This is a genomic window from Pontibacter litorisediminis, from assembly GCF_029360645.1.
Classification (GTDB): domain Bacteria; phylum Bacteroidota; class Bacteroidia; order Cytophagales; family Hymenobacteraceae; genus Pontibacter; species Pontibacter litorisediminis.
In genome coordinates, this window is the sequence record NZ_JARDUA010000005.1 from 55,250 (window position 1) to 112,920 (window position 57,671).

The window sequence follows — 57,671 nt, forward strand, 5'->3', positions numbered from 1 at the left end:
AGGCAAATACCATCCGGTGTCTGCCTTTCTTGTTATCCAGTTCAGTTGATTCTGATTACATCGTTGTGGTACCCGTAGTTGTTCCGCTTGTGGTGCCTGAGGTCGTGCCGGTTGTAGTTCCAGTAGTAGTACCTGTGGTTGTTCCAGTTGTTGTACCCGTAGTCGTGCCTGTTGTGGTACCCGTAGTCGTGCCAGTGGTTGTACCTGTTGTAGTTCCCGTGGTTGTACCTGTCGTGGTGCCCGTGGTTGTACCTGTAGTGGTTCCCGTTGTAGTACCTGTGGTTGTTCCGGTTGTAGTTCCAGTAGTAGTACCTGTGGTTGTTCCAGTTGTGGTACCTGTAGTTGTACCTGTGGTGGTTCCGGTTGTTGTGCCTGTAGTGGTGCCAGTGGTCGTTCCGGTGGTTGTGCCGTAATCTTCATCCATGGTGCCTGTATCCATTCCTTCGCTATCGGTGGTGCTATCGGAGGTGGTGCAACCGCCAAAAGTCAAGGCTGTTATGGCGAAAGCTGTTGCACAAAACGTAATTAAGTTCTTTTTCATAGCATTCAGTGTTTGTTATACTTGTTTGTTTAACTTAAAATGATTCTACGGACTGGCTTAAAAAAAGTATGAACAAAGTGCTTTATTTAAGGTGCTTGGGGTGAGTGAGCTGGCTTTAAGTGTACTATTTTAAGGCGTGCTTTCTTGGGGCCGGTGTATGCTGGCCTCCTTGCTCACGGGCTCTGCAGGCAACTCTGCCTCCTGCCCGGCTGGCGTGGTACAGGTTTAAGCCAGGCAAGTAAGGCCCGAGGCAAGTGCAACCTACGCTGCCGCTCTGCCAACGTTGTTGCCAAACTTATTAGCGCCAGGCTGGTTGTGGAAGCAAACGACTAAATCATCATATCATGGAGAGACTAAAGATATTCTATGTGCAGGATGCCCTGTGTGGCTGGTGTTATGGCATGAGCCCCGTTATTTCGCGCCTGTTTGAAGAGCAGCAGTATGACTTTGAAGTACTGAGCGGCGGCATGATCCGGGGCAGTAACGTACGGCCCATCAGCGGCATGGCCAGCTATATAAAGCAGGTGGCGCCGCGGCTGGAGGAAATGACCGGCGTAAAGCTAACTGACACCTACCGCCGCGAGATACTGGACAAGGGCACCTTCCTGAGTAACTCAGAACCGCCGGCTGTGGCCATGGCTATACTAAAAGAACAGTTCCCGGAGCAACAGGTACCCTTGGCGGCAGCGATTCAAAAGCAACACTTCGTGGAGGGCAAAGACCTGAACGAGGTGGAGACCTACCTGCCGGTGGTGCAGACCTTCGGGGCCGACGAGGCGGATTTCAGAGAGAAGTTTGAGGGATGGCAGTACCTGGAGAAGGCGCGGCAGGAGTTTGAACTGGTGGAGAACTGGGGGATAAACGGGTTCCCGGCGGTGGTGTGCCAGGCGGAGGATGGCAAGTTATACCTGGTGGCGCGCGGATACCAACCTTATGAGCAGCTGGTGGCCACCCTGGAAAAAATTCAGCAGGAGGCTGTGAAGGGAGGCAAGTAAGCTACTGTGCCTTCGTGTCTGTCAGCCACTCGTAGGCCGAAGTCAGGTCGTTGAATACCTGCACCTCAAAAGGGAAAGGCCCCAACTTATCAGCGTTTACAAAATACTGTAGTTGCTTCTGAGCAATCGGGTCAAAGGAGTTGATGAAGGCGAAGCGCTTGAGCGGCAGCTTTATGAAGTCTTTCAGGAACTCCTGCAGGGTCCAGCGGGTATCTTCTTTGGGGATTGCAGGTAGCAGGCGACGGTCCGAGATGGCATAAGAGGCTCCCTGAGCGACTACCAGTTGCAGGAAATTGTTCAGGGTGTCGCGGTATTCCTGGCTGGTGCAGGGGCCGTACCACTGGCTTACAATAACGTTGTGGGCTGCATAATACTCAACATGGTGAAACGGAGTAGAGGATAGAACCATAGGCCGCTGGTAAGGGGTGGTTTATATTCCTTAATAGTAAGGAATTGTCGTTACATATGCAAGCCGCTTACGGGATAAAAGCATGGTTTTATTTCATGATTCTTACCCTTGCGGCAGGGCTTCAGAGGCACAAACGAGAACCAAGCACCAGCGGCACGCCCACGCCTTTGCGGCTATTTCTCCGGTTGAGGGGCACTGCTGTCCTTGCTCTCCGGTTTGGGTAGGCCTTCTGCCCTTTTAGTCGCTTCGCTGTTCTCTTCCTTCCCGCCTTTCGAAGCTCTGTCTTCAGTGCCTGTCTCGTCCATTTTAGTGCCGGTCAAAGGCTCTGGGTTCTCGTCTGGCAAGCGCTTGCTTTCGTCGGAGTTGGTGATGATATCGTCTTCTTTCGGGCTTTCCATAAGTATCAAGTGTAGGTTATTCCTTGTTTATACTTATAAGTACGCAAGTGCAGGGTATAGTTTTCCTGAAGTAGAGCCTTCCAGGATCATTTATGAGCCAGCTGCTGCTGGTGAACGGAGGTGAGTGAGCTATATTTTCCTAAAATGGTAATTTTATATTTACTAAAAGTAAAGAATACTTTACTTCTAGTAAATTAAACCGTACATCTAACGTGCAACTAAAGAAACAGCCATAAAAGAAAGCCTGCTCGCAGTAACATTGCTGCCTTACAAGTTTAAAAAAAATGGAGTCTGGGTGCTGGTAGCCGGCATTCCGGTTGCTGCGGCTATCAGCTATCTGTTGGTAGCAACGGGCGTGGTTACCGATTCCAGAACCTTCTTTGACGCATGGACCTACCCCATGATTTACTTTCCGATCATCCTTGGGTTGGCACTACTTGTTTTCTCCGAAGAGCACCAGGAAGATGAAATGGTGCAAAGCCTGCGGTACAAGGCGTTTGTAAGCGGCGTTTTCTTCTTAGTAATGGCCTTGCTTTGGCTTCCCTTCTTTAGTATTGTACTTGCCTTAGTCAGAGGCAGGAGTATCGGTATGCCCGATGCGGGCGGCATGCTTGGCGCGCTATTTTTGCTGCTAGTTTATATCTGCATATCGTTTAAGTATAACCTGTACTACACACGCAAGGCACCGGAAGCAGATGAGGAATAGCATAAAGATTGAGCGTGCCAAGAAAAACATTACGCAGGAGCAACTGGCGGAGGTACTGGGGGTGACACGCCAAACCATAAACGCCATTGAAAAGAACAAATACCTGCCTTCCACGCTGCTTTCACTTAAAATGGCGGCATACTTTGGAGTTACCGTAAACGATCTTTTTATACTGGAAGAAGGCGATTAGAGCGCTTTTGTAAGAAGCTGAAAGTACAGCAGATTGCCGCCCCGTTTTAAATTAAATTCCCCGGCTGGGCATTTTTGCGTTGCGAGGCCCAACATTTTGCCTTAACTTTGGGCAATTTATACATACCACACCATGCCTAAAGACACCTCCATACAATCTGTTCTGATCATAGGCTCCGGCCCTATTGTTATTGGTCAGGCTTGCGAATTCGATTACTCCGGCTCCCAGGCTGCCCGTTCTTTAAGAGAAGAGGGGATAGAGGTTATACTTATCAACTCCAACCCGGCCACCATCATGACTGACCCGGTTACGGCGGACCATGTATACCTGAAGCCGCTGGAGAAGAAGTATATCGTAGAGATCTTAGAGAAACATAAGATTGATGCCGTGCTGCCCACCATGGGCGGGCAGACTGCCCTGAACCTCGCCATAGACTGCGACAAAGCCGGCATCTGGCAAAAGTACGGCGTGCGCATCATCGGCGTGGACATCAAGGCCATCGAGACGACCGAGGACCGCGAGGAGTTCCGTCTGAAGATGCTCGAGCTCGGGGTAAATGTTTGTAAGGGAGAAACGGCTACCTCATTCCTGGAAGGAAAAGAGATAGCCCAGGAAATCGGTTTTCCATTGGTGATTCGCCCTTCGTTTACTCTTGGTGGTACGGGGGGCGGTTTTGTTAATACCCCTGAGGAATTTGATGCGGCTCTTACCCGCGGCCTGCATGCCTCCCCAACCCACGAGGTACTCATCGAGCAAAGCATCCTTGGCTGGAAAGAATACGAGCTGGAGCTGCTGCGCGACAACCTGGGCAACGTGATCATCATCTGCTCTATCGAGAACTTCGACCCAATGGGCGTGCATACCGGCGACTCCATTACCGTGGCGCCGGCCATGACGCTGCCGGATACCGTGTATCAGCAGATGCGTGACCTGGCCATCAAGATGATGAACGGCATCGGGCAGTTTGCCGGCGGCTGTAACGTGCAGTTCTCCGTTAACCCGGACGACGACACCATCATCGCCATCGAGATCAACCCGCGCGTGTCGCGCTCCTCGGCCCTGGCCTCTAAAGCCACCGGTTACCCGATCGCGAAGATTGCCGCCAAGCTGGCCATCGGCTATAACCTGGACGAGCTGAAGAACGCCATCACCAAAACCACCTCCGCCTACTTTGAGCCCGCCCTGGATTACGTGATCGTGAAGATCCCGCGCTGGAACTTCGATAAGTTCCCGGGCGTGAACCGTACGCTGGGCCTGCAGATGAAATCGGTGGGTGAGGTAATGGGTATTGGCCGTACCTTCCAGGAGGCGCTGCAGAAGGCCTGCCAGAGCCTGGAGATCAAACGCAACGGCATCGGCGCCGACGGCAAGGAGATCACCGACTACGACAAACTGATTCACGGCCTTTCTAACCCAAGCTGGAACCGCCTGTTCAACATCAAGGATGCCATGCGCATCGGTATCCCAACCAGCACCATTCAGAAGCTGACCAAGATCGACCCATGGTTCCTAGCCCAGATTGAGGAGCTGGACCAGATGGAGAAGGAGATCGAGAAGTATAGCCTATCTACCTTGCCGGCAGAGCTGCTGCGTGAGGCCAAGGTAAAAGGCTACGCCGACCGCCAGATAGCCCACCTGCTGCGCTGCAAGGAAAGCGAAGTGTTTAACGTGCGCAGAGAATTGGGCATTAACCGCGTGTACAAAATGGTGGATACCTGCGCGGCCGAGTTCGAAGCCAAAACGCCATACTTCTACAGCACCTATGAGGGCGAGAACGAAAGCATCGTCTCCGATAGAAAGAAGGTTGTCGTGCTGGGCTCAGGTCCAAACCGTATCGGGCAGGGCATCGAGTTCGACTACAGCTGTGTGCACGGTGTGCTGGCGGCCAAAGAGCTGGGTTATGAGACCATCATGATCAACTGTAACCCTGAAACAGTAAGTACCGACTTCGACATCTCAGACAAGCTGTACTTTGAGCCGGTGTTCTGGGAGCATATCTACGAGATCATCCTGCACGAGAAGCCGGAGGGCGTGATTGTGCAGCTGGGCGGACAGACAGCCCTGAAGCTGGCCGAGAAGCTGGACCGCTACGGCATTAAGGTAATGGGCACGAGCTACCAGGCACTGGACTTGGCCGAGGACCGTGGTTCTTTCTCCTCGCTGCTGCGCGACCTGAGCATCCCGTACCCTCCGTTTGCTGTGATCGAGACGGCAGAGGAGGCACTGGAGCTGAGCAAGGAGCTGAAGTTCCCGCTGCTGGTGCGCCCAAGCTATGTATTGGGTGGCCAGAACATGAAAATCGTGATCAACGAGAAGGAGCTGGAGGCTCACGTGATCGACCTGCTGAAGGACCACCCGGGCAACAAAGTGCTGCTCGACCACTTCCTGGACAACGCCATTGAGGCCGAGGCTGACGCGATCTGCGACGGCGAGGATGTGTACATCTGCGGCATCATGGAGCACATCGAGCCGGCTGGTATCCACTCCGGCGACTCGTACGCAGTGCTGCCTCCGTTCGACCTGAGCGAAAACGTGATCAGGCAGATAGAAGAGTATACCAAGAAGATTGCGGTGGCGCTGCAGACGGTAGGGGTAATCAACATCCAGTTCGCGATCAAGAACGAGACCGTGTACATCATCGAGGCTAACCCGCGCGCTTCGCGTACGTTCCCGTTCATTGCCAAGGCCTACCGTGAGCCGTACATCAACTACGCCACCAAGATCATGCTGGGCGCGGCGAAGGTGAAGGACTTTACCTTTAACCCGTACAAGCACGGCTACGCCATCAAGGTGCCGGTGTTCTCTTACAACAAGTTTCCGGAAGTGAACAAGGAGCTCGGCCCGGAGATGAAATCCACTGGCGAGGCCATCTACTTTATCGACGACCTGTACGACGATTACTTCACTAAAGTATACTCCGAGAGGAACCTGTACCTGAGTAAGTAAGAAGTATAAATTGATGCGTAGGCCCTCCCTTGGCAACAGGGGAGGGCTTACTGTTTTAGATGCCTCGGTTATACTTGAGCAAGGGGTGAGTGCTATACCGTGCCTAACCACCCCTATCCCTCCTTATCAAAGGAGGGGAGCCTGTAGTTACTGTGGCTAAAGTATAAGTTTCATGGCAGCTGGTATCGCGCGGACAGGTCGCGACCTGTCTCTACAAGTATAAACCCACCCCTAGCCCCTCCGGGGAGGGGAATTCTCCGCAGTTGATTAACATCCCCCTGCCCCCTTCTAAGGGGGACTTATACTTGTTGCACAGCTAAAGCCGTAGCTATTGGAATGACACCCAGTCCTTGGGTTGAGCGCCTTCTAGATTTCCGGTGACGAGCGCAAGCGAGGCATTGCGACGTAGGAGCAAAGGGAATGTAGACAGCGCGATGCCAAAGGACGAGCCCTCCCGGGCTGGAGGGAGCCAAAGCCAGAAATGAAACAGTGCAGGTTGTAAAGCTGTGGATGAACAGCAGCTAATAAGGGTAGCTTATGTCCAGTTACGGGAAGCGGGGGCAAAGAGAGGCACAAGCGGACGCTTGCGCCAACGCCAGAGAAGTATCAGAAAGCTGCAGCTATGATGAATAAATCACCAGGAACAAAGTATAGCCAACGTATAAACCTGCTAACAAAAGTATAACTCACCATCCCAGACTCGGAACTAACCCCTCCAAACCTGCATTTCAAAACTATACTCCTTATCTTTGCCATACACCGCCAAAACGTCAGATAACAAAAAGCTGGCAAAGGAGTTGTAACATAGTATCGGTACTGTTTTTGCAGTATACTTTACACACTTTTACCAAGAGATTTCACCACGATGATCAAGTTCATATTCACCACGCTGCTCATAATATTCTTCATCCGAATGGTGGCGCCACCGCTTTTCCGATGGCTGCTAGGAATGTTTATCCGCAAGAAAATGCGCAACGGCACCTTCTTTTACACCAACATGCACCAGCAGCAGGCACAGGCCCAGCAGCAAAGCCAGAACGGCAATGGGCGAGCAAAAGGAGATGTCAAGATCGACTACATACCAGAGCAGCCGGAGCGCAAGTCTTTCAACGGCGGGGAGTACGTGGATTATGAAGAAGTAAAATAAAACTACTATCTTTCAAGCTCTATTCCGGGTTTTTGAAAGATTATGACAACTTCGTTCAACTTTAAGCGCGATGTGCTGCCGCATGCCATCGCCGTACTTATTTTCCTTGTCCTGACGGCGGTATACTTCTCGCCGGTCCTTTTCCAGGACAAAGGCCTTGCCCAGCACGATATTCTGCAGTTTAAGGGCGGTGCCAAAGAGATACAGGACTACCGCGAGCGCACTGGCGAGGAAGCCCTTTGGACCAACTCCATGTTTGGCGGTATGCCGGCCTACCTCATCCAGACGCATTTTCCTGGCGACTGGTCCGGTTACATCCACAAGATCCTGACATTCGACCTGCCGGCCCTGGCAGGTAATATCTTCATCACGCTGATCTGCGCCTATATCCTGTTGGTGGCCATGGGCATGAGCACCTGGCTGGCCATTATAGGCGCGGTAGCCTTCTCCTTTACGTCCTATAACCTCATCATCCTGGAGGCAGGGCACAACACCAAATCGCTTACCATTGCTTACATCCCGATGGTATTGGCCGGGCTGATCTACGCGCTGCGCCGGAACCTATGGGTGGGGGCCGCGCTGTTTGCCGTGGGCCTGACGATGAACCTACACTTCAACCACCTGCAGATGACTTATTACATGCTGCTGCTGGTGCTGGTGTTTGGGGTAGTGGAGATCATTTACGCGGTAAAGCACGGCACTTTTGCGGAGCTGCTGAAGCGCGGACTGGTGCTGCTGGTGGCAGCCATACTGGCTATAGGCGTTAACTTTGGCAGGCTGTATACTACAGCCGAGTACAGCAAGTACAGCATCCGGGGCAAATCGGAGCTGACGCAGCCAAACAGCGGCGACAACGTGGGCAGCGGCCTGGACCGCGAGTATGCCTTTAACTGGAGCTACGGTGTGAGCGAGACGATGACCCTGCTGATCCCGGATTTCTACGGCGGTAGCAGCAGCGCCCCGCTTGATACCGACTCTGAAACATACAAGGCTTTTACAAAAATGGGAGCCGCCCCGGCGCAGGCCGAGCAGCTGGTGAAGCAGGGCCTGCCAATGTATTGGGGGCCGCAGCCTATGACGAGCGGTCCGGTTTACGTGGGCGCCATCGTGGTGTTCCTGTTCGTGCTGGGGCTGTTCATTGTGGACCGCCGCTGGACGAGCTGGCTCGTAGCCGGCACCATACTTTCCCTGCTGCTGGCCTGGGGTAAGAATTTCGAGGCCTTCAACTACTTCATGTTCGATTACTTCCCACTGTACAACAAATTCAGGGCAGTATCGTCGGCCTTGGTTATCGCCCAAATCACCATCCCGTTCCTGGCTATACTGGCTCTCTGGAAGCTGATCAACGAGCGCAGCCAGATCAAAGACCTGGATAAGAAACTGCTGATATCCGGGGGTATCACCGCCGGTATCTGCTTGCTGGTGTGGCTCTTTGCCGGCACTGCCAGCTTTATGTCCGAAACTGACCAAAGGCTGATACAGGCGCAGTTCCCGATCGACGCTATCCGCGCCGACCGCGGGAGCATGATGCGCTCCGACGCCTTCCGCTCGCTGGTATTTATACTTCTGGCCGCTGGCTTGTTATACTTCTATGTGAAAAACAAGGTGTCTGCCACGGTGGCAGTGGCTGGTGTAGGTATACTGGTGCTGGTGGACCTGTGGTCGGTGGACCAGCGCTACCTGAACAACGGCGACTTTGAGCGCCGGGTGGTAGAGAACTATTTCAGCCCAACGCCGGCCGACCAGATGATCCTGCAGGACAAGGAGGATGCCGCAAGAGGCCTGAGCTACCGCGTAATTAACCTGCCAAATCCGTTTAACGATGCCCGCACGTCCTACTTCCACAAGTCGGTGGGCGGTTACCACGGCGCCAAGCTGCGCCGTTACCAGGACCTGATCGACCGCCACATCTCGCGTAACAACCTGGAGGTGCTGCGCATGCTGAACACCCGCTACGCGATTACGGGTGACCCGAAGCAGCCGGTGCAGCGAATTCCGGATGCCCTGGGCAACGCCTGGTTCGTGGAGGAAGTGCAGCCGGTTGAGTCGCCGGATGCCGAACTGGATGCCTTAACGATGTTTGATGCCGGTGCCACTGCTGTGATCGATGTGAGCAAATTCCCGATCGAGCGCCGCTACTTCAGCGCCGACAGCGCCAACATTAAGCTGACGGAGTATGAGCCGAATTACCTCAAGTATGAGTATGCGGCAGCCAAAGAGGGCTTGGTGGTGTTCTCCGAGATCTACTACCCGGAGGGCTGGCAGGCGTACCTGGACGGGGAGCCGGTAGAGCACATCCGCGCCAACTACGTGCTGCGCGCCATGGAGGTGCCGGCCGGCAAGCATACTATTGAGTTCAAGTTCGAGCCGCAGTCTTACTATACCGGCAATACCGTATCGCTAATCTCTTCTATCCTGCTGGTGCTGGTGATAGCCGGAGCCATCTTCTATGCTGTGAAGAAGCAGCCGGTAGAAGAACCGATTGTGGAGAAAGTGTAGAAAATTTGGGGTTTAGGAGTTAGAGAGTTTAGGAATGAGTGAATTTTAATCCTGTATATCCTCTAATCCTGATTCAGACAATGTATAAAGTACAGCCCTGGCTTTTGCCGGGGCTTCTTTTTTTGCCAATATTGTAAGTATGAAAGAGGCACCGCTACAGAAACTGGAGGATGAGCTGCTGCTGGAGCAAGGGGTAGAGCTGTGGGTAAAGCGTGAGGATTTGCTGCACCCGCACATCTCGGGCAATAAGTGGCGCAAGCTAAAGTACAACCTACAGGAAGCCCGGCAGCAGGGGCATCATACGCTGCTTACTTTCGGTGGGGCCTACTCCAACCACATTGCGGCCACAGCAGCGGCGGGCAAAGAGTACGGCTTCAAGACCGTCGGCATTATCCGGGGAGAGGAGCGTTTGCCGCTTAACCCCACCCTTCGCTTTGCCACTTCCTGCGGCATGCAGCTGCACTACATCAGCCGCGAAAAGTATAGGCTAAAGGCCGAGCCTGTGTTCCTGGAAGAGCTGCAGCAAGCATTCGGCCAGGTATACCTGTTGCCCGAGGGAGGCACCAACCTGCTGGCCGTAAAAGGCTGTACCGAGATCGTGCAGGACATCGACCTGAAGTATGATTACATCTGCTGCGCCATGGGCACCGGCGGCACGCTGGCGGGCATCGTGGCTGGCCTGGCAGGGGAGAAGCAGGTACTCGGTTTTCCGGCCCTGAAAGGCGGCGAGTTCTTGCAGCAGGAGGTGGAGGGACTGGTGCAGGCTTACAGCGGCCATACGTACAGCAACTGGCACCTCCTCACGGGTTACCACTTCGGGGGCTACGCCAAGGTAAAGCCGGAACTGCTGGCGTTCATGGAGGACTTCAAAAAGCAGCACCACATCCCGCTGGAGCCAATTTATACCGGCAAAATGATGTATGGCCTGTTTGATCTGATCCGGCAGGGCTACTTTGCCAGGGGCAGCCGCGTGGTGGCGGTGCACACGGGTGGTTTGCAGGGCAACGCCGGCTTTCAGGAGCGGCTGGGGGTGCAGATTTTGTAGCTTGTAAGCTTTACTATATCATAGCTCCCAAAACCAACAGCTGCGAAATAAAAAACGAAGGGCAGTAGCGGAGCAACGAACCTATTGTCCCAGTCCACTGCTACTACCATAGCCATGATAGTTTGTAGGAGCATAACTGTAAGCATAAATATAGACTTAGAGTCTTTAAAAGCTTTCCATACTCCTCGAAGTGCTAAAGTATAAACAGGTAAAAAGAACACCACAATAGCAATATTGTGTATGGAGGAGTAGTATGGCCTAACCTGTCCCCACAAGTAGCCAAACCTTAGCAGCAACAGTTTTGAATACGCTAGCGGTTGCTCTAAAATAAAACTTGCTATCTGCAGCAATACCGGCTCTTTTTCGGGCAGTTCCTGGGTGCTGAATTCTACACTAACTGAATCATATCCTTGTATAGCCTGTCCCTGCAGCAGGTATTGTATAGGTGAGTATACTTCTAAGACTAAGTTAGCTCCAAATAGAAGTATAGGTGCTAGTAAAGCAATGGATAGTAAAACATAGCCTCTTCTGAACCGGTGCCTGCTGTGGAAAGTATAGCCTGCAATCACACCTAATGTTAGAAAGAGGCCGTTTGGCCGTAAGAAAAGGGAAAAGCAGAGCAAAAGTGTGATGATTAGGAAGTGCTTCCAACCGTTATATGGCAGCTTTCTGATGTAGTAAAGAATGAATATAGTAAAACTAATATAAAGTGACTCGGTGTGGATGTAAAAATTCCAAGAGTGAATCTGAGGCCATATAAGGTATAAAAGGGCGCCAAAAAATGCTGCTATTCTACTTGAGGTGGCAGCATACAGCGTTTTATAAAAAAATATTGTAGCTACACCCGATACAAGCACTTGCATAACAATGATTGTTTCTAAAGGCAGGCGTAACACATACAAGACTAAGTATATAAAGAATGTGTAGCTGGCATAAAACACACTATCTGCCTGCTGCCAGTAGGTGGTACCTGTTTCTACGGAGGTTGCGTAAGCCAAATAGCGATGACTATCGAACACGATGCGGACTCCATACTTGTGATACAACAACAGGTGCATCAGTAGCCATAAAAGGCCTAACGACAGCAGTGGCCTTGAAGCTACAGGTGAAATCAATGCCAACATTTTCTTCATCAGAGGCTCTGCGTCTTTTGTCATTATCACAGTTGCTGGGTTGCTTAGTAGTGCAAGTTGCACAATTCTGAAGTAAGGCCCATAAGCTGTAGCTGCTAAAATAGGGCAACGCCGACTTTCAGGAGCGGCTGGGGGTGCAGATTTTGTAGCATAATATTTGCAACGCCGTATCTGTACCTAAACCAGAACCGGCACCCGATGCTCTTACTTCGTTTTCTTATTAAGATTTTACCTTGGGTTATACTTCTCTCGCTCGGCATTTTCCTGTGGCGCACCGTTAGCGAGTACTTCGGCAAGCCCGAAGCAAAGGCGGAGCCGGAGGTGGTCGTAAACTTCAACACCGTGCTCACCTCAGTAGAAGACCTGGGCCGCATGGAGCTGGTGCGCTATAATTTTAAGGATGTGGTGGAGTATGAGAAAAACGTGTCGCGGTGGGTGCCGAACTCGAAGATAATGCTGATCGTAACCGGCGAGGCCGTTGGCTGTGTGGACTTTACTAAGATAACTGAAGCTGACATTGAGTTTCAGGGCGACTCGCTGGTGCAGGTAGCACTGCCGGAGCCGGAGATCTGCTACTATAAAATTGACCAAAGCAAGACCAAAGTCTTCAGCAAAGAAAACACCTACTTTCAGGATGCCGACCTGGTGCAAGAAAGCTACAAGTATGCCGAGGCCAATGTGAAAAAAGCCGCCCTGAACTCCGGTATACTAAACCAGACGAAGGTAAACGCTGAGAAGGTGCTGAAACCGATTTTAGAGGAAGTAACCGGCCGCCGCGTGGTGCTGGTGCCTCAGCGCAAAATCCAGAACCCGGAGATGGGGCCGAAGCGGTAGGGTGTTCTTAATGGCTAGTACAAACTAAGGCAAGAATGCGTCAAACGGAGTTTAAGCCTGTGCTTTGTTAGGCATTGTTATTCTAGTATCAGTTCTTGCTTGTCCTTGACGATCACTTTACTCTTCAGTCTCCCTCCTCTGATAGTTGAATTGGCATAAGTAAGTTGAATTTCATCTTTGATGTAGTAAACTATATTATCATAGTCGTCATTGTATAGACCATCTAGCCCCTTAGGGTAGCTCTTATATTGTATTGAATTATATTTTGGGGAAATCAATTTAATTAAAGCTTTTTCAGCGTCTGAAGTAATTTTGCTCTGTGAAGGAAGCTCACCTTTTAATATGGGCAGAATGTGTTTTATATCGTCTTCAGAAGTGTACGACCTAGACAGAAACTCTGGAGTTAGCGTAAATAAAAGCAATACCGTTTCATCCTTTGGTAGCTCCCCAGAACTTATGTTGTGTTCTAAAGATAGAATCTGCTGAAGCTTCGAGTGATTGGATAGGCGTTTTATTATTGATTGTTCTGTCGCTTTACCAACATATAACACCTGATATTTTCTGAAATCTCTAATGTTTCTGTTAACTGTTGCAGTTAAATCCTTCATGTCATAATGTTTGAGAAAGACTTCGGGGGTAAGTAATAATCTAAATTTTAGATACTCTTCCCCTGTGTAGAATTGGATTCCAACTACTTGGTTCTTTACTAATCCATCTTTCGCGTATTTTTCATCATTATACCAAAACCTTAATGATATAGGATTATCTATTTTAGCAAATAGGTTTGTTTGATCAAGAGGTAAGCTGCAGTATAATATTTCTGAATTTTCATTCTGATGTATTTCAAACTTTAAAGCCCAAGCTTTCTCATCAATAGCTACATTATTGAAATATAAAACAGGTCTCTTCGTGATAATGTACAGTGTGCTGTTCTCTATGGCTTGAATAACTAACGGATCATTTTTAAGAATCGCAAAATCGTAGCTGCTCATTGGACTATAAGCTAAACTGAGCTGATTAAAAATGTTATTATTCATCTGTTTATTTTTAATGCGGCCTAACTAGAGAATAAGCATTAACGTGCGTTTATCTGCATTATGTGTGGAGTGTATTGGGCAGCTTAGAGCACAATACTCACTCAATATAGTAAACTTTAACTCTCCTCCAGCCCCTTCAGCGCATCCTGGATCAGGTCGTTCTCATAGCCTTTGCTCATGAGGAAGTACGTTAGCTTTTGGCGGCGGGCGAAGGGGTTCTTTTCCTTTTCGGTGGCGTTCTTCTTCTCCAACAGCTGTAGCAGGTGCTGCTCGTATAGGTCGGGGTCGATCTCTTTTAAGCCCTGTTTGATGCAGTAGTCGGAAATGCCTTTGCTCTTGAGGCCCTGCATGATCTTGCGGCGGCCCCACTTCTTCAGGCCATACTTGCCGCGCACGTAGCTTTGGGCGTAACGCTCCTCATCAATCAGCTTTTCCTGGCTTAGGCGTATGATCAGCTCCTCCACATCGTCGGGCTCCAAACCGTAGGAGTATAGCTTGTCGCGCACCTCCTGCTGCGTGCGGTCCTGATAGGCGCAGTAAGCGGCGGCTTTTATCAGCGCTTCCTTGGGGGTATAGGTTTTCTGTTTCTTGTCGCGTTCCAAAAGTATAAATCGGCTTTTACTAAAGTATAAACAAGGTTTGAAGTTAGGAAGTTGGGTAGTTAAAAAGTTAGAAGTTGCGGGCAGTTTGGGAGTTTAATATTTGTAGGGACGGGTAGCAACCTGTCCACGCTACAGCCTCTTCTGAGAAACTTATACTTAGGCTGAGGCAATGGCGGGCTCCCCTCTTGGGGGTTGGGGGCCTAGAAAAAGCCAAGGAGGGGTAGGGGTGATTGGAACCGGTATGGCAATCCTGTACATCCTTTCATCCTGTAAATCCTGATTCAGACGATTAGCAATCTCCAGCCGAAAGCCGGACCTTTGCGGCAGGAAAGTACATTATGAAGCTATCAAAAGGAGTGATATACATGCTGCTGTCGACGTTCTTTTTTGCGTTGATGCAGGTGTGCGTGAAGTGGGTGCCGCATATTCCGGCGGAGGAAATCATTGTGTTCCGGTCGCTGGTGTCGCTGGCGATAAGCCTGGTGTTTCTGCGCCGGGCAAGGGTGAGTGTGTGGGGCAACAACCGCAAATGGTTGTTCGCGCGCGGGGCCTTCGGGGCGGTGGCCCTGATCCTGTTCTTCAACGTGCTGCAGAATATTCCGCTGGCTACGGCGGCCACGCTGCAGTACCTATCGCCCATTTTTACGGCCATACTGGGCATTTTTATCGTGAAGGAGCGGGTGCGGCTGTGGCAGTGGTTCTTTTTCCTGGTGTCGTTTGCAGGCATTCTGGTGATAGAGGGCGTGGAGACGAACGTGGACAGTTTATACTTGTGGCTGGGTGTGGTGAGCGCCTTGTTTACCGGCGTGGCCTACAGCATTGTGCGCAGGCTGAACGTGCAGGAGCACCCCTTGGTCATTATCTTCTACTTCCCGCTGGTAACGCTGCCGGTGGTGGGCATTTATACTTTGTTTAACTGGGTGCAGCCCGAGGGTTGGGACTGGGTTATACTCCTGCTGGTGGGCCTGTTCACGCAACTGGGGCAGTACTACATGACGCTCTCCTACCAGCACGAGGAGATCTCCAAAGTAGCTAACCTCACTTACATCGGCATTATTTACGCGCTGCTGTTCGGCTTCTTTTTCTTCGGGGAGCTGCTCAACGGCTGGACCTACGTAGGCATGGCGCTGGTGCTGCTCGGGGTGATCCTGAACGTGCAGTACAAAAATAAGCTCAGCAAAAAAGCAACCCTGGCCGCCGAATCTGGCTCTAAGTAAGCAGGAGCCTTCGATTTAAGGTATAAAAAGTATGGTTTTGTGCTGATGATTAAGGCTTTCCTGCGTATCTTTTTAGCTGATATGTTTGCTACTAACCCTTTAGCACATGCGCCACACTTTCCTGCTATTGCTGCTGCTCTTTTTGCCTGCCCTATGTATGGCGGGTGTACTGCGCGGCCGCGTAACCGATGAAAACAACAAAGGCCTGCCGTTTGCCAGCATCTACATTAAAGAGACCGCCAGCGGCACCGCTACCAACGACCAGGGCCTGTACCAATTGCAGCTCAGCCCCGGCACCTATACCCTGGAGTTTAAGTATGTGGGCTACCGTGCCCATACCCAAACCGTAACGGTAGGCGAGGCGGCGCAGGAGCTGAACGTGCAGCTGCAGCCCGAGGTGCTGAACCTGAAAGAAGTAGTGGTAAAAGCTTCCGACGAAGACCCCGCCTACGCCATCATGCGCAACGCCATACGGCTGCGCAAGTACCACCGCGACGAGGTGAACGCCTGGAGCGCCCGCGTATACATGAAAGGCGTGGCCCGCATGGATAAAGTGCCTTCCAAAATACTTGGTGTGAAGATCGTGGATGTGGATACGGGCATCGTGTACCTGTCGGAGTCGGTGTCGGAGCTAGCGTTTAAAAAGCCGAATAAGATTTCGGAGCGGATGATCTCGAGCAAGGTGAGCGGCCAGAAGAAAGGCTTCAGCTTTAACCAGGCCTCGGAGATGAGCATTAGCTTCTACGACCCGCTGCTGAAGGTGGAGGGGCTGAGCGAGCGCGGCTTTGTGTCGCCGCTGGCCAACAATGCCTTTATGTTCTACCGCTTTGAGTATTTGGGCACCTTTCAGGAGAACGGCCGCACCATTAACAAGATCAAGGTTATCCCCCGCCGCAAGCACGACCCTGTGTTTGCAGGTAATATTTATATCGTGGACGGCAGCTGGCGCATCCACAGCACTGATTTAAGGCTCACCAAGGATGCCGGCATCGAATTCGTGGACTGGATACGGGTGCGGCAGGTGTACGCGCCGGTGGCTGAGGACGTATGGATGCCGGTATCGCAGCGCTTTACCTTTGAGGCCGCCGGACTTGGCTTTAAAGGCGGCGGCTATGCCATGGGCGTGTACTCCAACTACAAAGTGCAGCCCGCTTATGCCCGTCCGCCACGCGTAGAGGAGGTAGAGCCGGAGCCGACGCCGGAAGCAGCGGTAGCCGCGGCCAAACCAGCCAAAAAGCCGACCTATAAAGTAATAGAACCAGAAGAAGCAGCTCCGCCGGCGCAACCGGTGGTAAGCGATGAGTTGTTTAGCAAAGAGGTGCTGCTGGTGGAGAAAGACGCCAACAAACGCGACTCGGCCTACTGGGCCTCCGTCCGGCCGGTGCCGCTCACGCAGGAGGAGGTGGTGGATTACCATAAAAAGGACAGCCTGGAGGTGATCCGGAACTCCCGGCCTTACCAGGACTCGCTGGATGCGGTGCGCAACAAGCCATCCTTTGGCAGCTTTTTGCTAGGAGGCTATACGTACTCCAACAGCTACGAGCGCAAGTTTTACCGCTTCGACCCGCTGCTGAGCCTAACAGGTGGGCCGAGCATCCTGCAGTATAATACGGTGGAGGGCGTGGCGGCTGATGTGCGCGTTAACTACCGCAGGAACTTTGAGGACCGCCGCAACTATCAGGTAGAGCCGGCGGTGCGGTACGGTTTCAGCAACGAGAAGCTGAACGCCAAGCTGCGCCTGAGCTACCAGTACGACCCGATCAAAAACAGCACCATCAGCCTGGAAGGCGGTCGCTATGTGGCCCAAATCAACAACCTGGACCCCATCTCGCCTTTTGTGAACACGCTCTATACCTTGCTTGCCGAGCGCAACTACCTCAAGCTCTACCAGCGCGACTTTGGGCAGGTGAGCTACCGTAGCGAACTCTGGAACGGGCTGAGCCTGAGCACCACCCTGAATTACGCGCACCGCATGCCGCTGGAGAACACAGCCGACTTTACCTTCCGGGACCGTGGCACCGACGAGTCGGGCCGCTTTACCTCCAACGTACCGGATAATGCGGAGCTGCCAGATGCGTCTTTCTCGCCGCACCAGGCCCTGACGGTTACTGCCGCGTTAAGTATAAAGCCAGGCATGCGCTACATCTCCCGCCCCGATAATAAGATCAACCTGGGGTCGAAGTATCCAACCTTTACCCTAAGTTACCGCGGCGGTCTAAAAGTTTTGGGAGGCGATGTGAAGTATAGCACAGCAGGATTAAGCATTGCCGATGATGTGAGCTTTGGCTTGCTGGGCCGCAGCAAGTACAGCGTGCTGGGGGCCGTGTTTTGGGGAAAAGAGGACATGCGCCTGCTGGACTACAAGCACTTCAATGGCAACCGCACCCTCATCGCAGGTACTTATGAGGGCTTCCAGCTGCTGGACTACTACCGCTACAGCACCAACAACCGCTACCTGGAGGCGCATTACGAGCATCACTTCAATGGTTTCCTGTTCAACAAAATACCGCTGTTCCGAAAGCTGAAGTGGCAGGAGGTGGTGAGCCTGAACTACCTGAACACGCAGGAGTCGCGGCACTACCTGGAGCTGGGGCTGGGCATTGAGCACATCTTTAAAGTGCTGCGCGTGGATTTTGTGACCTCGTTTCAGGAGGGCAACAAAGCCAGAACAGGCGTGATGGTTGGTTTCGGGTTCTGAGGCAGCAGGTTAGGCTCCTGGTGCTGGATAACCTAATGAGCACGGTGGCCGTTAAAAATAGCCGATGAACTAATTAACAACGAATCATGAAGACATCAGATATACTAAAGCCAGCGTTGGCGCTGGCGTTTTTTGCTGTAGTAGGCTTTGGCTGCGACAATAGGGCTGAAAGAATAGAGGAAGAAGATACCACAGGAACCGCAGAGGCGGTGGTAGAAGGAGATGAAGGAGCCGCGAACCTAAATGAACCGCGCCCAGCGCCCATCGGCGACACAGCCGTAACCGGTGAGCAGGCCGACCAGTTCGGCAACCCTGAGCCAAACGTAGACTCAGCCGCCCGTGAGTTGCAGCGCTTGGATGAGCAGAAACAGCGGGGCACCACCACGAATTAACGTTTAGGAAGTATAAAAAGCGCCTCACCAGCTCTAGTTGGTGAGGCGCTTTTTGTTTGCCTGGGCTGTTTTACCTCACCCCAAACCTCTCCTAAGAACAGGAGAGGGAGCTTCCGGTTACCGTTCCAACCACCCCTGCCCCTCCTTGTCCAAGGAGGGGAATTCACCCCACCCCAGCCCTCCCCTAAAAACAGGGGAGGGAGTTATACTTGCCGCTATACTTAATTACCTTCTTGAATGAAGTGAGAGATCTATCGGGAATTCTAAAGAGATCTCTCCCAAAGGTCGAGATGACAAATAGCTGTGGCTATCGAACTGATACCCAGTCCTTGGGTTGAGCGCCTTGTAGATTTCCGGTTTCGCTTTAGCGAAATTGCGGAGACCGCAGGTCAAGCAAAGGAAATGTACACCGCGCGATGCCAAAGGACGAGCCCTCTCGGGCTTGAGAGCACCAAAGCCAGAAATGAAACGATAGATCTGTATGTCTGGAGGATCAGCAGTAACTATAAAGTATAGCTTGTTTTCAGTTACGGGAAGCTGCGGCGATGAAAGTATAGCCAAAGTACGGCTGCTGCGGATCTGGAGATCCGCAGCAGAGAAGGTTCCGGACAAGGATGTCCGGAACAGCGATAGAAGATTAGTTCGGGCTGCACAAAGTCGTGGCAGCAAAGACACACGGACGCTTACGCCAGTAAAACAGAGGCAGAGGCAGAATTACTTCACCACCGCCGCAGTCCCCACAGGCGGGATCACCAGCCCATCGCCCCGCTTCTTGCGGCCCTTCAGGTTTATGTTGTAGATGATCACCGAGATAAAAATAATGATATAAGCCACAACTTTGGTGGCGGTTGTCTGCTCACCAAAGTATAGGAAGGCCATCACGAAATTCAGGATCGGGTTGATGTACATCAGGATGCCAATGGTGCCGGAGGTTAGCTCCTTCAGGGCGAACAGGTTCAGGAACAGCGGCAGCACCGTGAAAGCGGCGCTCAGCAAGCCAACATGCAGAAAGAAATGCGAGTCGAGCTTGGCGTTGCCCCCCGTAAAAAAAGTATAAAAGGGCCCGATAAAGATAAAAGCTAGGATCAGCTGCAGCTTCAGGAGTACGATCTTGTCATAAGCCTTCAAAAGCCGCTGCGTGATCAGGTAAAAGGCATAGCTCAGGGCAATCAGCAAACTGAACAGCAGGCTCGTAATCTCGCCACTGCCTACCAGTGCACAGCTCAGGGCACTCAGGCCAATGGCCAGCCACTGGTTCGGGCGCAGCTCCTCCTTCAGCAATAAAAACCCCAGCACCGCCGTAAGTATAGGGCAGAGCAGGTAAGAGAAGGAGCCGGTCTGGATATTGATGTGGTTGACCACGTAGATAAAAGCCAGCCAGTTGGTGGTGAGCAGCACCCCGCCCAGGAACGTGTAAAGCAGGAACAGCCGTTTTTCGCGGGCGCCGGAGCTCTTAAGCTGGGCTATCGTAGCCAACAGCTGCTTGCGGCGGAACAACAGCGAGATAACCAGCAGCAGTCCTACCGACAGCGCCACCCGAAAGTATAAAATCTGCCCACTGGGGTAGGCAGCCAGCGCCTTTAGCGGAAAGGGGATGAAGCCCCAGATAATAAACGCCGCCAGGCCCGCCGCGTAGTATGGTTTGGTGTTGGTAGTGCCCATCGCTGTAATCAAAAAAGTATAAAAGTGCGCAAAGGTCAGGAATTCGGTTGTTGATTACTAATAGTTAATCGTTGGAAGATTGATTTGCTGCTTGGTTAAATTGTTTAGGTCAGGGGTAGCAGGAGGCGCAGGATGGCTTTTCAGCCTTACTCACTCATTCAGAATCCCTAAACTCTCTAACTCTTAAGCTCTGCTAACTTTCTAACCCGCTAACTTTTTAACTTCCTAACTTCCCCGCCTATCTTTGGCCCGAAGTATAAACTACTCCCCATGCTCACGTTTCAGCAGCTACAAAGTATAACCCAGGGCGACCTGGTGCAGTTCACGCAGCCACTGCCCCTTGTGCACCTGCTCACCGACAGCCGTAAGCTCTCGCAGCCGGCAGGCTCGGTGTTTTTTGCCATCAAAGGCAAGTATAACGACGGCCACAGGTACCTGCCGCAACTGTATGCGCAGGGCGTTAGGCAGTTTGTGCTGGAGCAGGGAGAGGCGGAGCAGCTGAAGCAGCTTTACCCGGAGGCGAATATTTTGCAGGTAGAAAGCAGCCTGGCGGCGCTGCAAAAGCTGGCGGCGTGGCACCGGGCGCAGTTCGCTATACCGGTTATCGGCATTACGGGCAGCAACGGCAAAACCATTGTAAAGGAGTGGCTGTCGCAGCTGCTGAGCCCGGATGAAATGGTGGTGAAGAGCCCGCGCAGCTACAATTCGCAGCTGGGGGTGCCGCTGAGCGTGTGGCAACTGCAGCCAAACCATACTTTGGGCATTTTTGAGGCGGGCATCTCACAGCCCGGCGAGATGGAAAAGCTGCAGGCCGTCATTCGCCCAACCCTTGGCATCTTCACCAACATCGGCAGCGCCCACGACGAAGGCTTTGCCTCGCGCGAGCAGAAGGTAAAGGAGAAGCTGAAGCTGTTTACGGAAGCGGAGCTGCTTTTTTACTGTGCTGACTACGACCTGCTGCACCAGGCGGTGCAGGTGCATCCTATAAACTCCTTTACCTGGAGCCGCCAGCATCCGGAGGCCGACTTGTTCATCAACGCGACCACCACCGCGGGGCATAAAACCATTGTGGTGTATACTTTTGAGGGGCAGAAGCAGCGCCTGGCCATTCCTTTCACCGACGAGGCATCTGTAGAAAACGCCATCCACTGCCTGGCGGTACTGCTGCACCGCCGCCTGCCGCTCTCCGAACTACAGGACCGCCTCGACCGCCTGCACCCGGTGGCCATGCGCCTGGAGATGAAGGAGGCCATCAACGGTTGCTACCTCATCGACGATACCTACAACAACGATCTCGCCGGCCTGGCTATCGCCCTGGACCTGCAGGCAAGCCAGCCGCAGCGGGGGCAACACACGCTTATACTTTCCGATGTGCTGGAGTCGGGCCTACCGGAAAAGCAACTGTACCAAAAGGTGGCAGCGCTGGTGCAGGCGCATAACGTGCAGCGCCTGATTGGCGTTGGTTCCACCATCAGCAAGTATGGCCATCTTTTTACCAAGGCTGAGTTTTATACTTCCACTGCTGATTTCCTGAAAGCCTTCAGGCCGGAGGCTTTCAAAAATGAGGTGATCCTGGTGAAGGGCGCGCGCGTGTTCGGGTTTGAGAAGATCGTGCAGGCTTTTCAGCAGAAGGTGCACGGCACGGTGCTGGAGGTAAACCTGGATGCGCTGGTGCATAACTTAAACTTCTACCGCTCCAAATTGGCCCCGGACACCAAGCTGATGGTGATGGTGAAGGCATTCGCCTATGGCAGCGGCAGCTTTGAGGTGGCCAACCTGCTGCAGTTCCACCGGGCGGATTACTTGGCCGTGGCCTATGTGGATGAGGGCGTGGCCCTGCGCGAGAACGGCATCACGCTGCCCATCATGGTCATGAACCCATCCCTCGACAGTTTCCTGAAGCTGCGGCAGTACCACCTGGAGCCGGAAATCTATTCGCTGGAGCAGCTAAGCGCCTTTGTGGCGGTACTGGAACCGGACGTAAAGTATAAAATACACCTGAAGCTGGATACCGGTATGCACCGGCTCGGCTTTGAGGAGGAGGACTTTGAAGCACTGTTCTCTTTGCTGGAGCAGCACCCGCAGGTGCAGGTGGCCAGTACCTTCAGCCACCTGGCCGGCGCCGACGAAGCCATCCACAACGATTTCTCGCAGCTGCAGATCAGGCGGTTTAGAAGTATGGCGGCAGAGCTGGAAGGGCGGCTGAAGTATAATGTCATTAAGCATATTCTTAACTCGGCGGGCATTGTGCGTTTTCCGGAGCACCAGCTGGATATGGTGCGGCTGGGCATCGGCATCTACGGCGTGGAGGCCACTGGCTCGGAGCAGGAGGCGCTGCGGCCGGTGAGCACGCTAAAAACCATGGTTTCCCAGGTAAAAAGTATAAAACAAGGCGATACCGTAGGCTACAGCCGGAAAGGCATCGCCACCACCGACAGAACCACCGCCACCATTGCCATTGGCTACGCCGACGGCTACGACCGCCGCTTCAGCAACGGGGTGGGGCAGGTGCTCATCAACGGGCGCCGGTGCCCCATCATCGGCAACGTGTGCATGGATATGTGCATGGTAGACGTAACGGGCGTAGCCGTAAAAGCCGGAGACGCTGTCACCGTGTTTGGCCCGGAGCTGACGCTGGTGGAGCTGGCGCATCGCATCGGTACCATTCCATACGAACTCCTCACCAACGTCAGCACCCGGGTGAAGCGGGTTTTCTATTCGGAGTAAGGGTTTTTGCGCAGAGCAGGTAAAAGGAAGGAGTTAAAAAGCTCTTATGGTTTTTTTTAGCAATTGCTTTAGTGTCAGCTTGGTACATCTGCGGGTTTTCTAATTCTCAATTCTTTTGCTTTAAAGTTGAACACCTCGTAACTTGCAGTTGTTTATAAACAGTCTAAATAAAGAGAGGTAACCGGTGCAACACAGAGCAGAAGAGCATATAGGGCGCAAGTCTGTGCGCGACATGAAAATAGGGGAGCGCGGCGTGATTTGCTGCCTGAAAGACCCCGAAATGGGCCTGAAACTGCTTGAAATGGGATGTTTGCCCGGCACAGAGGTAAAACTGAATAGCCGTGCCCCGCTCGGCGACCCCATCACCATCATTGTGAACGACTATACCCTCTCCCTGCGCTTAGACGAAGCCGAGACTATATTACTCAAGCAGTAGATTTCTGATGACTGTAGCTACCCAACCTGAGATAAAGCAGGCAGAGCGTATTTCTGCCAAGCCGGAAGAGGTGAAAATCGCCTTGGTCGGCAACCCGAACTCTGGCAAAACATCGTTATTTAACCAGCTTACCGGCCTTAACCAAAAGGTGGGTAACTTCCCGGGGGTTACAGTTGATAAGAAGACTGGCTATACTCAGCTTACGCCTGCCATCAGGGCGGAGATTATTGACTTGCCGGGCACGTATAGCCTGTACCCTAAATCTTTGGATGAGCGGGTGATAACTGACCTGCTCTATGATCCAACCTCTAGGCACTTCCCGGACCTGGTTATCCTTACCGCCGATGCCTCTAACCTGAAGCGCAACCTGCTGCTGTTTACCCAGCTGGCCGACCTGCAGTTACCAGCGGTGCTGGCCCTGAACATGGTGGACGTGGCCGAGCAGGAGGGCGTGAAGATTGATGTGGAGGCGCTACAGCGTGAGCTGGGGGTGCCGGTAATCCCTATGAATGCCCGCAAAGGCATTGGGGTGGCCGCCCTTAAGATCGTAATGACGCAGCACCTGAGCGCACCGGAGAAGCCGTTCTATTCCATTCCAACCGATCTGCAACCGCTGCTGCAAAGTATAAAAAGCCGATTTGGCCTAAGTAACGATTACCTGGCCCTGCAGTATGCCCACCAGTACAAGAGCCTGAAATTCCTGAAAGAGGAGGAAATGGCTTGGCTGGGCGAGCAGCTGGAGAAGGCGGGCTTCAGGTCCAATGCGCGGCAGGCGGATGAGACTATCGCCCGCTACACCCGCATTAACGAGCTGCTGTTGGATGCCGTGCGCGTGGAGAAGGCCGACAAAGATGAGAAGTTCAGCAACCGCTTGGACCAGGTCCTGACGCATAAGGTGTTCGGCTACCTCATCTTCTTTGCTATACTCTTCCTCATCTTCCAGGCCATCTTTGCCTGGGCAAGTTACCCGATGGACCTGATCGACGGGGGTATTGCTGCCCTGAACACCCTCATTCAGGAAAACTTCAGCGGACCGCTGGTGAACCTGCTCACAGAGGGGGTGCTGGCTGGTCTGGGAGGCGTGCTGGTATTCGTGCCGCAGATTGCCATCCTGTTTGCCTTTATCGCCATACTGGAGGAGACCGGCTATATGGCCCGTGTTACCTTTATGATGGACAAGATCATGCGCAAGTTCGGCCTGAACGGTAAAAGCGTGGTGCCACTGATCTCGGGCGTGGCCTGTGCCGTGCCGGCGGTAATGTCGGCGCGAACGATCGAGAACTGGAAAGACCGCATGATCACCATTTTCGTGACGCCGTTGATGAGTTGCTCGGCCCGCATTCCGGTATACACGGTGCTGATTGCGCTGGTGGTGCCGGAGGTATATTACTTCGGATTTCTCAACCTGCAGGGCTTGGTGCTGATGGGCCTGTACCTGATCGGCTTCCTGGCGGCAGTGCTTTCTGCCTGGCTCCTGAAGGTGATATTGAAAGCCCGAGAGCGCAGCTACTTCATTATGGAGTTTCCCACCTATAAGATGCCGCGCTGGAAAAACGTAGGGCTTACGATCGTGGAGAAGGTGAAAGCCTTCGTGTTCGAGGCCGGTAAAGTGATTGTGGCTATTTCGATCATACTTTGGGTGCTGGCCTCTTACGGCCCTGGCGACAGTTTTGAGCGTGCCGAAGCGCAGGCGCTCAGGGAGGCGCAGGCAGAGGGGTTGAACGCGGAGCAGATCGAAAATAGAATTGCCTCACATCAGCTAGAGTCATCTTACGCCGGTGTGGTGGGGCGCACCATAGAGCCTGTCATCAGGCCGCTAGGCTATGATTGGAAGATAGGTATAGCCTTGTTAACCTCCTTTGCCGCCCGTGAGGTGTTTGTGGGCACCATGTCTACTATCTATAGTATAGGCGAGGAGGAAAATGTAACTACCATCAAGGAAAAGCTGATGTCGGAGAAAGACGCTAACGGCGACCCGTTCTTTACGCCGGCGCGTAGCTTCTCGCTCATGATCTTCTACCTTTTCGCCATGCAATGCGTGAGCACGCTGGCCATTGTGCGCCGCGAGACCAAGAGCTGGACCTGGCCAGCCGCCCAGTTGCTTTACATGAGTGGCCTGGCTTACGTCATGGCTTTTATCACCTACCAGCTTTTTAGCTAAACCAAGTATACAGAAAGTTAACCCAAGAGCCCGGAGGTAACAGTTTACCTCCGGGCTCTTGGGTTTTGGATAAAACCTACAATGTTTACGTCTATTCTGTTTTAAAGCCTTCCCCTAGCATCCCGATCTAGTTATTAAAGAAACAATAAATAGCCATAATATGCTTTTTATTCGTATAATATTACTATAGAGGCGTGGGTTTGAGTGAGTATGGCATAAAATAGCCTAAGCTGCTTCTGAAGCTAATATCTATTTAATATTTTATTTTAAAATACTGATTTATAGATATTTATGTTTTGGTGTGAGTTTGGGTTCGCTGCTGTGAAAAAGGGTTGAGAGGGCTGTGAACCTGATAATTTAGACGAAATTATACTTTTTTTATATTTTCTTCCTGCGCAACCATAATGATACCGTGTACTATGAAAACAGCTATACTTATTTTCCTCGTGTCAGCCTTGCACCATTCATGTCCTCCTGATGCCGGGTAAACTGCGTTAGGTCCGCTTTAAAGGTTCATTACAGCTAAATAAGATCAAGCAAAGCAGAGGGCAATCTGACGGCTTTGTATGTAATAGATTGTTTAACTGCCAGGCGGTCACATTGCTATCGCCTGAGCTTCTACCACCTCTCCTAAACGCTTCACAGTTGCCTTCCACCGTCTTGTGTGTTCTCCTGACGCCTCTATTACCTAAACAACTTTAGTAATCTTCTCACTTTAACTACAACACTACAATGAAGAGAATTCTATTCCTGAGTCTCTTGCTTGTGACAGTCCTGTTGCACCAGGCCATGGCACAGGTGAGGACCGTCACTGGTAGAGTAACGGATGCTACTACCAGCCAGCCATTGCCGGGTGTTACCGTACTGGTAAAAGGCACCACGGTGGGTACCGCTACCTCGGCGGATGGCACCTACTCTGTGAACGTGCCCGAGGGCAGCAATACATTGATGTTTAGATTTATCGGCTACGAAAATGTGGAGCGCAGCGTCGGGAATGCCTCTACGGTCGATGTGGCGCTTTCGCCGGATACAGAACAACTGCAGGAGGTGGTGGTAACTGCCTTGGGTATTGAGCGCAATAGGAACGAGCTGGCTTATTCGGCACAGCAGGTTAGCGGCGAACAGATCACCCGAACAAGGTCCGCAGACTTTGTTAACACGCTTTCGGGCAAGGTGGCTGGTCTGGATATCCGCACCAACAACACCATGGGTGGTTCTACCAACGTGGTTATCCGCGGTTATTCCTCTATCACGGGTAATAACCAGGCGCTTTTCGTGATAGACGGCGTGCCAGTGAGCAACGCCAACAACAACACAAGCACAAGGGTAGCGCAGCAGAACCCTGATTTTGGTAACCAGCAGGCAGGTGGTGTAGGCACAGACTGGGGTAACGCCGCCGCCGACCTGAATCCGGACAACATCGAGTCGGTGAACGTGCTGAAAGGTGCGGCGGCAACAGCCCTGTATGGCTCCCGCGCAGCCAACGGCGTTATCATGATTACTACGAAAAAGGGCAGAAAGAACAGCCTGAACGTGACCATCAACAGCGGGGTGACCTGGAGCCAGATTGATGAGAGCACCTTTATCAGATACCAGAAAGAGTATGGCGCTGGTTATCTTCAGCAGTTCCGTACAGCTCGGGATTTAGGTAGCGGGGAGGCCCCCGTGGTAAGGTTTCAGGATGATGCCTCCTATGGCCCAAGGTTCGATCCAAACCTGCAGGTATACCAGTGGGACGCCATTGACCCTTTCCACCCCAACTTCGGCCAGACAAGGCCATGGGTAGCAGCCGACAATGACCCAAGCACCTTCTATGAAACAGGTGTTAACTCCAACCAAAGCGTGGTGGTTAACGGCGGTGGTGACAAGACAACTTTTAACCTGGGCTACACCCGCAATGACATAAAAGGTAACTTGCCTAACAGCACCATCGACAAAGACCTCTTTAACTTTAACGGCTCTTACGAGGCGACCGACAGGTTGACGGTAGCCGCCTCTGCCAACTATGCCCGTACGGTAGCTGTCGGTAGGTATGGCACAGGCTACAATGGCCGTAACCCGAACCAGGCGTTCAGGCAATGGTGGCAAACCAACGTGGACATTGAGGAGCAGCGGGAGGCGTACTTCCGAAACCGCCAGAACATCACCTGGAACTGGAACAGCACCAACACAGGCCCTATTTACACCGATAACCCGTACTGGTCGCGTTACGAGAACTACTCCAACGATAGCAGGGATAACTTCTATGGCTATGCCACTGCCACCTATAAGTTTACAGACTGGTTTAACTTGATGGGTAGGGCAGCCTTTAACACCACCACCGATATGCAGGAAGAGCGTGTAGCCGTGGGAAGTGCGGACGTGAGTCAGTATGCACGGTTCAACCGGGAGTTCAACGAAGCTAACTTTGACCTCATTGCCAACTTCAACAAGGACCTCACCGAGAACATCAGCTTTACAGGCCTGCTGGGCTCCAACCTGCGCAGGAGCCGCATGAACTCTATAAGGGCGACCACGAACGGCGGCCTTGTTGTGCCCCGTTTGTATGCCCTGTCAAACTCCGCCAACCCTCCTACACCTCCCTTTGAGGAAGGCGAGCGCATCGGTGTGGACGGCATCTTTGCCAATGCCAACTTTGGCTACAAAGAAATGGCGTTCATCGAGCTCTCTGCACGCCGGGATAAGTCTACCACCCTGCCCGAGGATGAAAACTCGTTCTTCTACCCAGCGGTGGCCGCCAACGTGGTTTTCTCAAACTTACTGGATTTGGACTGGCTAAACCATGGCAAGGTTCGGGTAAACTATGCCGAGGTAGGTAACGATGCGCCGGCACTGAGTATATTTGATGTGTATGATAAGCCGACGAGCTATGGCAACACACCGCTCTTCTCGCTTCCCAACATCAAGAACAATGAGAACCTGAAGCCTGAAAGGTCAAAAAGCTTCGAAACCGGCCTGGAGGCAGAGTTCTTCAACGGCCTGTTTGGTTTTGACTTCACCTGGTATACTTCCAAAACTGTGGACCAAATCATTCCTGTAAGTACCACTGCGGCTTCGGGCTACACCCAGCGCTTCGTGAACGCGGGCGAGGTGGAGAACAAGGGCATTGAGGTGGCAGCGTTCGTTACACCTGTGCAAACACAGAACATTACCTGGACCGTGAACCTAAACTTCTCGCGCAATAGAAACGAGGTGCTGAGTTTGTATGAGGATGTGCAGAACATTCCGCTGCAAAACTTTCAGGGTGGTGTTTCGCTCAATGCGGCGGTAGGTTATCCTTATGGTGTTATCAGAGGCAACGACTTTGTGTACACGAATGGGCAAAGAACCGTTAACGCAGACGGATATTACCTGACTACCCCGGGTGCCAACGCCATCATCGGCGACCCTAACCCGGACTGGCTGGGAGGCGTGAACAACTCACTGACTTACCGGGGTATAACGCTTGCCTTCCTGGTTGACATACGCCACGGGGGCGATGTCTTCTCGCTGGACCAGTGGTACGGAGAGGCCACAGGTTTGTATCCGCACACGGCCGGACTGAATGATAAAGGTAATCCATCCCGACTTCCGGTTGCGGAAGGTGGGGGCATCCTCTTACCGGGTGTGAAGGAGGACGGCAGCCCGAACGATGTCTATGCTGAGAACCAGAATGGCAACGGCCTGACTCCGTTTGGCTATGCGGCGAACAACTTCTCTGGTGCCCCAAGGGCCTGGTATGTGTACGACGGAAGCTTTGTGAAGCTTAGGGAGCTAGCCTTAACCTATGCGTTGCCACAAAACATAATCCAAAACATCGGCTTTATAAAGGGTATAGACCTGCAGCTGATAGGCCGTAACCTGTGGATCATTCATAAGAACATGAAGTATTCTGATCCGGAAGAGGGCATTAGCTCCGGCAACGCAGGCAGAGGCTACCAGAGTGGCGCGTATCCTGCCATCAAAACCTACGGTTTCAATGTTAGACTAAATTTTTAAGAACTAGAAGATGAAAAGGATTCTTATATGCCTGCTCTCCATGGTGCTGGTGGCATCATGCGTAGATGACCTGGATGACTACAACGTTGATCCGAAGCGAACGTCAGAGGCGCCGCCTGTTACATTGTTTACAAATGCCGTCCTAAGCCTGTCTGACGCGCTGACGACACCCGATGTAAACTATAACAACTACAGGTTTTATGTGCAGCACTGGACCTCCACGCAATACCTGGACGAGCCAAGGTACAACATGACCTCCCGCCTGATTCCGCAGAACATGTGGCAGGAACTGTACCGGGATGTGTTGGCAGACCTGAAGGAGGCCAAACAACTGGTAACAGAGGATGAGTTTCTGGAAGCAGAGGTTAAAAACAACCAGTTGGCGCAAATAGAGATGATGGAGGTGTACACCTGGTTCGTGATTGTGACCACCTGGGGAGATGTGCCCTATACAGAGGCGCTCGACCCAACCAACTCGTTGCCAGCCTACGATGATGCGCGTACTATCTACAACGACCTTATCACTCGGCTTAATACCGCCATCGGGCTGGTAGACCCTGCCGCCTCCGGGTTTGAGGAAGGAGACGTGTTTTACAATGGGGACATGAGCCAATGGTTGAAGTTCGGCAACTCTTTAAAGCTGAAGATGGGAATGGTGCTCGCCGATGTTGACCCTGGCCAGGCTGCAACGATTGTAGCAGAGGCTGCTCCTAATGTATTTACAAGCAATGCAGACAATGCAGTTTTCCCTTATCTGAGTGCGCCACCGAACAACAACCCGATCTCGGACAACGTGCTGGGGCCATTCACTTCCAGAGAGGATTATGTTGCCGCCAATACCTTGGTTGACATCATGAATGAGCTGGATGACCCAAGGAGGCCAGAGTACTTTACAGATGTAGATGGGGAGTTTATCGGCGGTATATACGGCTATGAGAACAACTACTCGAATTTCTCTACGGTGAGTGAGAAAATCGCTGATCCTACCTTTGAGGCGCTGCTGCTGGATTACTCAGAGGTTGAGTTCTTACTGGCAGAGGGTGTGGAAAGAGGCTTTAACGTGGCAGGGACAGCCGAGGAACACTACAACAATGGCGTTACAGCATCCATTACGTACTGGGGTCGATCAGTAGAAGAGGCTAACGCTTACCTAGCTCAGCCTGAGGTAAACTATAGCACCGCCCCTGGCGATTGGCGGCAAAAAATCGGTACACAGAAATGGATTGCGTTCTATAACCGTGGCTTCGATGCCTGGTTGTCGTGGCGCAGGCTGGATGCTCCTGACCTGCAGCCTCCGGCTATAGAGGGAGCCGCTCAGTTAACCATTCCAAAGCGCCTGATTTACCCCATCAACGAGCAGACGCTCAACCCGGAAAACCGAGCGGCCGCTGCATCCGCAATTGGCGGCGATGAGGCAAGTACCCGCCTTTTCTGGGATGTTCAGTAAGGTGCTCTATGTAATTATGAAGTAAAATACTAGGTAGTAGTCTTCTTCATTGGAAAAGGCTCCCGGTTTCCGGGAGCCTTTTATTTTAGGCTTACCTTAACTATAGTTGGAAACCGACGTTTATTGCTTTGGATTATCTGTATCAAACTATTATTAATTGCTTGGATAATGCTATTAATGTTTGCCTTCAAGAACAACAGGGAACTTTATCCTAAAGGGAGTATGGCGTTTGGGTAGAGTGGCAGTTGGCTCCTGCTGCTTCCGAGGCAAATATTGAATAAACAAAGTTGGTGCAAATGATTAAAACATGCTTCTTAAACTATCATGATGTAAATTTAAGCTGTTATGGTACAGTTAATATTCAAAAATTAGATAATAGGTTTGTTAATATGATAGCTTTTTAATAAACTTGTTAAAACATATCTCACCTTAAACAAACATTGTATGGTAAACTATTTACTCATTGTAGCTCCACCCCTGTGGTGCTGTACACATCCTTCCTTCAATTCATATAAAACTTCATAGCTGCTGCGCTTTAGAAGGGTGCAGGTGCCTCCTCTGCATTGATTATGCTGAGCTGAGGTATCTATAACATAACCTCAAAAGCTGCCTGTCTTTGGTTGCTGCAGATAGCGGGCTATTGTCTGCTGTCTGTATGTGCAGCAGTGTATCCGCATGCTTCTGAGTTTCTGTTAAAGCTTGTTGTTTATAAGTTTTTTTATATTTTTTACCTAAACTCTCACTTTAAACTTAAACACAATGAAGAAAATTCTATTCCTGAGTCTCTTGCTTGTGACGGCCTTGTTACACCAGGCCATGGCACAGGTTAGGGCTATTACTGGTAGAGTTACAGATGCTGCTACCAGCCAGCCGTTGCCAGGCGTAACTGTACTGGTGAAAGGCACTAATACTGGTACTGCTACAGCAGCAGACGGTAGCTATTCTATCAATGTGCCTGAAGGAGGCAACACCCTTGTCTTTAGATTTATTGGTTATGATGTAGTAGAACGGGCTATTGGGTCTGCTGAGACTATAAACGTAGAGATGGGGACTGCATCTCAGCAACTATCTGAAGTAGTTGTTACAGGTGCTTATGGTACTACTCGTACTGCTCGCTCTACTGCCAATAATGCGCAGGTTGTAAACGCTGAGCAACTGAACGTTATTCGTCAGCCAAGTGTAAACAACGCGCTGGCGGGTAAAGTGGCTGGTGTACAGGTAAGAAGCCAATCAGCTGCTGCTCTGGGAAGACAGTCTGAGGTAAGATTAAGAGGTACTTCCGGATTCGGTTTAGGTTCAGGGGCCCTTTACATTGTAGACGGTACCATACTACCAAACGCTGAAGATATCAACATGGATGATATCGAGAGTGTTACTGTATTACAAGGCCCTGCAGCTGCTGCACAATTCGGTTCTCAGGCCGCAAACGGTGCCATCGTGATGACACTGAAGAAAGGTAGAAAACAGCCTGGTGTAGGTGTTACCTTGAATATGGGTGCCATGTTTGAGAAAGCTTATATTATGCCAAACTACCAGAACTCCTATGCGGGTGGTGCCTTTAGCGACCTGGTGAAGTACAACTGGAAAGACGGTGATCCGGAAGAGTGGAAAGCGTTGGACGGTAAATACTACCACGATTACAGCGATGACGCCAGCTGGGGGCCAAGAATGGTTGGTCAGGAATATATTCCTTGGTATGCATGGTATGGTGGCCACAGCCGTTCTTACCAGACTGCAAAACTGAATCCGCAGCCAGACAATGCTAGAGATTATTTTAACACAGGTGTAAGCCTTAACAATTCGGTTACTCTAAGCACAGGTACGGATAACCTAGCATTTAAATTAACCTATGGTAATCAGGATGTTAAAGGTTTGATCCCGAACTCAAGCCTAAACAAAAACACGCTTAACATTAAAACTTCATACGAGCTAAATAAGCATTTCGAAGCTTCGGCTAACATTAACTATGTTAATACAAAGCTGAAAGGTGAAATTGATGATGCTTATTCTAACCAAACTACAGGTTCATTCAGCCAATGGTTCCACAGAAACTTGGACATGGGAATTATGAAGGAGCTTCGTGGCCTGACTACACCGGACGGAATCTACGCAAGCTGGAACAAAGCTAACCCAGGTAGCTATGACCCGGCTAACGAAAGGGCCTTCTATGCTGGTAACTACTGGTATAACTTCTATACATATTATGATTTAGTTGACCAGGTGAACCAGCGTGATCGTTTGTTTGGAGACATTGCTTTAACATACAAAGTGAACGACGACCTTCGTTTCACGGCTACATACCGTAAGCAGCAAAATACCGTGTTTGGAGAGTCTAAGTATAGCTCACAACTAGCACTTAGTGGCCTGCAGACAACTGGTAACAATCCATTTGCCAGAGGCTACTATGGTACCTCAAATTCATACTCTAACAGAAGAAACATAGAGTTTGTAGGTTCTTATACGAAGCAGATCGGAGACTTCAGTTTAGAGGCTAACGCAGGTGCTGACTTCTTTAGATGGGTAAACAAGTATAATGGGGCATCAACCAATCAAGGCTTGAACGTTCCGGATCTGTTCACTATCTCTAACTCAGTTAATGAGCCTTCTATCTTGAATGACAGAATTGAAGAAGCTTACAATGCTGCTTTCGTAAAATCAACTTTTGGCTGGAAGAACCTCCTGTTTGCAGAAGTAACCCTCCGTAATGACTGGTTCTCTACGCTGCCAGCGGAAGATAACGATGTACTTTCTAAGTCTTTTGGCGCTTCCTTTGTGTTCAGTGACCTTATTAGTGATTCTTATGAATGGATAAGCTATGGTAAACTGAGAGGGTCATGGGGTGAAGTACCAAAAGCTTTGGGCGCTACAAACGAGACTTTCGGAGCATATGTGTACCCGGGCTTTGCCTACAGTGTAGGCCAATTTAAGTGGGGTAACAACTTCCTAATGTCTACACCTAACCAGCTTGTTGACCCTAATATCAAAGGTTCAGTTGTGTCTATGGGAGAAATTGGTTTAGACATGAGCTTCCTGCAGAACCGTTTCGGTTTCCAGTTTACTTACTTCGAGGGCGCAGAAAAAGACTTCCCTTATCCACTGGTTACAAATGGTGCTAGCGGTTATACATCGCTTTATACCAACATTGGTGAGATTAGCAAAAAAGGTATAGAGTTACAGGTTAATGGTATGCCGATCAACTCTGATAAATTTACTTGGGATATTACTGGTACCTGGGCTAATTTGATTGAAAACGACATCGTTGAGCTTGCTCCAGGTGTAACGCAGACTCCTGGTATACAAGGAGTATGGGGTACTACCATGCCATACCTGGTACATACTGAAGGAGAGCGTTGGGGACAACTAGTAGGTAACGGTATCAAGCGAATTGATGGCAAGCCGGTGCTGAACGATGACGGCTCTTATGTAAACGACCCTAATGTGAACTTTGGCAGCGTGCTTCCGCAGCATACAGGTGGTGTTCAAAACTCCTTCACGCTTTTCAGAGACTTCACTATCAATGCTAACATCGACTACCAGGTAGGTGGTAAATTCGTTTCGCTTTCTAACATGTGGGGTAGCTACAGTGGTCTGACTGCCCGTACTGCCCGCACTAATGAAAAAGGAAACCCTATCAGGGATGCCGTAGCAGACGGCGGTGGTGTGCACGTAGTAGGTGTTAACGAAGAAGGGCAGGACGTGGATTACTGGGTAGAAGCTCAGGATTACTACCATGGCTTGTATGGTTCACTGGCATTCGATGAATTCGTTTACGACCTGACATTTGTTAAGCTGAGAGAACTTTCTGTAGGGTATAGAATCCCTGTTGACAAGCTGAACTTGGGTAATGTTATTCAGAATGCTCATTTCTCAATTGTTTCTAGAAACCCAGTGTTGATCTACGCGAAGACAAAAGACTTCGATCCTTCAGAGGTGTCTGCTGTAGCCGGTGAAACCGGTCAGTTGCCAGGTACTAGAGGCTTAGGTTTCAACTTGAGAATCCAATTTTAAAAAGAGAGAATACATTTAATACTCAGAAATAATGAAAAAGAAATATATATACGCATTTGCTGCACTTCTCATGTGGGGAGTGTCGGGATGTGAGCTCATGAGCGATTTTGATGATACGAATCAGAACCCGGCAGCAACAACAGAGCCAATTCTGAGCGCTTTGTTAACGAACGTTGGCGCACAGCTGGGAGGATATGCAAGCGAGACTCGACCAAGTCTTTATGCACAATATTTCTCAGAAACTCAGTATCCTGAGGCCTCTTTGTACAGCACGCCTCAGCTATCTTTCACAGGGCATTATTCAGGCCCGTTAATGGATCTTCAGGATATTATTAACAGAAGTGAGAGTAATAACATGACGCAGGTAGCCAGAATTTTACAGCAGTACATATTCTGGACTGTAACTGATAGATGGGGCGATGTTCCTTACAGCGAGGCGCTGCAGGGTAATCCTACTCCTAAGTATGATAGCCAGGAAGAAATTTATAAAGGCATGATCGCCACGCTTGAAGAGGCCGTGAACGCTATGGATAACTCCCCAATTACAGGTGATGTGATCTATGGTGGTGACGTTGCTGCCTGGAAGAAAGCTGCAAACTCTATGAGAATGATGATGGCGCTGCGTCTTTCACTGGTGTATCCCGATGCAGGAGGTTATGCCGCATCACAATTCAAAGCAGCTCTTAACCACCCAGCCGGTATCATTACAACCAATGCAGAAAACTTTGATATTGATTATCCTGGTGGTAACTTCCCTAGCAACTGGTGGTCGCTGTACAATGGACGTAATGACTTTGCTGAAAGCAAAACCATGACAGACCTATTGGCAACATTTGGTGATACCAGACAAGAAGCATTTGGTGGAGCGGCGCATGCTGAAGGTAATACCGAAACTTCAAATGTAGGCGTTCCTTATGGCTACAAGCGCGAGACAGTTACAGCCTTCACAGATGCCAACACCAACTGGGCGCGCGTGCTGAGAGGTGATTTTAGAAGACAGAACAGTACTGTTACCTTGATAGGCGCTGCCGACGTGACTCTAGCTAGAGCTGAGGCTGCTGACTACGGCTGGACTGGTGAAGACCTTCAGGCGCTGTATATACAAGGCATTACACAGTCTTTCCAGATGTGGGGATACACTCCCTCGACGAGTTACTTTACTCAAAATGGTGTAGCCCTTACTGCTGCGGCAGGAACTGGTGCTAACCTAAAGCAAATCGCTACGCAGCGCTACATCGCAGCTTATCCAAATGGTTTGCAAGCCTGGAGTATCTGGCGTAAAACAGGTTTCCCTGCTCTAACACCAGCTCCTGATGCAGTAAACAGCTCTAAACAGATTCCGACTCGTTATGTGTATGCATCTTCTGAGTATACAACTAATGAGGCAGCTGTTAAGGCGGCAGTGGCTAACTTGCCAGGAGGCGATACCCAGGATTCCAAAGTGTGGTGGGATCGATAGGATAACTGTTGATTTATTAATCAAAGATTTTAATTCATAAAAATATGACACGTAGAATTTTAGGATACCTACTGTTTCTAGTAGCTTTCTCCGGCACGTTATCGTCATGTATCGACGAGGAGTTTGAGGAGTTGGGCGACGCAGGAAAGACCTTTGTAAAAACAATGGAGAAATCAGCCATGTTCTTCAGCCCGTTTGAGGACGTGAAGAAGGTTGATGCTTTCAGTATCAGACGTGATGCTCACTCCAGCTCATCACTGCAGCAGTCTGCAACAGTAAAAATAGTACCGGATGCAGAGCTGCTGCCTGAGGGCTTTGAGCTGCTGCCAGAGGAGTATTATACCGTTGACGAAAAATCTGGCTTTACAAAGTCAGGGAATGGTTATACTGCAACGTTCAATAGCGGTGATTTTGCAAGAGAGTTTACTATACACCTGGATGGTAGCAAGTGGACTGACCTAAGCAAAAAGTACGCTCTGGCTTTCAGAATAGAGGATGCCGGTGGCTTGCCAGTTGCAGCTGGCAAAGAAACAGTAGTTGCTCAGCTCGCCATCAAGAACAAGTATGATGGCATGTATGAAATGACAGGTACAATGAGCGATGTAGTTGCTCCAAACCTTACTGGTGCGTATCCTCTAAATGTAGAGCTACATACTATGTCAGAAAACTCCGTTGCTCTATTTGACACGGATGTTTGGGGAGACTATTTCCATACTATTATGAATGGAGACAGCTACTCAGGATATGGCGGATTTGCTCCAATCTTTACTATGGACGAAGAGGGTAATGTAATTAGCGTTACTAACTACTATGGCCAGCCTGCCCCTAATGGAAGAGCTGCAATGTTAGACCCATCAGGTGTGAATAAATTTACAGTTGATGAGGAGGAAGGAACTAAGACACTAGAAGTAAGCTATATCATGGTACAAGCTGGTGCCCCACGTACCTTCTTCACAGAGACTTTCACTTTCAAAGGTGATAGGTAATAGCTAAAAAATAAAGTAGATAGATTAGAATACTAGGTAGTAGTCTTCTTCATTGGATAAAGGCCCTCGGTTTCCGGGGGCCTTTTCTTTTACACGCAAAAAAGCCCCGACCCATACTTTGAGCCGGGGCTTTTTTGCCAACCGGTGATTACTTGTAAATTAGGAACACCGCCGGCTGCTTGTGTATGTCTGGCAGCTTACCGCGCCACTGGCTGATGCTTTTGGTCTGGATAAACTCCTGCTCCGGGGAGGTGATGTTGGCGGCGATGCAGAGCTTGGTGTCCGGGTGGAGAGTAGAGAGCAGGTCTTCGAGCAGCTTGTTGTTGCGGTAAGGCGTTTCCATGAAGATCTGGGTCTGGTTGCGCTGCTGCATCTCCTTCTCCAGCTGGCGCAGTGCCTGTAGCCTGTCGCGCTTTTCTATGGGCAGGTAACCGTGGAAGCAGAATTGCTGTCCGTTAAAGCCACTGGCCATCAAACTTAGAAGTATAGCCGATGGGCCGGCGAAGGGAATAACCTTTATACTTTTCTGATGCGCATACTTTACCACCTCGGCTCCTGGGTCAGCCACGCCGGGGCAGCCAGCCTCTGAGATAATGCCGGCGTCAATCCCTTGCTCCAGCAACGGTTTTAGAGAAGCCTGCACCTGTGCCGGCGAGGCATCCTTGTCCACCTGCACAAACTGCAGCTGCTCTATCACCAGCTCCGGGCAAATGCTTTTTACATAGCGGCGGGCGGTGCGCAGGTTCTCCACGATAAAGTAGGTCAGGTGCTGTACCGTTTCCTTTACCTGCGGCGAGATCACCTGGTCTTGTGTTCCATCAGCAAGTATGGTGGGTATTAGGTATAATGTGCCGGTCTTTTTCATAGCGCAAAGGTAATTACATTGTTGAATTGCTTACTTCTTAAATTGTTGGGAGTGGCTGCAAATAAAAACTGCCACAGCTTTGGAGGCGGTGGCAGCTTTTGTTGAAATCACGATTATTAAGATGAGCAGTAAGGCTTAAAAGTTAGAGCGTAGCAAAATGCTATACTTTATCCAGGTGCTCTTTTATCCTGTCAGTCCTAGTCCCTAGTCTGTATCCAGGAACCTGGTAACAAGCTCGTATACCTCGTCCGGCGCCTCGGCGTGCACCCAGTGGCCCGCGTTGGGGATAGTCTCTACCTCTACCAGGGTAAACAGATGCTCAATGCTGCCGTAAATATCCTCCTGCTTGATATAACGGGACCTGCCGCCTTTTATGAAAAGCGCGTGCTTTTTGAACGGCACATCAGCGGTGATAGCAGCGGCTATATGCTCGTAGTTTTTTTCAATGGCATCCAGGTTCATGCGCCAGCCAAAAGTGTTGTCCTCCTTGCGGTAGAGGTTCTTCATCAGGAACAAACGCACTTCCTGCTCACTTATGCTTTTTGCCAGTTGCTCATCAATTTCACCTCGGCTCGTGGCTTTGCTCAGGTCCACCGACTGCAGCGCCTCTATGATCTCGTCGTGGTGCGGTGGGTAAGCTTTAGGGGCAATGTCCACCACAATCAGTTTGGTAAGGCGGGTTGGGTACTTCAGCGCATACTTCATGGCCACCTTACCACCCATTGAATGGCCCATGATGGCGGGCGTCGAAATCTGCAGCTCGTCCACCAGGCGCAGCACGTCATCGGCCATGGCATCGTAGTTATGCTCTTCGTTGTGGGGGGAGCGGCCGTGGTTGCGGAGGTCTACCAGAAATACGTTGTAATGCTCCGCCAGGCGCTTAGCAAGGGTGGCCCAGTTATCCAATGTGCCAAACAGGCCGTGCAGAATCAGCAGCGGCTGGCCATGGCCCATTTCCTTATAGTGTAGTTTCATGTATGTCAGCGGTTAATTATCAATTAACAATTATCAGGTAAAGCTTACGGAAGTATAGGCTAAGTTGGTTGATGAAGACAGGAGATAGGTTCATTAAACTATGTTTGTCCTCAATGGCCACTTAGGAAGCTTTTCTGGGTGACAAAAGATTTAATCTAAAGTACCTTGATCAGCTTTTCGCTCTCCCGCTCCTTCAGCACGCCCAGCGGCTCCAGCTGTAGATTATACTTCCTAAATACCTGCAGCACTTCTTCACGTCCGGCTGGGTCAACAGCCACCAACAGGCCGCCGCTGGTTTGCGGGTCGCAGAGCAGGTGTTTCTGATTTGGGGTGAGCGCTGCTATTTTGTGGCCGTAGCTGTCGAAGTTGCGGTGGGTGCCGCCGGGTATAGCTTTCTGCGCCAGGTATTCCAGCGCCTCAGGTATCACCGGTACTTGATCAAAGTATACTTCGGCGTTTAGGTTGCTGCCCTCGCACATCTCCGAGAGGTGGCCCAGCAGCCCAAAGCCCGTCACGTCGGTCATGGCTTTTACCTGGGGCAACTGGCCTAGCTCTGCGCCTATCTTGTTCAGCTGCATCATCTGCTGCGGGGCCAGGTGCGCGTGCTCCGGCTTCAGTATAGCCTTTTTCTGGGCCGTGGAAAGAATGCCTACGCCGAGCGGTTTGGTTAAGTACAGCTCGCAGCCGGCGGTGGCGGTGTCGTTACGTTTCAGGTTCGGGATGTCGAGCAGGCCGGTTACGGCCAGGCCAAAGATAGGCTCAGGGCTGTCGATGCTGTGGCCGCCGGCTAAGGGTATGCCTGCCTCGTGGCAGATGCTGCGGCTCCCTTCTATCACCAGTTTGGCCACCTCAGGGGCCAGTTTATCTATGGGCCAGCCTAGTACGGCAATGGCCATCATCGGGGTACCGCCCATGGCATACACATCCGAAATAGCGTTTGCCGACGCGATCCTGCCAAAGTCGTAGGCATCGTCCACTATCGGCATGAAGAAGTCGGTGGTGCTGATAACGGCGCGGTTGTTCCCGATGTCATACACAGCGGCATCGTCGCGGGAGCTGTTGCCCACCAACAGACGCTTTTCCTCTGGGTAAGTAACATCTGAGTGCAGGATGGCATCCAGCACTTTGGGCGATATCTTGCAGCCGCAGCCGGCGCCGTGGCTGTATTGGGTAAGTTTTATAGGTTGGGCAGTTGTCGTCTCTTCCATGTTAAAGCAGCTTATGTTGTTTTGCAAACGCCACCACCAGGGCAGCGTTTTCTTCGGGATTTAAACCAGGCAGTTCCAGCGGCAGCACCTGCTGCTTTTTGGCCAGGTCGTAGGTATAGGCTTTGTCGTAGTAGGAGAGGGCGATGCTCACCATTTTCTCCATGTCACCTGCCTCAATGGCGACTATCGCTTCTTTGGTAGCCAGGCCGCCGAGGCGCTTCCTTATCCTAAGTATAGAGGCCTCCAGTACGCTTTTCTCGGTGCGGCAGTACTCGTGCGCCAGTTTCTGTACCCGTAGCTGGCGTGGCACCTGCAGGACAACGGTAGGGGCTTGCTGCATTCGGTCGAAGAGCGGCTTGGGCATCTGTACACGGCCTATACTTAAACTCTCGTCTTCCAGCCACAGCGGCTGCTCCTGGTTTAGCTTCAGGAGCTCCATTCCCAGCAGGTTCTCGAAATGCTCTGTGCTGGGTTGCGGCGGCATGCCTATACTTCCAAAGGCAGAGCCTTTGTGGCTGGCTAACCCCTCCAGGTCTACAGTTTGCTGACCGAGCTGCTGCAGGTGGGGCAGCAGGTCTGTCTTACCGCTGCCGGTGAGGCCGCTCAGTACCAGCAGCCTGCGTGGCTTCTCAAACTGCTCGTGCATCAGGCGGCGGTATGCCTTATAGCCTCCTTTCAGCAAGTGTACTTTATAGCCCGAGAAGCCCAGCAACCAGGCCATGGCGCTACTGCGCATGCCCCCGCGCCAGCAGTGCACCAGCAGTTCTTTGTCTTTGGCCAACTGCTCCGCCTCCTGCACAAACCGCGACATCTTCGGCCCGAACAAATCAAGGCCGATTAGCACCGCCGGGTCGTGGCCCTGCTGTTTGTAGGCAGTGCCCACCACGGCACGTTCGGCATCATCAAAAATTGGAAAGGAGTGCGCCGACGGGATGTGACCCACGGCATACTCTTTGGGAGCCCGCACATCCAGCACGGGCAGCTGCTCGGCTTTCTGCAGAAACTCTTGTATGCTGATGCTGTTCATCGCTTACTTCAGCTGGCGCAGGTACAGCTGTATCGTGTTTTCCAGGCCAAAGTATAAGGCATCGCAGATCAGGGCGTGGCCGATGCTCACCTCCAACAGTCCTGGCAGTGTTTCCTTCAGGTACTTGAGGTTGTCCAGGTCCAGGTCGTGGCCGGCGTTCAGGCCAAGGCCGAACTCCTGTGCCTTCTGTGCCGCTTTTAAGAAGGGTGCAATGGCTTTCTCCCGATCCTGGTGGTAGCCAACGGCATAGGTCTCCGTGTATAGCTCCACGCGGTCTGTGTCCACCAAGGCGGCGCCCTCTATCATCCCCTCGTCCGGGTTCACGAAAATGGAGGTGCGGATGCCGTGCTCCTTTAAATCAAGGATCACATCGGTCAGGAAATCCTTGTGCCGGATGGTGTCCCAACCGGCGTTGGAAGTAATGGCGTCGGGTGCGTCGGGTACGAGAGTAGCCTGCGCGGGGCGCACTTCCTTAACCAGTTTCAGGAACTCTGGCGTGGGATTTCCCTCGATGTTGAATTCAGTGGTTACCACCTCCTTCAGGTCGTACACATCGCGGTAGCGAATGTGGCGCTCGTCGGGGCGCGGGTGCACCGTGATGCCCTGTGCGCCGAAGCGCTCGCAGTCTTTGGCCGCCTGCACTACATTTGGCCTGTCGCCGCCGCGGGCGTTCCGCAGCGTGGCTATTTTGTTTATATTTACACTCAGTTTCGTCATGGCGCTGTTCCTGGGCCTGGGCCCTATTTCATCTTACGTAAATAGAATGACTAAATTAGTGGAATTTTGTTTAAGATGACAGCCTGCTGCGGCAGCCGCACAAGCAGGCAGCCACGTAAGCATAAGCACTTCAACCAGATAAAAGTATAAATCGAAAAACTATGACTCTAAAACAACGCGTTGACGCCGACATCAAACAGGCGATGTTGGCTAAAGATAAAGCCCGCCTGCAGGCCCTAAGAAGTATAAAGTCTCAGATCATGCTGGCCGAGACCGAGAAAGGCGGCACTGAAGGCATAGACCCTGCCACCGAGATGAAGCTGCTGACCAAGGCCGCCAAGCAACGCCGCGAGTCGGCGGAGCTCTACGCCCAGCAGGGCCGTGCCGACCTGGAGCAGGTGGAGCTGGCAGAGCTGGCCGTGATTGAGGAGTACCTGCCCAAGCAGTTGGACGAGGGAGACCTGCGCACCCGCTTGGTAGAGATTATCCAGCGTGTAGGCGCAACCGGCCCGTCCGACATGGGCAAGGTGATGGGTGTGGCCACCAAAGAGCTAGCCGGGCAGGCCGATGGGCGCGCGATCTCACAGACCGTGGGCGAGCTGCTGAATAACACCGATTTTTAAAGTATAACTGGCAGCTGTTGCCGCTCTCCTTCCGCGGCGGTAACAGCTGTAACTCTTAGGCAGCTGATGGCATGGCTATAGGTGCCTAAAAAGTATGAAGTATTGCTACTTCCACCCTTTTTATAGATATGAGTACGTTTGATTTTTTTCTGGCGATCCCAATTGCCTATGGTGCCTTTATGGGCTTCCGGAAAGGGCTGCTGCTAGAGCTGGTGTCGTTGGTGGCGCTGGTGCTGGCCATACTAGGCGGCCTGAAACTACTGGACACAGCCCTGCCCCTGATGGCGGGCTTTATTGGCGATGCACACGGCCTGTTGCCGTACGTAACATTCCTGGTGGTGTTCGTGGGCATTATCCTGCTCATTCACCTGGGCGGCCTGTTGCTCAAGAAAGTGATCGACTTCACGCCGTTTGGTCTGTTCGACAACGTGCTGGGGAGCATACTAGGAGCCCTGAAGTGGTGCCTGGCCCTGAGCCTGCTGCTCTACGTATCGGAAATGGCGGGCATCAGTGTCTCAAAAGATACGGCAGATGCCTCTATGGTGTACCCGGTGGTGCTTAAAACCACGCCCTACGCCCTCGACATCCTGAGCTATGTGCTCCCGTTCATCAAGGCGCTCATTACCTCGCTGCGGCAACACTTTTAAGAATTTAGGAGTTGGGGAGTTAGAACGTTTAGGAGTTAATCATGTAAAGTATAAGTGTTTGTTTTACCCTACAGGTAAATAAATTTTAAAAGCTACTGCAGCAAAGTATAAACCGATTGTAACTTTTCGCACTCCTAAACTCTCTAACTCCTAAACTCCCAAATTCTTTAACTCCCATGCTTCTCCTGCTCGATAACTTCGACTCGTTTACCTATAACCTGGTGGATTACTTTGGTAGGCTGGGGGTGGAGGTGCAGGTGGTGCGCAACGATGTGCCGCTGCAGGAACTGCAGAAGCTGCCCATAGCAGCAGTGGTGTTGTCGCCGGGACCAGGCACGCCCGAGGGAGCCGGGAGCATGATGGAGGTGATCCGCTACTACCACAGCCGCGTGCCGATGCTAGGTATTTGCCTGGGGCACCAGGCGCTGGGCGAGTTCTTTGGGGCGAAACTGGAGAAGGGGCTAAAGCCGATGCACGGCAAGATCTCAGAGATAACCTGTGAGCAGGATCCGATTTTTGATGGGTTGCTGGCAAGCATGCCCGTGGTACGCTATCACTCGCTGGTGCTGCGCCACACACCCGAAAGTATAAAGCCCTTGGCACACACGCAGGAGGGCGAATTGATGGCCTTTCGCCACAGGGAGCTGCCGCTGTACGCGCTGCAGTTCCACCCGGAGGCGGCCCTTACTACTTATGGGCTACAGATGCTCCAAAATTGGCTTACAATTGCTAATATTGCACGTTAACTCTATCCTTAGAGGCAAAAACACGTTTCTTTTATAAAGTTTTTTCGATTCATGGATTTACAAGTCAAACAAGAAGGAGAATATCAGTATATTGATGAGGGAGAAGGAGAAGTGCTGCTGTTGCTGCACGGGCTTTTCGGAGCGCTCAGTAACTGGAACGGCGTTGTAGACCATTTCTCGAAAAACTACCGTGTGGTTATCCCCCTGATGCCGATCTATGAAATGGCCCTGCACAAGGCGGGCGTGCCGGGGTTGGTAAATTTTGTGGAAGGCTTCGTGAAGTTCAAGAAACTAAAAGAACTGACACTGCTGGGCAACTCGCTGGGCGGCCATGTGGGGCTGGTTTATACTTTGAACAACCCAAGCATGGTGAAGCGCCTGGTGCTGACCGGCAGCTCCGGCCTGTTCGAAGACTCCATGGGCGGCTCCTTTCCGAAGCGCGGCAACTATGAGTATGTGGAGGAACGCGTGGGCTACACGTTCTATGACCCGAAAACAGCCACCAAGGAGCTGGTGGACGAGGTATTCTCCATCACCAACAGCAATGCCAAGTGCCTGCGTATTATCGCAATCGCCAAGTCGGCGCAGCGACACAACATGGCCAAGGATATCACAAACATTAAGGTGCCTACGTTGTTAATCTGGGGGTTGAACGACACGATCACTCCGCCTCTTGTGGCCTATGAGTTTAACAGGCTCATCGAGAACTCCGAGTTATACTTTATCGATAAGTGCGGACATGCGCCAATGATGGAACATCCGGAGAAGTTTAACAGTATCTTAGAGAAATATTTAGAGAGAACACCGATAACCGTCTCATCCGTATGATCGCAGAAGAACTCATCAACCAAATGATTCCGCCGCTGAAGCTCTACGACACCGTGGACAAGGCTTTGCGCTGGATGGATGAGTTCCGCGTAAATGAGCTGCCGGTGGTAAGCAACCGCAAGTACATGGGCCTTGCCACGGAGCTGAACCTGATTGAGCTGCCCGACCGTGTCCGCCAGCTAAAGGATCTGGAGCTGGAGTACAAGGAGGTGCACGTGCAGGGAAACCAGCACTTCTACGATGTGATGGAGGCCGCCATCAAGAACAAGATACAGGTGGTGCCCGTGCTCGACGAGGAGCAGGACTACATGGGCGTGATCACCATAAACGATACCTTGGCAGCCTTTGGGCAGATGTCGGCCCTGCAAGGCAACGGAAGTATATTGGTGCTCTCCATGGCCGAGCGCGACTATTCGTTGAGCCAGATCAGCCGCCTGATAGAGGAGGAGAACGTGAAGATACTGAGCGCCTATGTCTCGCCGGACGAACTCGACCCCTACAAGATAAAGCTGACGCTGAAGCTTAATACCACCGACCTAAGCCGCATTATCGCCACTTTGGAGCGCTTCGAGTACCGCATCACGGCTCAGTTTAACGACAATACCGAGTATGACGTGGGCCGCGACCGCCTCGATATGCTCTTCAAGTACCTCGACCTCTAATGCCAGCGCAAATGCCGTTGCGCGTTTTCCTGCTTATACTTATACTTTTTTCCGGAGCCGCCGTGCTGGCCGACCCCTGCGCCGTCCCTGCCGTGGTGGTGGCTGATATCAGCCTTGCAGGCAACGAGACCACCAAAAGCCAGGTCATGCTGCGCGAGCTCACTTTTGCCCCTGGCGATACCGTGCCGGCCGAAGCGCTGGAGCCGCTGCTGCAGGAGAACCAAACGCGCCTGCTCAACCTGCGCCTCTTTCACCACGTGAACTATACTTACACCTGCTCCGATGGGCAGGTGCGGGTGCAATATGAGGTGCAGGAGCGCTTTTACCTGTATCCCATCCCCATCTTCGACTTTGCCGACCGTAACTTTAACGCCTGGCTGGAGAAAAAAGACTGGAGCCGGATAGATTACGGCCTGAACCTGGTGCGCCGCAACTTCAGGGGGCGCAACGAAGAGGTGCGCGTGCGGGTGCAGCGGGGTTTCAACAAGCGCCTGGAGCTGGGTTACCGCATTCCTTACATTTGGCGCAGGCACAACCTCGGCGCCGATTTCTCGGTAGCCGACTACCGCAGCCGCACCATCAGTTACACCAATCTAAACAACAAGCAGCGTTTTTTTGAGCAGGAGAGCGGCATGCCTATCCGGCGCACCTCCGTATCGGCAGCACTGGTGCACCGGCAGAACGTGCAGCGGCAGTCGGGGCTGCGGCTCTCCTTTCTTGATGAGCACATCTCCGACTCCGTAACGCTGCTGAACCCCGACTACTACCGCAATGCGGAGCAGGAGCGGCAGTACCTGCGGCTGGAGCTCTACCGGGTTGTCAACCGCCGGAACGATTTCGCTTACCCCACGGCAGGTAGTTATTTCGAAGCGATTCTTTCCCAGACGATGTTTTTAAAGAACTCAGGCGCTCCGTTTACCGCCGCGCGCGCCAAGTACGTTCAGTACGTGCCGCTTTCAGAAAAATATACCTATATGGCGGGAGCGGAGGGGCAGCTGCGATTGGCCGGCCGGCATGCCTTCGCCGATAACATAGCCCTGGGCTATCGCTCCTATGTGCGTGGTTATGAACTGTACGTGGTGGGGGGGCAGCATTACGGGCTTTTTAAGCAGGGCCTTTCCAGGCAAGTGCTGGATATTCAAAGTATAAACCTTACATTTATAGATAACCCGAAGTTCAACCGCATCCCGCTGGCGCTCTACCTTAATGCGTTTACAGATGCCGGCTACGTGGTGGATAATGTTTTCGAGAAGCAGAACCCGCTTACCAACCGCCTCTTGCTGGGCAGCGGTCTGGGGCTGCACGCGGTAACTTTTTACGATATAGTGCTGCGGCTGGAGTATACCCTGAACCGCGAAGGAGACAGAGGGATGTACTTTAGCGCGAGGTTTCCTTTTTAATACGAATACTATGAAAATAGCCATACTTGGTAAACCCTTCACCGACGACATCACCCCCTTTATCCAGGCGCTCTTCGATGAGTTGCAGCGCCGCAAGGCGCAGCTTTGCCTGGTGGAGCATTTCGAGCTGTACCTGAAAAACACCATTAACCTGCCCACAGGTATAGAAACCTTCCGGCGTGGCGACAAGCTGCAGGGGGTGGATGTGGTGCTGAGCATTGGCGGCGATGGAACGCTGCTGGATACAGTAACCTATGTTGGGGCGCAGCAACTCCCTATACTTGGCATAAACACTGGCCGTCTCGGCTTCTTGGCTACTATCCCCTACGATAGCATAAACGTGGCGCTGGACGCGCTTTACAAAGGGCACTACACCCTGGATGACCGCGCCTTGATCCACGTGGACTCTGACCAGGAAGTTTTCAGCGGCATAAACTTTGGGCTGAATGAGTTCAGCGTACTTAAGCGCGATACCTCGTCCATGATAGTGGCGCATACGTATATAGATGGTGAATATTTAAACTCCTACTGGGGCGATGGCCTGGTAGTGGCTACGCCTACCGGATCCACAGGGTACTCACTAAGCTGTGGTGGGCCATTGGTGCTGCCTCAGACCAACAATTTCGTTATTTCGCCCGTATGTCCGCATAACCTTAACGTGCGGCCCATGATTGTGTCTGACCGCAGCGTGATTTCATTTGAGGTGGAAGGGCGCAGCAGCAGTTACCTGGCTGCGCTAGACTCTAGGTCTACCCCGGTGGATATGAACGTGCAGCTGGCCGTGCGGAGGGAGTCTTTTGTGGCTAGATTGGTAAAGCTGCACCACGTAAACTTTTTATCGACATTACGGAGCAAGCTGAACTGGGGGCTTGACAAGCGGAATAGCATCATAAAATAATATTAAATATATCTGTTATATTATTTTATTAATCATCTATTCTGTTTATTTTTGGCTTCTATTAATTTGGGGTGAATACAAGCTCGCTGATACGCTACCTTTTATATATTTCTCTATTATGAAGAAACTTTGTACTCTTGTTTTGACGCTTGGAATTATGCTTACTCTTGTCGCGCCGGACGCCGAAGCACAGCGTTGGACAAAGCGTAAGCAGTACGCAACGGTAGGCTTTTCTTTGGGTGCCATGAACTACTTCGGTGATATCGTGCCGCAGCCGGACTTTACCAGCTTCCGTTTCAAGTCTACCAGACCAAGCGCTAGCATTAGCTATTCTTACCGTTTCGCACCGCGCTTTTCCTACCGCGTGGGGTTCACATGGGGGCGTATCACGGGCGATGATGCACTGAGCGCCTCGCAGAATGAGGGTGAGAACAGAGGACGCTTCGGCAGAAACCTTTCTTTCAGAAATGATATAAAAGAGCTGAGTGCGGTAGCTATCGTGGACTTGTTCGAGAACCGCAGCACGTTCCAGCGCCGCCCTGACTTTGTGCCGTATGGCTTTGCGGGGGTGGCTGTAATGCACCATAACCCGAAAGCCTATTATGAAAGTGGCTCGCAAGGAAATTTAGGTAATGCTGATATTGCAACAGGTTGGTATGAGTTGCAACCTTTGGGTACCGAAGGACAGTATGCTGCAGGAGGCGATTACCCAGAACCGTACAAACGTGTGCAAATTGCTATTCCATTTGGTTTGGGTGTGCGCTACAAGATCGATAGATACTGGGACTTAAGCCTGGAAGTTGGCTGGAGGAAAACCTTTACAGACTATTTGGATGACGTAAGTACAAGCTATGCCTCAAAAGCTAATATCCTTGCTGGAGGCGGCGAAAACCCCACCGCGGCAGCGATCCTTTCTGACAGAAGTGCCGGTTCAGGTTTTACAACACTACCTGACCCAAGTGGCACGCCTTATGATATTGTAAGGGGCTATGGAAGTGACGGGCAGCAGAGAGGCGAGCGCTCCGATGATGACTGGTACATCACTACAGGCTTAACAATAAACTATATTTTAACGCCACGCATCAGAAGTCCGAAGTTTAGATAATAGAACGGACAGCGGCTGCGTTGTTCAACTAAACTTTGCATATTACATGATATTATACACCTTAAAGCAGGCGCTCCTTATTTGTCTATTTTTGCAAATAGGGAGTGTTTTTTTTGTGACGGACGTAAGAGGGCAAGGCAACCAGCCGGTTACTACCTCTGAGATTGGCGTGGGTATTGGCGGGGCGAACTACAAGGGAGAGATCTCTCCCAACTACCGCTTGCTGAACAACCAGCCTGCCATCACTTTATTTTACCGCCGGGACCTGTCGAATGCCATTACACTGCGCGGAGGCTTGATGGGAAGCCACCGCATTATAGATGACAACACCTTCAGCGATGAAGCCTTTGATGATAGGCCGCTCCACGCGTACCGCCAGGCAGACCTTCGCCTGAGCCTGTTGGAGCTGTCAGGAGTGGTGGAGTATAACTTCCTGGATTATTATGACCGCAGCCAAAGCCCTCGCCTGTCTCCCTACCTGTTTGTCGGTATAGCGGGTTTGCTGTACAATAAGCGCCTGGACTTCAACGGCAGCCCGGAGCGGGAGTTTGACACTGATATAACCGCAGCGATACCTTTTGGGGTGGGGCTGAAGTTTGCCCTGAGCACTCACTGGAACCTTGGCCTTGAGTTTGGGGCCAGAAAAACCTTCACAGACAAGATAGACCATCTGTACTCCCCCGAATTTTCGGAGAACCTGGCTAACCCACACAATAAAGACTGGTACTTCTACAACGGCATCAGCATTTCTTATACTTTTTACCGCTATAATTGCCCCCCAATCTACAAGAACAAGCCGGGCCTCTTAGATTAAATCGCAATCATTCATGAATTTCTCTTGCTTTTTGTAACTTGCAAGGAAATTGTGTTTTAATGAATCTGAAGGAGAAAGTAGACTTAGGCAATTTACCAAGGCACATAGCCGTTATCATGGACGGTAACGGGCGTTGGGCGAAGAGAAGGGGCGGCTTACGGATCTTTGGGCATCAGAATGCCATTAAAGCGGTGCGCGATACTGTGGAGGGAGCTGCAGAGTTAGGTGTGGAGTACCTGACGCTCTATGCCTTTTCCACCGAGAACTGGTCGCGCCCTGCAGAGGAAGTGTCAGCGCTGATGACGCTGCTTGTCTCCACTATCCGCAAAGAGACCGCCACGCTCAACAAAAACAACATTCGCCTTCAAACCATTGGCAACACCGCCACGCTTCCCAAAGCCTGCCAACGCGAGTTGATGGAGGCTGTTGAGATAACGAAGGGCAACAGCCGCATGACGCTGGTACTGGCGCTAAGCTACAGTGGCCGCTGGGACATCACGCAGGCCGTGCAACGCATTGCCGCTGAGGTGGGTCGTGGAAGTATGAACGCTGATGAAATAAACGAAGCCACCATTGCCAGCCACCTTTCCACGGCAGGCATACCTGACCCGGAACTGCTGATCAGGACTAGCGGGGAGCAGCGCATCAGCAATTTCCTGCTTTGGCAATTAGCTTATACTGAGTTATACATCACAGAGTTGCTATGGCCTGATTTCAGGAAAGAGCATCTGTATGAGGCAATATTAGCTTACCAGAGCCGTGAGCGCCGCTTCGGTAAGACAAGTGAACAACTAACAAAGTGATAAACACACAAATGATTAGATGCATCTGGGTGCTTGTGTTTCTGCTAACGGCAGGCACGGCCTCTTCCCAAGTACTAAACAGACCTGCCCAGTCGTCTCCGATAGATTACCAGCAGCCGCGCCAGTACCGCATTGGTGAGATAAAGGTGAGTGGCTATAAGTTTCTGGACCCTATCGCCCTTACCTCCCTAACCGGCTTGAAAGAGGGCGACATGATCACGGTGCCAGGAGAAGACATCAGCCGGGCTATTCAGAACCTGTGGGACCAAGGTATTCTGGGGGACGTGGACGTAGCTGCGCGCACGGAGGGGGATGTGATTTTCCTGACCTTTAACCTGACAGAGCGCCCGCGCCTATCCAATTTCCGTTTCTCCGGCATAAACAAGTCGCAGGCAGAGGCACTGCGCGATAAGGTGCCGCTGCAGAAGGGGCGTATTGTGACAGATGCCGTGTTGAACAGTACCCGCAACGTGGTGCGCGAGTACTACGTGGACAAAAGCTTCCTCAACGTGAAGGTGAATATCACCCAGCGGCCGGACTCTGTGCTTCCGAACAGCGTGGTGCTGAATATCCATGTGGATAAAGGCGACAAAGTGAAGGTTGGCGATATTGAATTTGTTGGGAACGAGGCCTTCAAGGACAAGAAGCTGCAGCGCCAGCTCAAGAACACCAAAGAGAAGCGCTTCTATAAGATTTTTACCTCCTCTAAGTTTAACCGCACTAAGTTTGAAGAGGACAAAGAGGCCCTGATCACCTTCTACAACAGCCAGGGCTACCGTGACGCCACCATTGTGTCTGATTCTGTTTACCGCATCAGCGACGATCGCTTAGGCATACAAATCACCGTGGATGAAGGCCAGCAGTACTTCTACCGCAATATCAACTGGACAGGCAACTACCTCTACGATGACGACTACCTGGCACGTGTGCTAGGCATAAGCAAAGGCGACGTGTACGACCAGGTAGAGCTGGAGAAGCGACTGACTTACAATCCAGCCGGTGTAGACGTATCCGCGCTTTACCAAAACGACGGCTACCTGTTCTCCAGTATTACCCCGGTGGAAGTGCGCGTGGACGGTGACTCCATCGACCTGGAGATGCGTGTGCAGGAAGGCCCGCAGGCTACCATCAATAAGATCCTGATTTCCGGCAACGACAAGACAAGCGACCATGTAATTCTGCGTGAGATTAGAACCTTGCCAGGACAGAAGTATAGCCGCGATGACTTGATCAGAACCAGAAACGAGCTGGCAGCCCTTGGCTACTTCGATCCCGAAACCATCGGCCTGAACCCGATACCAAACCCAGCTGACGGTACAGTGGATATCGCCTATAGCGTGACTGAGCGACCGAATGACCAGATTAGCTTATCCGGTGGTTGGGGTGGACCCATTGGTGCTGTGGGTACCGTAGGCCTTTCGCTGAACAACTTCTCTACGCGTAAGATGCTGGACCTATCGGAGTGGAAGCCTATCCCTACAGGTGACGGGCAGCGCCTCTCGCTGAACGTGCAGGCAAACGGTAAAGCCTACCAATCTTACTCCTTCTCGTTTACTGAGCCGTGGCTGGGAGGCCGTAAACCAAACTCGCTTACTGTAAGCTTGTACAAAACAATTTACAGAAGAGACCCAAGGCTGTATAACCCTTACATTCAGGTTGAGAACGAGAATGAGTTGAGCCGGCTGAATGTGGATGGTGCCTCTATTAGCTTAGGCCGCCGATTAAACTGGCCTGACAACTATTTTTACATGAACCACTCGCTGTCTTACAGTCGCTACACCCTTAAGGACTACGGACTATTTAGCGTGGTAGAGGATGGTAAATTGACAACCTTTGATAACGGTATATCTAACAGTATATCCATTGTAAATACGTTGGGCCGCTCGAGCATAGATAACCCTACCTTTCCTAGGCGTGGTTCTACTTTTTCGCTTAGCGTAAACCTGACACCGCCTTACTCACTGTTCTCTGACCGCAAAGACAAGTTTGAGTATATTGAATTTAATAAATGGATGTTTGACGCCTCCTACTTTATAAATGTGGCAGGGAATTTGGTGTTCAACACAAGAGCGCACTTCGGATTTGTTGGTACCTATAGCAATGATGAGGAAGTAGGACCTTTCGAGCGCTTTAGAATGGGTGGTTCGGGCCTAGGCGGCGGTAACGTGTTTGTGGGGACGGAGTATATCGGCCTTCGCGGCTATGATGATGAAACGGTAGTTAACACCCGCAATGACTTAGCCTTATTGAACTCTGGAGGTATAGCCTACAACAAGTTTGTGTTTGAGGCGCGTCAGCTGATCTCCCCGAACCCAGCCGCCACTATTTATGGCCTGGCTTTTGTAGAGGCTGGTAATAACTTCGGTAGCTACAAGAACTACAATCCATTTAAGCTTTACCGCTCAGGGGGTGTAGGTGTTCGAATTTTCATGGCTGCCTTTGGCTTGCTAGGCTTTGACTATGCCTGGAGGCTGGATGATCTGCCGGGCAGACCTAATGACAAGCGAGGCATGTTCCACTTCATCATTGGCCAGCAGATACGCTAAAATCAGAAATGAATTAGTATGAAAAAGTTTTTGTTCATCTTTTTAGCAGGCTTTTTGCTGGCGTCTGTTTCGCAAGCTCAGAAGATTGGCTATATTGACTCGAACTTCATTTTGAGCAAGATGCCAGCCTTCAACAAAGTGCAGCAGGAGATGGACAAGTATGCCGAGGCCTGGCAACGCGAGATAGAGCAGCTACAGCAGCAGGCTGATAAGCTAAAGCAGGATTACAAGGCTGAGGAGGTGCTGCTCACCGAGCAGATGAAGCAGAAACGTCAGGCCGAGATCGCCAAGAAAGAGAACGAGCTGCGCGAGTACCAGCAGAAGGTTTTTGGCTACGAAGGCATGATGTTTAAGCGTCGCCAGGAACTGATGCGCCCTATACAGGATGAGGTGTTTGAGGCGGTGGAAAAAGTCTCCAAAGCCCGCGGTGTCCAGATCATGTTTGATAAGTCTGGCGACCTGGTGATGATCTACACAAACCCGGTGCACGATTACACGGAGTATGTGCTGGAGGAACTGGGGCTTGCCTCTGATAGAAAGAACATGCCTGGCGCCCAGCCAGCGGATGCCATCGTGGATGACCCTGCGAACTTGCCCGAGGTAGGGGAAGAGCAACAGGGGCAGGAGCCACAGCAGGAGCAGCCTGCCAAAAGAAATACAAAGAAGAAGTCTAACAACTAAACAACCTGAATACTTATTAACCAACCCAACCAATGATGAACAAGATTAAACTTTTAGTAGCAGCGTTCTTTCTGATCAGCTTTGCGTCTATAGCCCAGAGCAATGACCAGCCGCTTAAAATTGGTTATACAAACGTAGAGTATATCCTGCTGCAGATGCCAGAAAGCAAGCAGATAGAGTCTCAGCTGAAAGACCATAGCACACAGTTGGAGAACCAGCTGAAAGGTAAGTATGCAGAGTATGAAGGCAAGCTGCAGGCTTATGAAAAGGGGGCTGCCACTATGGATGCCACCATCCGTGAAGACAAGGAGAAAGAGCTGATGAACCTGAACAACTCTATCCAGGAGTTCCAGCGTAACGCTCAGATGTCGCTGCAGCAGAAAGAGAAGTCACTTGTTGACCCTATCATCACCAAGATCGACAAAGCTATCAAAGATGTGGCCAAGGAGAATGGTTATACTTATGTGATAAGCAACCAGGCGCTGCTTGCCGGCCCAGAAGATGGCGATATCTCTCCGCTTGTGCTCAAGAAGCTAGGTGTGGATCCGGCTAAAGCCCAGCAGACACCAGAGCCAGCAGCTGCTAAGCCGGCGGCAAAGCCAGCGGCTACTCCAGCTAAGAACAACAACAAGAAGAAAAACTAAGCAAGATATTTTCTATAGTTTGGGGAAAGCCGTTGTGTATACTGCGGCTTTCTTTTTTTGTACCTGTAAGTATAAACCGTGGTAGAATATACAGAAACAGAGGGCACTGAAGACTCAGATGAACTATACGAGCACCACCGCATTGTAGTGGACAAGGGGCAGGCGTTGCTGCGCGTGGATAAGTTCCTGATGGACCGACTGCCAAACGTGACAAGGAATAAGCTGCAGAGCGCCATTCGCTCAGAGTCGGTGCAGGTAAACGAAAAGCCTGTAAAGGTAAGCTATAAGGTAAAGCCGCTGGACGTGATTACCGTTACGTTGGCTGAGCCGCCTCGCGAAACCGACATCGTGCCGGAAAACATCCCTTTGGATATAGTGTATGAGGACGAGGAGTTGCTGCTGGTAAACAAGCCTGCCGGCATGGTCGTGCATCCGGCTTATAATAACTGGAGCGGCACGCTGGTGAATGCCTTGACCTACCACTTACAAAATCTTCCAACACACCGAAACGGGGAGGGGAGACCCGGTCTCGTGCACCGCATTGATAAAGATACCTCAGGCCTGCTAGTAATTGCCAAGTCTGATTACAGCATGGCTTACCTGGCCAAGCAGTTTTTTGACCATAGCATTGAGCGGACTTACTATGCCTTGGTGTGGGGCGTGCCAAAGGCGCAGGAGGGAACTATTACAGGCCACGTGGGCCGCAGTGCCAAAGACAGGAAGATTATGGCCGTCTACCCTGCCGGGGATTACGGGAAGCACGCCGTGACGCATTATAAGGTGCTCCGCAGCTTTAAGTACGTGGCACTGGTGCAGTGTAACCTGGAGACGGGCAGGACACACCAGATACGGGCGCACATGAAGCACCTGGGGCATCCGCTTTTCTCCGACGCTACCTACGGCGGCGACAAGATACTCTACGGCAACCCAACCGGAAGCTATAAATCGTTCGTAGAAAATGCCTTCAAGGTTATACCGAGGCAGGCGCTGCATGCCAAATCGCTAGGCTTTATCCATCCAACCACCAAGGAGCTGCTGCAGTTTAACTCAGACCTCCCAGAGGATTTTAAGGCAGTGCTGGAGAAGTGGGAGCTGTACGAGGAGCCTGTGGTGTAGCCGAAGCTTGTATGGGGAAGTAGCTCATCTAGTAAGCCTATACCTTGGCGCAGGAGGCATACCTGTAAAAAACGGCCCAAGCGTTAAAATAGAAAGCCCGCTACTAACAGTAGCGGGCTTTCTATTTTATTCATCAAGAAGTGTGATTATTTCTTCTTTCTAGGAGTCTTAGAGATTTCCTTCAGAGCGGCTTCTGCCTGTGGGTTGCTAGGGTCCAAGTTTCTTACCTCTGTCCAGTATTTCACAGCGTTATCGCGCTCGCCTTTGATATAGTAGTAGTAACCCAGGTAGGAGTTTGCCTCAATCAGGTCACGCTTATACTTATCCTTCTCGTTGCTGGTTTTCTCGATAAACTGCTCATAGTATGGCTTCGCTAAGCCTTTCTCCGTTTCCGGGTCCTGGCTGGCGTTAGCGCGGGCTCTCCACAGGTAACCGTAGGCATAATCTGCGTTAGCCTCCGTTACTTTGGAATACGTCTCGTCAGCCTTTTTGTAGAACTCATTGGCTTTTTCAGTGTTGCCATTCTTTGCACTCTCTTCACCGGCCATCATGTAGATCTGGCCCATGTAGTAATAATCAGAGTTGCTAGGCGATACGTTTTCACGCTTGCGCTCATACGCTTCGATGGCCTTGTCATACTGGCCGCTGCGGGCATAAGCGTTGGCTAGCTCAGCATAAAGCTCCACGTTGGCACTGTTCATTGCTAACGCTTTCTCCAGGTTCTGAATAGCTTTTTGGTGCTGGTTGTTCTTGGAGAGGATACGGCCATAGTACTCGTAGTCCTCTGCGATCAGCTTGTTCGGATCAGCCTTCTGCATGTGCGTTTCGATGGCTGCCAATGCTTTCTCCGGCTGGCCCAGCTCCATGTATGAATATGCTCTCAAGCGATTCATTACCATGTTTTCTGGCTGCTTCTGCAGTACCTCCTCGGCGGTCTTCAGCGCTTGCTCATAGTTCTTTGTCAGGAACAGGAAAGAAGCATACTTTGCTTTGGTGTCCGGCGTGTTCTCTGCCATGTCCACATACTTCTGGAAGGTAGACAGCGCTTTGTCATACTGTCCGGCAAAGTAGTACAGCTCGCCCAGGTCGCGGTAAGCAGGGGCAAAATTCGGGTTGATCTCAATCGCTTTCAGGAAAGCCTGCTCTGCCTCGTTGTAGTTGCGTGAGCTGGTGTACAGCTGGCCGCGCTTCAGGTAGGCAGTGGCGTTGTTCGGATCCAACTGGATAGCTCTATCGTAGCTAGACATCGCCTGGCCACCGTTCTTAAGGTCTAGGTAAGCATCACCCAGAATCACGTTAGCGGTAGCGTCTTTGTTATCGCGCTCCAAAGACTGCTTTAGGTAATCTATACCTTTGTTTATCTGTGCCTCGGTAGCGTTAGGGGCGTTTACGTACGCCTCCCCAATCATGGCAAGCACATACGCGTCTTTTTTGCCTTTGCCCTTCAACGCTTCGGAGAAGTGCTGCTCAGCCTGCGCCTGGTTGCCTTGCTGCAAAGCCAGCTTGCCAAGACCTACATGGTTGATGTAAGACTTTTTGTTAGTCGCTATACCTTGGTTAAAGTAATAAGCGGCAGAATCTGGCTGGTTGGTGCGCAGGTAAATATCACCCAGGTTAAAGTAGGCTCTATCAGCAGTACCTTTGTTATTCAGCTGAGACTTATAAATAGATTTAGCTTCTTCATAGCGTTCCAGGTCTACGGCTCTTCTGCCT

At 51.4% G+C, this 57,671-nt stretch carries 46 protein-coding genes (1 of these 46 cut by a window edge); 33 read left to right on the forward strand and 13 right to left on the reverse strand.

The genetic code is table 11. The annotated features are described in order from the left end of the window. Positions 1 to 55: 55 nt before the first annotated feature. Positions 56 to 541: a hypothetical protein gene (locus tag PXG97_RS15835; RefSeq protein WP_276498760.1), complete on the reverse strand. Its 486-nt coding sequence runs from the start codon at positions 539 to 541 to the stop codon at positions 56 to 58. Positions 542 to 885: 344 nt separating this feature from the next. Here PXG97_RS15835 and PXG97_RS15840 point away from each other — a divergent pair, with 344 nt between their 5' ends. Further along, complete coding sequence (locus tag PXG97_RS15840; protein WP_276498761.1) at positions 886 to 1,536, forward strand: DsbA family protein; 651 nt, start codon at positions 886 to 888, stop codon at positions 1,534 to 1,536. A gap of 1 nt (position 1,537) precedes the next feature. Here the strand turns inward: PXG97_RS15840 and PXG97_RS15845 are convergent, their stop codons facing one another. Then, entirely contained in the window at positions 1,538 to 1,945 is a 408-nt protein-coding gene (locus PXG97_RS15845) for a hypothetical protein (protein ID WP_276498762.1), read from the reverse strand. Positions 1,946 to 2,118: 173 nt separating this feature from the next. Continuing rightward, positions 2,119 to 2,343: a hypothetical protein gene (locus tag PXG97_RS15850; RefSeq protein ID WP_276498763.1), complete on the reverse strand. Its 225-nt coding sequence runs from the start codon at positions 2,341 to 2,343 to the stop codon at positions 2,119 to 2,121. A 295-nt stretch (positions 2,344 to 2,638) separates the two neighbouring features. Here PXG97_RS15850 and PXG97_RS15855 point away from each other — a divergent pair, with 295 nt between their 5' ends. The 6 genes from PXG97_RS15855 to PXG97_RS15880 all read left to right on the forward strand — a co-directional run bounded on the left by PXG97_RS15855 (position 2,639) and on the right by PXG97_RS15880 (position 10,876). Continuing rightward, the gene (locus PXG97_RS15855) at positions 2,639 to 3,049 is read left to right on the forward strand and encodes a hypothetical protein (RefSeq protein ID WP_276498764.1); all 411 of its coding nucleotides are present in this window, start codon (positions 2,639 to 2,641) and stop codon (positions 3,047 to 3,049) included. Beyond that, positions 3,039 to 3,239 carry a helix-turn-helix transcriptional regulator gene (locus PXG97_RS15860; protein WP_276498765.1) on the forward strand — a complete coding sequence of 67 codons (201 nt, stop codon included), beginning with the start codon at positions 3,039 to 3,041 and terminating at the stop codon, positions 3,237 to 3,239. The genes PXG97_RS15855 and PXG97_RS15860 overlap by 11 nt, the downstream gene beginning before the upstream one ends. A 132-nt stretch (positions 3,240 to 3,371) precedes the next feature. Then, entirely contained in the window at positions 3,372 to 6,185 is a 2,814-nt protein-coding gene (gene carB / locus PXG97_RS15865; RefSeq protein ID WP_276498766.1) for a carbamoyl-phosphate synthase large subunit, read from the forward strand. 865 nt (positions 6,186 to 7,050) lie between these two features. Next, entirely contained in the window at positions 7,051 to 7,332 is a 282-nt protein-coding gene (locus PXG97_RS15870) for a DUF4834 family protein (protein WP_276498768.1), read from the forward strand. Between the two features lie 42 nt (positions 7,333 to 7,374). Beyond that, positions 7,375 to 9,831 carry a YfhO family protein gene (locus PXG97_RS15875; RefSeq protein WP_276498769.1) on the forward strand — a complete coding sequence of 819 codons (2,457 nt, stop codon included), beginning with the start codon at positions 7,375 to 7,377 and terminating at the stop codon, positions 9,829 to 9,831. 139 nt (positions 9,832 to 9,970) lie between these two features. Then, positions 9,971 to 10,876, forward strand: a complete 906-nt coding sequence (locus PXG97_RS15880) for a 1-aminocyclopropane-1-carboxylate deaminase/D-cysteine desulfhydrase (RefSeq protein ID WP_276498770.1) — start codon at positions 9,971 to 9,973, stop codon at positions 10,874 to 10,876. On the opposite strand, the gene PXG97_RS15885 is transcribed toward PXG97_RS15880, so the two are convergent. Next, entirely contained in the window at positions 10,846 to 12,033 is a 1,188-nt protein-coding gene (locus PXG97_RS15885) for a hypothetical protein (RefSeq protein WP_276498771.1), read from the reverse strand. The genes PXG97_RS15880 and PXG97_RS15885 overlap by 31 nt on opposite strands. A 174-nt stretch (positions 12,034 to 12,207) precedes the next feature. Between PXG97_RS15885 and PXG97_RS15890 the strand changes: the two genes are divergently transcribed. Continuing rightward, positions 12,208 to 12,843 carry a DUF4230 domain-containing protein gene (locus PXG97_RS15890; RefSeq protein WP_276498773.1) on the forward strand — a complete coding sequence of 212 codons (636 nt, stop codon included), beginning with the start codon at positions 12,208 to 12,210 and terminating at the stop codon, positions 12,841 to 12,843. 77 nt (positions 12,844 to 12,920) lie between these two features. Here the strand turns inward: PXG97_RS15890 and PXG97_RS15895 are convergent, their stop codons facing one another. Further along, positions 12,921 to 13,880: a hypothetical protein gene (locus tag PXG97_RS15895; RefSeq protein ID WP_276498774.1), complete on the reverse strand. Its 960-nt coding sequence runs from the start codon at positions 13,878 to 13,880 to the stop codon at positions 12,921 to 12,923. Between the two features lie 116 nt (positions 13,881 to 13,996). Beyond that, positions 13,997 to 14,482, reverse strand: coding sequence for a regulatory protein RecX (locus PXG97_RS15900; protein ID WP_276498775.1), 486 nt, complete (start codon positions 14,480 to 14,482; stop codon positions 13,997 to 13,999). A gap of 338 nt (positions 14,483 to 14,820) precedes the next feature. Between PXG97_RS15900 and PXG97_RS15905 the strand changes: the two genes are divergently transcribed. From PXG97_RS15905 to PXG97_RS15915, 3 genes are all read left to right on the forward strand, one after another. Further along, positions 14,821 to 15,699: a DMT family transporter gene (locus PXG97_RS15905; RefSeq protein ID WP_276498776.1), complete on the forward strand. Its 879-nt coding sequence runs from the start codon at positions 14,821 to 14,823 to the stop codon at positions 15,697 to 15,699. Positions 15,700 to 15,805: 106 nt separating this feature from the next. Further along, entirely contained in the window at positions 15,806 to 18,397 is a 2,592-nt protein-coding gene (locus PXG97_RS15910; RefSeq protein WP_276498777.1) for a DUF5686 and carboxypeptidase regulatory-like domain-containing protein, read from the forward strand. Between the two features lie 86 nt (positions 18,398 to 18,483). Next, complete coding sequence (locus PXG97_RS15915; protein ID WP_276498778.1) at positions 18,484 to 18,789, forward strand: hypothetical protein; 306 nt, start codon at positions 18,484 to 18,486, stop codon at positions 18,787 to 18,789. A 714-nt stretch (positions 18,790 to 19,503) separates the two neighbouring features. On the opposite strand, the gene PXG97_RS15920 is transcribed toward PXG97_RS15915, so the two are convergent. Next, positions 19,504 to 20,451 carry an EamA family transporter gene (locus tag PXG97_RS15920; RefSeq protein ID WP_276498779.1) on the reverse strand — a complete coding sequence of 316 codons (948 nt, stop codon included), beginning with the start codon at positions 20,449 to 20,451 and terminating at the stop codon, positions 19,504 to 19,506. Between the two features lie 270 nt (positions 20,452 to 20,721). On the opposite strand from PXG97_RS15920, the gene PXG97_RS15925 reads away from it, so the two are divergent. The 8 genes from PXG97_RS15925 (at position 20,722) to PXG97_RS15960 (ending at position 37,653) form a co-directional block, all read left to right on the forward strand. Continuing rightward, positions 20,722 to 23,178 (forward strand): bifunctional UDP-N-acetylmuramoyl-tripeptide:D-alanyl-D-alanine ligase/alanine racemase, encoded by a 2,457-nt coding sequence (locus PXG97_RS15925; protein ID WP_276498780.1) that lies wholly within the window; start codon positions 20,722 to 20,724, stop codon positions 23,176 to 23,178. 232 nt (positions 23,179 to 23,410) lie between these two features. Then, a complete protein-coding gene (locus PXG97_RS15930) occupies positions 23,411 to 23,614 on the forward strand; it encodes a FeoA family protein (RefSeq protein WP_276498823.1) in 204 nt (67 codons plus the stop codon). 7 nt (positions 23,615 to 23,621) lie between these two features. Then, positions 23,622 to 25,775, forward strand: coding sequence for a ferrous iron transport protein B (gene feoB / locus PXG97_RS15935; protein WP_276498781.1), 2,154 nt, complete (start codon positions 23,622 to 23,624; stop codon positions 25,773 to 25,775). Positions 25,776 to 26,507: 732 nt separating this feature from the next. Next, on the forward strand, positions 26,508 to 29,753 hold the full coding sequence (locus tag PXG97_RS15940; protein WP_276498782.1) for a SusC/RagA family TonB-linked outer membrane protein: 3,246 nt from the start codon (positions 26,508 to 26,510) through the stop codon (positions 29,751 to 29,753). 10 nt (positions 29,754 to 29,763) lie between these two features. Continuing rightward, positions 29,764 to 31,200 (forward strand): SusD/RagB family nutrient-binding outer membrane lipoprotein, encoded by a 1,437-nt coding sequence (locus tag PXG97_RS15945; RefSeq protein WP_276498783.1) that lies wholly within the window; start codon positions 29,764 to 29,766, stop codon positions 31,198 to 31,200. A 759-nt stretch (positions 31,201 to 31,959) separates the two neighbouring features. Continuing rightward, a complete protein-coding gene (locus PXG97_RS15950; protein WP_276498784.1) occupies positions 31,960 to 35,208 on the forward strand; it encodes a SusC/RagA family TonB-linked outer membrane protein in 3,249 nt (1,082 codons plus the stop codon). Between the two features lie 31 nt (positions 35,209 to 35,239). Beyond that, complete coding sequence (locus PXG97_RS15955) at positions 35,240 to 36,667, forward strand: SusD/RagB family nutrient-binding outer membrane lipoprotein (protein WP_276498785.1); 1,428 nt, start codon at positions 35,240 to 35,242, stop codon at positions 36,665 to 36,667. A 44-nt stretch (positions 36,668 to 36,711) separates the two neighbouring features. Beyond that, on the forward strand, positions 36,712 to 37,653 hold the full coding sequence (locus tag PXG97_RS15960) for a BT_3987 domain-containing protein (protein ID WP_276498786.1): 942 nt from the start codon (positions 36,712 to 36,714) through the stop codon (positions 37,651 to 37,653). A gap of 148 nt (positions 37,654 to 37,801) precedes the next feature. Here the strand turns inward: PXG97_RS15960 and PXG97_RS15965 are convergent, their stop codons facing one another. The 5 genes from PXG97_RS15965 to PXG97_RS15985 form a co-directional block, all read right to left on the reverse strand. Further along, positions 37,802 to 38,518: an SAM-dependent methyltransferase gene (locus tag PXG97_RS15965; RefSeq protein ID WP_276498787.1), complete on the reverse strand. Its 717-nt coding sequence runs from the start codon at positions 38,516 to 38,518 to the stop codon at positions 37,802 to 37,804. A 204-nt stretch (positions 38,519 to 38,722) separates the two neighbouring features. Next, positions 38,723 to 39,493: an alpha/beta fold hydrolase gene (locus PXG97_RS15970; RefSeq protein WP_276498788.1), complete on the reverse strand. Its 771-nt coding sequence runs from the start codon at positions 39,491 to 39,493 to the stop codon at positions 38,723 to 38,725. A gap of 155 nt (positions 39,494 to 39,648) precedes the next feature. Next, positions 39,649 to 40,701 (reverse strand): selenide, water dikinase SelD, encoded by a 1,053-nt coding sequence (selD, locus tag PXG97_RS15975; protein WP_276498789.1) that lies wholly within the window; start codon positions 40,699 to 40,701, stop codon positions 39,649 to 39,651. 1 nt (position 40,702) lies between these two features. After that, complete coding sequence (mnmH, locus tag PXG97_RS15980; protein ID WP_276498790.1) at positions 40,703 to 41,728, reverse strand: tRNA 2-selenouridine(34) synthase MnmH; 1,026 nt, start codon at positions 41,726 to 41,728, stop codon at positions 40,703 to 40,705. A 3-nt stretch (positions 41,729 to 41,731) separates the two neighbouring features. Next, entirely contained in the window at positions 41,732 to 42,445 is a 714-nt protein-coding gene (locus PXG97_RS15985) for a pyridoxine 5'-phosphate synthase (protein WP_276498791.1), read from the reverse strand. Between the two features lie 161 nt (positions 42,446 to 42,606). On the opposite strand from PXG97_RS15985, the gene PXG97_RS15990 reads away from it, so the two are divergent. The 14 genes from PXG97_RS15990 (at position 42,607) to PXG97_RS16055 (ending at position 55,958) form a co-directional block, all read left to right on the forward strand. Then, entirely contained in the window at positions 42,607 to 43,068 is a 462-nt protein-coding gene (locus tag PXG97_RS15990; RefSeq protein WP_276498792.1) for a GatB/YqeY domain-containing protein, read from the forward strand. Positions 43,069 to 43,196: 128 nt separating this feature from the next. Further along, positions 43,197 to 43,715, forward strand: a complete 519-nt coding sequence (locus tag PXG97_RS15995) for a CvpA family protein (protein WP_276498793.1) — start codon at positions 43,197 to 43,199, stop codon at positions 43,713 to 43,715. Between the two features lie 176 nt (positions 43,716 to 43,891). Beyond that, on the forward strand, positions 43,892 to 44,461 hold the full coding sequence (locus PXG97_RS16000; RefSeq protein ID WP_276498794.1) for an anthranilate synthase component II: 570 nt from the start codon (positions 43,892 to 43,894) through the stop codon (positions 44,459 to 44,461). Between the two features lie 51 nt (positions 44,462 to 44,512). Continuing rightward, positions 44,513 to 45,289, forward strand: coding sequence for an alpha/beta fold hydrolase (locus tag PXG97_RS16005; protein WP_276498795.1), 777 nt, complete (start codon positions 44,513 to 44,515; stop codon positions 45,287 to 45,289). Continuing rightward, a complete protein-coding gene (locus tag PXG97_RS16010) occupies positions 45,286 to 45,951 on the forward strand; it encodes a CBS domain-containing protein (protein ID WP_276498796.1) in 666 nt (221 codons plus the stop codon). The genes PXG97_RS16005 and PXG97_RS16010 overlap by 4 nt, the downstream gene beginning before the upstream one ends. Further along, positions 45,951 to 47,351, forward strand: coding sequence for a BamA/TamA family outer membrane protein (locus tag PXG97_RS16015; protein WP_276498797.1), 1,401 nt, complete (start codon positions 45,951 to 45,953; stop codon positions 47,349 to 47,351). Before PXG97_RS16010 ends, PXG97_RS16015 begins: the two co-directional genes overlap by 1 nt. Positions 47,352 to 47,361: 10 nt before the next feature. Continuing rightward, positions 47,362 to 48,249, forward strand: a complete 888-nt coding sequence (locus PXG97_RS16020) for an NAD kinase (RefSeq protein WP_276498798.1) — start codon at positions 47,362 to 47,364, stop codon at positions 48,247 to 48,249. A 118-nt stretch (positions 48,250 to 48,367) separates the two neighbouring features. After that, entirely contained in the window at positions 48,368 to 49,354 is a 987-nt protein-coding gene (locus PXG97_RS16025) for a DUF6089 family protein (protein ID WP_276498799.1), read from the forward strand. 115 nt (positions 49,355 to 49,469) lie between these two features. Next, positions 49,470 to 50,168 (forward strand): type IX secretion system protein PorG, encoded by a 699-nt coding sequence (gene porG / locus PXG97_RS16030; protein WP_276498800.1) that lies wholly within the window; start codon positions 49,470 to 49,472, stop codon positions 50,166 to 50,168. Between the two features lie 59 nt (positions 50,169 to 50,227). Further along, positions 50,228 to 50,971, forward strand: coding sequence for an isoprenyl transferase (locus PXG97_RS16035; RefSeq protein WP_276498801.1), 744 nt, complete (start codon positions 50,228 to 50,230; stop codon positions 50,969 to 50,971). An 11-nt stretch (positions 50,972 to 50,982) separates the two neighbouring features. Next, positions 50,983 to 53,517 (forward strand): outer membrane protein assembly factor BamA, encoded by a 2,535-nt coding sequence (gene bamA / locus PXG97_RS16040; protein WP_276498802.1) that lies wholly within the window; start codon positions 50,983 to 50,985, stop codon positions 53,515 to 53,517. 18 nt (positions 53,518 to 53,535) lie between these two features. Further along, positions 53,536 to 54,198: an OmpH/Skp family outer membrane protein gene (locus tag PXG97_RS16045; RefSeq protein ID WP_276498803.1), complete on the forward strand. Its 663-nt coding sequence runs from the start codon at positions 53,536 to 53,538 to the stop codon at positions 54,196 to 54,198. A gap of 32 nt (positions 54,199 to 54,230) precedes the next feature. Next, positions 54,231 to 54,842, forward strand: a complete 612-nt coding sequence (locus PXG97_RS16050; protein ID WP_276498804.1) for an OmpH/Skp family outer membrane protein — start codon at positions 54,231 to 54,233, stop codon at positions 54,840 to 54,842. Positions 54,843 to 54,920: 78 nt separating this feature from the next. Beyond that, positions 54,921 to 55,958, forward strand: coding sequence for an RluA family pseudouridine synthase (locus PXG97_RS16055; protein WP_276498805.1), 1,038 nt, complete (start codon positions 54,921 to 54,923; stop codon positions 55,956 to 55,958). A 146-nt stretch (positions 55,959 to 56,104) separates the two neighbouring features. Here PXG97_RS16055 and PXG97_RS16060 read toward each other — a convergent pair whose 3' ends face one another. After that, positions 56,105 to 57,671: the 3' portion of a tetratricopeptide repeat protein gene (locus tag PXG97_RS16060; RefSeq protein ID WP_276498806.1), read on the reverse strand. The gene runs 80 nt beyond the window's last position; the window shows 1,567 of its 1,647 coding nt (coding positions 81-1,647); its start codon lies beyond the right edge, outside the window — the gene reads right to left on this strand; its stop codon occupies positions 56,105 to 56,107.

Coding starts and splice junctions, on each gene's coding strand:
- mnmH (WP_276498790.1), bottom strand. CDS start 41,728: ATGAACAGCATCAGCATACAAGAGTTTCTGCAGAAAGCCGAGCAGCTG.
- PXG97_RS15970 (WP_276498788.1), bottom strand. CDS start 39,493: ATGAAACTACACTATAAGGAAATGGGCCATGGCCAGCCGCTGCTGATT.
- PXG97_RS15930 (WP_276498823.1), top strand. CDS start 23,411: ATGAAAATAGGGGAGCGCGGCGTGATTTGCTGCCTGAAAGACCCCGAA.
- feoB (WP_276498781.1), top strand. CDS start 23,622: ATGACTGTAGCTACCCAACCTGAGATAAAGCAGGCAGAGCGTATTTCT.
- PXG97_RS15885 (WP_276498771.1), bottom strand. CDS start 12,033: ATGACAAAAGACGCAGAGCCTCTGATGAAGAAAATGTTGGCATTGATT.
- PXG97_RS15920 (WP_276498779.1), bottom strand. CDS start 20,451: ATGGGCACTACCAACACCAAACCATACTACGCGGCGGGCCTGGCGGCG.
- PXG97_RS15990 (WP_276498792.1), top strand. CDS start 42,607: ATGACTCTAAAACAACGCGTTGACGCCGACATCAAACAGGCGATGTTG.
- PXG97_RS15955 (WP_276498785.1), top strand. CDS start 35,240: ATGAAAAAGAAATATATATACGCATTTGCTGCACTTCTCATGTGGGGA.
- PXG97_RS15985 (WP_276498791.1), bottom strand. CDS start 42,445: ATGACGAAACTGAGTGTAAATATAAACAAAATAGCCACGCTGCGGAAC.
- PXG97_RS15905 (WP_276498776.1), top strand. CDS start 14,821: ATGAAGCTATCAAAAGGAGTGATATACATGCTGCTGTCGACGTTCTTT.
- PXG97_RS15995 (WP_276498793.1), top strand. CDS start 43,197: ATGAGTACGTTTGATTTTTTTCTGGCGATCCCAATTGCCTATGGTGCC.
- bamA (WP_276498802.1), top strand. CDS start 50,983: ATGATTAGATGCATCTGGGTGCTTGTGTTTCTGCTAACGGCAGGCACG.
- PXG97_RS15850 (WP_276498763.1), bottom strand. CDS start 2,343: ATGGAAAGCCCGAAAGAAGACGATATCATCACCAACTCCGACGAAAGC.
- PXG97_RS15895 (WP_276498774.1), bottom strand. CDS start 13,880: ATGAATAATAACATTTTTAATCAGCTCAGTTTAGCTTATAGTCCAATG.
- PXG97_RS16015 (WP_276498797.1), top strand. CDS start 45,951: ATGCCAGCGCAAATGCCGTTGCGCGTTTTCCTGCTTATACTTATACTT.
- PXG97_RS15950 (WP_276498784.1), top strand. CDS start 31,960: ATGAAGAAAATTCTATTCCTGAGTCTCTTGCTTGTGACGGCCTTGTTA.
- PXG97_RS16025 (WP_276498799.1), top strand. CDS start 48,368: ATGAAGAAACTTTGTACTCTTGTTTTGACGCTTGGAATTATGCTTACT.
- PXG97_RS15835 (WP_276498760.1), bottom strand. CDS start 541: ATGAAAAAGAACTTAATTACGTTTTGTGCAACAGCTTTCGCCATAACA.
- PXG97_RS15845 (WP_276498762.1), bottom strand. CDS start 1,945: ATGGTTCTATCCTCTACTCCGTTTCACCATGTTGAGTATTATGCAGCC.
- PXG97_RS15890 (WP_276498773.1), top strand. CDS start 12,208: ATGCTCTTACTTCGTTTTCTTATTAAGATTTTACCTTGGGTTATACTT.
- carB (WP_276498766.1), top strand. CDS start 3,372: ATGCCTAAAGACACCTCCATACAATCTGTTCTGATCATAGGCTCCGGC.
- PXG97_RS15880 (WP_276498770.1), top strand. CDS start 9,971: ATGAAAGAGGCACCGCTACAGAAACTGGAGGATGAGCTGCTGCTGGAG.
- PXG97_RS15910 (WP_276498777.1), top strand. CDS start 15,806: ATGCGCCACACTTTCCTGCTATTGCTGCTGCTCTTTTTGCCTGCCCTA.
- PXG97_RS15860 (WP_276498765.1), top strand. CDS start 3,039: ATGAGGAATAGCATAAAGATTGAGCGTGCCAAGAAAAACATTACGCAG.
- PXG97_RS15965 (WP_276498787.1), bottom strand. CDS start 38,518: ATGAAAAAGACCGGCACATTATACCTAATACCCACCATACTTGCTGAT.
- PXG97_RS15960 (WP_276498786.1), top strand. CDS start 36,712: ATGACACGTAGAATTTTAGGATACCTACTGTTTCTAGTAGCTTTCTCC.
- PXG97_RS15945 (WP_276498783.1), top strand. CDS start 29,764: ATGAAAAGGATTCTTATATGCCTGCTCTCCATGGTGCTGGTGGCATCA.
- PXG97_RS16000 (WP_276498794.1), top strand. CDS start 43,892: ATGCTTCTCCTGCTCGATAACTTCGACTCGTTTACCTATAACCTGGTG.
- PXG97_RS15925 (WP_276498780.1), top strand. CDS start 20,722: ATGCTCACGTTTCAGCAGCTACAAAGTATAACCCAGGGCGACCTGGTG.
- selD (WP_276498789.1), bottom strand. CDS start 40,701: ATGGAAGAGACGACAACTGCCCAACCTATAAAACTTACCCAATACAGC.
- PXG97_RS15940 (WP_276498782.1), top strand. CDS start 26,508: ATGAAGAGAATTCTATTCCTGAGTCTCTTGCTTGTGACAGTCCTGTTG.
- PXG97_RS16010 (WP_276498796.1), top strand. CDS start 45,286: ATGATCGCAGAAGAACTCATCAACCAAATGATTCCGCCGCTGAAGCTC.
- PXG97_RS16045 (WP_276498803.1), top strand. CDS start 53,536: ATGAAAAAGTTTTTGTTCATCTTTTTAGCAGGCTTTTTGCTGGCGTCT.
- PXG97_RS16020 (WP_276498798.1), top strand. CDS start 47,362: ATGAAAATAGCCATACTTGGTAAACCCTTCACCGACGACATCACCCCC.
- PXG97_RS15875 (WP_276498769.1), top strand. CDS start 7,375: ATGACAACTTCGTTCAACTTTAAGCGCGATGTGCTGCCGCATGCCATC.
- PXG97_RS16005 (WP_276498795.1), top strand. CDS start 44,513: ATGGATTTACAAGTCAAACAAGAAGGAGAATATCAGTATATTGATGAG.
- PXG97_RS16035 (WP_276498801.1), top strand. CDS start 50,228: ATGAATCTGAAGGAGAAAGTAGACTTAGGCAATTTACCAAGGCACATA.
- PXG97_RS15840 (WP_276498761.1), top strand. CDS start 886: ATGGAGAGACTAAAGATATTCTATGTGCAGGATGCCCTGTGTGGCTGG.
- PXG97_RS16050 (WP_276498804.1), top strand. CDS start 54,231: ATGATGAACAAGATTAAACTTTTAGTAGCAGCGTTCTTTCTGATCAGC.
- PXG97_RS15870 (WP_276498768.1), top strand. CDS start 7,051: ATGATCAAGTTCATATTCACCACGCTGCTCATAATATTCTTCATCCGA.
- PXG97_RS15915 (WP_276498778.1), top strand. CDS start 18,484: ATGAAGACATCAGATATACTAAAGCCAGCGTTGGCGCTGGCGTTTTTT.